Source organism: Mesorhizobium sp. NPDC059025, from assembly GCF_042739655.1.
In the GTDB taxonomy this organism is placed as follows: domain Bacteria; phylum Pseudomonadota; class Alphaproteobacteria; order Rhizobiales; family Rhizobiaceae; genus Mesorhizobium.
In genome coordinates this window covers 111675-168812 of the sequence record NZ_JBHYIM010000014.1, presented here as the reverse complement: position 1 = coordinate 168812, position 57138 = coordinate 111675, and the positions used below count along the sequence as shown (strand labels likewise).

The 57138-nt window shown below is 62.7% G+C and carries 48 protein-coding genes and 1 tRNA gene (2 of these 49 running past the window's edge); 28 read left to right on the top strand and 21 right to left on the bottom strand.

Annotation, left to right across the window (positions count from 1 at the left end):
* Both ACFWYE_RS26575 and ACFWYE_RS26570 read left to right on the top strand, forming a co-directional pair.
* Positions 1-383: the 3' portion of a bifunctional methylenetetrahydrofolate dehydrogenase/methenyltetrahydrofolate cyclohydrolase gene (locus ACFWYE_RS26575; protein WP_379115158.1), read on the top strand. Its footprint begins 508 nt before the window's first position; the window shows 383 of its 891 coding nt (coding positions 509-891); its start codon lies beyond the left edge, outside the window; its stop codon occupies positions 381-383.
* Positions 384-443: 60 nt separating this feature from the next.
* A complete protein-coding gene (locus ACFWYE_RS26570; protein ID WP_379115157.1) occupies positions 444-1406 on the top strand; it encodes a GlxA family transcriptional regulator in 963 nt (320 codons plus the stop codon).
* Between the two features lie 19 nt (positions 1407-1425).
* Here the strand turns inward: ACFWYE_RS26570 and ACFWYE_RS26565 are convergent, their stop codons facing one another.
* On the bottom strand, positions 1426-2226 hold the full coding sequence (locus ACFWYE_RS26565) for an SDR family NAD(P)-dependent oxidoreductase (protein WP_379115156.1): 801 nt from the start codon (positions 2224-2226) through the stop codon (positions 1426-1428).
* 79 nt (positions 2227-2305) lie between these two features.
* On the opposite strand from ACFWYE_RS26565, the gene ACFWYE_RS26560 reads away from it, so the two are divergent.
* From ACFWYE_RS26560 to ACFWYE_RS26550, 3 genes are all read left to right on the top strand, one after another.
* On the top strand, positions 2306-2764 hold the full coding sequence (locus ACFWYE_RS26560; protein ID WP_379115155.1) for a MarR family winged helix-turn-helix transcriptional regulator: 459 nt from the start codon (positions 2306-2308) through the stop codon (positions 2762-2764).
* A gap of 106 nt (positions 2765-2870) precedes the next feature.
* Positions 2871-4523 carry a VWA domain-containing protein gene (locus tag ACFWYE_RS26555; RefSeq protein ID WP_379115154.1) on the top strand — a complete coding sequence of 551 codons (1653 nt, stop codon included), beginning with the start codon at positions 2871-2873 and terminating at the stop codon, positions 4521-4523.
* Positions 4524-5140: 617 nt separating this feature from the next.
* Positions 5141-6790: a VWA domain-containing protein gene (locus ACFWYE_RS26550; RefSeq protein ID WP_379115153.1), complete on the top strand. Its 1650-nt coding sequence runs from the start codon at positions 5141-5143 to the stop codon at positions 6788-6790.
* Between the two features lie 47 nt (positions 6791-6837).
* On the opposite strand, the gene edd is transcribed toward ACFWYE_RS26550, so the two are convergent.
* The 3 genes from edd to zwf all read right to left on the bottom strand — a co-directional run bounded on the left by edd (position 6838) and on the right by zwf (position 10886).
* On the bottom strand, positions 6838-8655 hold the full coding sequence (edd, locus tag ACFWYE_RS26545) for a phosphogluconate dehydratase (protein WP_379115152.1): 1818 nt from the start codon (positions 8653-8655) through the stop codon (positions 6838-6840).
* A gap of 61 nt (positions 8656-8716) precedes the next feature.
* Complete coding sequence (pgl, locus tag ACFWYE_RS26540; protein WP_379115151.1) at positions 8717-9412, bottom strand: 6-phosphogluconolactonase; 696 nt, start codon at positions 9410-9412, stop codon at positions 8717-8719.
* Position 9413: 1 nt separating this feature from the next.
* Positions 9414-10886 carry a glucose-6-phosphate dehydrogenase gene (gene zwf, locus ACFWYE_RS26535; RefSeq protein ID WP_379062973.1) on the bottom strand — a complete coding sequence of 491 codons (1473 nt, stop codon included), beginning with the start codon at positions 10884-10886 and terminating at the stop codon, positions 9414-9416.
* 257 nt (positions 10887-11143) lie between these two features.
* Here zwf and ACFWYE_RS26530 point away from each other — a divergent pair, with 257 nt between their 5' ends.
* Positions 11144-12619 carry an aldehyde dehydrogenase family protein gene (locus ACFWYE_RS26530; RefSeq protein WP_379115150.1) on the top strand — a complete coding sequence of 492 codons (1476 nt, stop codon included), beginning with the start codon at positions 11144-11146 and terminating at the stop codon, positions 12617-12619.
* 179 nt (positions 12620-12798) lie between these two features.
* A complete protein-coding gene (locus tag ACFWYE_RS26525) occupies positions 12799-13545 on the top strand; it encodes an SDR family oxidoreductase (RefSeq protein WP_379062969.1) in 747 nt (248 codons plus the stop codon).
* A gap of 46 nt (positions 13546-13591) precedes the next feature.
* On the opposite strand, the gene ACFWYE_RS26520 is transcribed toward ACFWYE_RS26525, so the two are convergent.
* On the bottom strand, positions 13592-14425 hold the full coding sequence (locus tag ACFWYE_RS26520) for an SH3 domain-containing protein (RefSeq protein ID WP_379115149.1): 834 nt from the start codon (positions 14423-14425) through the stop codon (positions 13592-13594).
* Between the two features lie 490 nt (positions 14426-14915).
* Between ACFWYE_RS26520 and ACFWYE_RS26515 the strand changes: the two genes are divergently transcribed.
* The 3 genes from ACFWYE_RS26515 to ACFWYE_RS26505 all read left to right on the top strand — a co-directional run bounded on the left by ACFWYE_RS26515 (position 14916) and on the right by ACFWYE_RS26505 (position 17520).
* Complete coding sequence (locus tag ACFWYE_RS26515; RefSeq protein ID WP_379062966.1) at positions 14916-15299, top strand: hypothetical protein; 384 nt, start codon at positions 14916-14918, stop codon at positions 15297-15299.
* A 77-nt stretch (positions 15300-15376) separates the two neighbouring features.
* Complete coding sequence (locus ACFWYE_RS26510) at positions 15377-16051, top strand: response regulator transcription factor (RefSeq protein WP_379115148.1); 675 nt, start codon at positions 15377-15379, stop codon at positions 16049-16051.
* A complete protein-coding gene (locus ACFWYE_RS26505; protein ID WP_379115147.1) occupies positions 16048-17520 on the top strand; it encodes a sensor histidine kinase in 1473 nt (490 codons plus the stop codon). The genes ACFWYE_RS26510 and ACFWYE_RS26505 overlap by 4 nt, the downstream gene beginning before the upstream one ends.
* Here ACFWYE_RS26505 and ACFWYE_RS26500 read toward each other — a convergent pair.
* The 3 genes from ACFWYE_RS26500 to ACFWYE_RS26490 are packed head-to-tail and all read right to left on the bottom strand — an operon-like array spanning position 17489 to position 20686.
* Positions 17489-18775: an NAD(P)/FAD-dependent oxidoreductase gene (locus ACFWYE_RS26500; protein ID WP_379115146.1), complete on the bottom strand. Its 1287-nt coding sequence runs from the start codon at positions 18773-18775 to the stop codon at positions 17489-17491. The two genes, ACFWYE_RS26505 and ACFWYE_RS26500, sit on opposite strands and share 32 nt — an antisense overlap.
* A gap of 55 nt (positions 18776-18830) precedes the next feature.
* Positions 18831-19199 carry a four helix bundle protein gene (locus tag ACFWYE_RS26495; protein ID WP_379115145.1) on the bottom strand — a complete coding sequence of 123 codons (369 nt, stop codon included), beginning with the start codon at positions 19197-19199 and terminating at the stop codon, positions 18831-18833.
* A 53-nt stretch (positions 19200-19252) separates the two neighbouring features.
* Positions 19253-20686 carry a glutamine synthetase family protein gene (locus tag ACFWYE_RS26490; RefSeq protein WP_326894008.1) on the bottom strand — a complete coding sequence of 478 codons (1434 nt, stop codon included), beginning with the start codon at positions 20684-20686 and terminating at the stop codon, positions 19253-19255.
* Between the two features lie 319 nt (positions 20687-21005).
* Here ACFWYE_RS26490 and ACFWYE_RS26485 point away from each other — a divergent pair, with 319 nt between their 5' ends.
* A complete protein-coding gene (locus ACFWYE_RS26485; RefSeq protein WP_379115144.1) occupies positions 21006-21704 on the top strand; it encodes an HAD family hydrolase in 699 nt (232 codons plus the stop codon).
* Positions 21705-21717: 13 nt separating this feature from the next.
* Here the strand turns inward: ACFWYE_RS26485 and ACFWYE_RS26480 are convergent, their stop codons facing one another.
* The 3 genes from ACFWYE_RS26480 to aceA form a co-directional block, all read right to left on the bottom strand.
* Positions 21718-22152, bottom strand: a complete 435-nt coding sequence (locus tag ACFWYE_RS26480; RefSeq protein WP_379115143.1) for a response regulator — start codon at positions 22150-22152, stop codon at positions 21718-21720.
* Positions 22153-22428: 276 nt separating this feature from the next.
* A complete protein-coding gene (locus ACFWYE_RS26475; RefSeq protein ID WP_024926069.1) occupies positions 22429-22671 on the bottom strand; it encodes a hypothetical protein in 243 nt (80 codons plus the stop codon).
* A 91-nt stretch (positions 22672-22762) separates the two neighbouring features.
* On the bottom strand, positions 22763-24052 hold the full coding sequence (aceA, locus tag ACFWYE_RS26470) for an isocitrate lyase (RefSeq protein WP_379062953.1): 1290 nt from the start codon (positions 24050-24052) through the stop codon (positions 22763-22765).
* 696 nt (positions 24053-24748) lie between these two features.
* Here aceA and ACFWYE_RS26465 point away from each other — a divergent pair.
* Positions 24749-26191, top strand: a complete 1443-nt coding sequence (locus ACFWYE_RS26465) for a short-chain fatty acyl-CoA regulator family protein (RefSeq protein ID WP_379115142.1) — start codon at positions 24749-24751, stop codon at positions 26189-26191.
* Between the two features lie 208 nt (positions 26192-26399).
* Positions 26400-27323, top strand: coding sequence for a LysR family transcriptional regulator (locus ACFWYE_RS26460; RefSeq protein WP_379115141.1), 924 nt, complete (start codon positions 26400-26402; stop codon positions 27321-27323).
* A gap of 47 nt (positions 27324-27370) precedes the next feature.
* Here ACFWYE_RS26460 and ACFWYE_RS26455 read toward each other — a convergent pair whose 3' ends face one another.
* The 4 genes from ACFWYE_RS26455 to ACFWYE_RS26440 form a co-directional block, all read right to left on the bottom strand.
* Positions 27371-28453 carry a PLP-dependent cysteine synthase family protein gene (locus tag ACFWYE_RS26455; protein ID WP_379115140.1) on the bottom strand — a complete coding sequence of 361 codons (1083 nt, stop codon included), beginning with the start codon at positions 28451-28453 and terminating at the stop codon, positions 27371-27373.
* Between the two features lie 3 nt (positions 28454-28456).
* Entirely contained in the window at positions 28457-29791 is a 1335-nt protein-coding gene (locus ACFWYE_RS26450) for a hypothetical protein (RefSeq protein ID WP_379115139.1), read from the bottom strand.
* A gap of 15 nt (positions 29792-29806) precedes the next feature.
* Entirely contained in the window at positions 29807-30223 is a 417-nt protein-coding gene (locus ACFWYE_RS26445; protein ID WP_379115138.1) for a hypothetical protein, read from the bottom strand.
* A 130-nt stretch (positions 30224-30353) separates the two neighbouring features.
* Complete coding sequence (locus tag ACFWYE_RS26440; RefSeq protein WP_379115137.1) at positions 30354-31514, bottom strand: fatty acid desaturase family protein; 1161 nt, start codon at positions 31512-31514, stop codon at positions 30354-30356.
* Between ACFWYE_RS26440 and ACFWYE_RS26435 the strand changes: the two genes are divergently transcribed.
* From ACFWYE_RS26435 to ACFWYE_RS26400, 8 genes are all read left to right on the top strand, one after another.
* Positions 31500-32396: a DMT family transporter gene (locus tag ACFWYE_RS26435; RefSeq protein WP_379115136.1), complete on the top strand. Its 897-nt coding sequence runs from the start codon at positions 31500-31502 to the stop codon at positions 32394-32396. The two genes, ACFWYE_RS26440 and ACFWYE_RS26435, sit on opposite strands and share 15 nt — an antisense overlap.
* Positions 32323-33171, top strand: coding sequence for a methyltransferase (locus tag ACFWYE_RS26430; protein ID WP_379115135.1), 849 nt, complete (start codon positions 32323-32325; stop codon positions 33169-33171). The genes ACFWYE_RS26435 and ACFWYE_RS26430 overlap by 74 nt, the downstream gene beginning before the upstream one ends.
* Positions 33172-33396: 225 nt before the next feature.
* A complete protein-coding gene (locus tag ACFWYE_RS26425; RefSeq protein ID WP_379115134.1) occupies positions 33397-34824 on the top strand; it encodes a hypothetical protein in 1428 nt (475 codons plus the stop codon).
* A gap of 230 nt (positions 34825-35054) precedes the next feature.
* Positions 35055-35987, top strand: a complete 933-nt coding sequence (locus tag ACFWYE_RS26420; RefSeq protein ID WP_379115133.1) for a DMT family transporter — start codon at positions 35055-35057, stop codon at positions 35985-35987.
* Between the two features lie 358 nt (positions 35988-36345).
* Positions 36346-37446, top strand: a complete 1101-nt coding sequence (locus ACFWYE_RS26415; RefSeq protein WP_379073177.1) for a polyamine ABC transporter substrate-binding protein — start codon at positions 36346-36348, stop codon at positions 37444-37446.
* A 69-nt stretch (positions 37447-37515) separates the two neighbouring features.
* Positions 37516-38655: an ABC transporter ATP-binding protein gene (locus ACFWYE_RS26410; RefSeq protein WP_379115132.1), complete on the top strand. Its 1140-nt coding sequence runs from the start codon at positions 37516-37518 to the stop codon at positions 38653-38655.
* Positions 38656-38664: 9 nt separating this feature from the next.
* Entirely contained in the window at positions 38665-39633 is a 969-nt protein-coding gene (locus tag ACFWYE_RS26405; RefSeq protein WP_379062931.1) for an ABC transporter permease subunit, read from the top strand.
* Position 39634: 1 nt separating this feature from the next.
* Positions 39635-40453, top strand: coding sequence for an ABC transporter permease (locus ACFWYE_RS26400; RefSeq protein WP_379062929.1), 819 nt, complete (start codon positions 39635-39637; stop codon positions 40451-40453).
* 120 nt (positions 40454-40573) lie between these two features.
* On the opposite strand, the gene ACFWYE_RS26395 is transcribed toward ACFWYE_RS26400, so the two are convergent.
* On the bottom strand, positions 40574-42532 hold the full coding sequence (locus tag ACFWYE_RS26395) for an AsmA-like C-terminal region-containing protein (RefSeq protein WP_379115131.1): 1959 nt from the start codon (positions 42530-42532) through the stop codon (positions 40574-40576).
* A gap of 274 nt (positions 42533-42806) precedes the next feature.
* Between ACFWYE_RS26395 and ACFWYE_RS26390 the strand changes: the two genes are divergently transcribed.
* A complete protein-coding gene (locus tag ACFWYE_RS26390; RefSeq protein ID WP_379115130.1) occupies positions 42807-44765 on the top strand; it encodes an acetoacetate--CoA ligase in 1959 nt (652 codons plus the stop codon).
* A gap of 249 nt (positions 44766-45014) precedes the next feature.
* Here the strand turns inward: ACFWYE_RS26390 and ACFWYE_RS26385 are convergent, their stop codons facing one another.
* Positions 45015-48902 (bottom strand): histidine kinase dimerization/phospho-acceptor domain-containing protein, encoded by a 3888-nt coding sequence (locus tag ACFWYE_RS26385; RefSeq protein ID WP_379115129.1) that lies wholly within the window; start codon positions 48900-48902, stop codon positions 45015-45017.
* 267 nt (positions 48903-49169) lie between these two features.
* Between ACFWYE_RS26385 and ACFWYE_RS26380 the strand changes: the two genes are divergently transcribed.
* The 4 genes from ACFWYE_RS26380 to ACFWYE_RS26365 all read left to right on the top strand — a co-directional run bounded on the left by ACFWYE_RS26380 (position 49170) and on the right by ACFWYE_RS26365 (position 51019).
* Positions 49170-49622, top strand: a complete 453-nt coding sequence (locus ACFWYE_RS26380) for a phasin (protein ID WP_326894024.1) — start codon at positions 49170-49172, stop codon at positions 49620-49622.
* A 482-nt stretch (positions 49623-50104) separates the two neighbouring features.
* Positions 50105-50181: transfer RNA gene (locus tag ACFWYE_RS26375), tRNA-His, on the top strand.
* 177 nt (positions 50182-50358) lie between these two features.
* A complete protein-coding gene (locus ACFWYE_RS26370) occupies positions 50359-50601 on the top strand; it encodes a hypothetical protein (RefSeq protein WP_379062919.1) in 243 nt (80 codons plus the stop codon).
* 55 nt (positions 50602-50656) lie between these two features.
* Positions 50657-51019 carry a VOC family protein gene (locus ACFWYE_RS26365; RefSeq protein WP_379115128.1) on the top strand — a complete coding sequence of 121 codons (363 nt, stop codon included), beginning with the start codon at positions 50657-50659 and terminating at the stop codon, positions 51017-51019.
* Positions 51020-51079: 60 nt separating this feature from the next.
* Here the strand turns inward: ACFWYE_RS26365 and xseA are convergent, their stop codons facing one another.
* On the bottom strand, positions 51080-52684 hold the full coding sequence (xseA, locus tag ACFWYE_RS26360) for an exodeoxyribonuclease VII large subunit (RefSeq protein WP_379115127.1): 1605 nt from the start codon (positions 52682-52684) through the stop codon (positions 51080-51082).
* Positions 52685-52821: 137 nt separating this feature from the next.
* Here xseA and ACFWYE_RS26355 point away from each other — a divergent pair, with 137 nt between their 5' ends.
* A complete protein-coding gene (locus ACFWYE_RS26355) occupies positions 52822-53769 on the top strand; it encodes a DMT family transporter (protein WP_379115126.1) in 948 nt (315 codons plus the stop codon).
* Between the two features lie 70 nt (positions 53770-53839).
* Here the strand turns inward: ACFWYE_RS26355 and ACFWYE_RS26350 are convergent, their stop codons facing one another.
* Complete coding sequence (locus ACFWYE_RS26350) at positions 53840-54796, bottom strand: LysR substrate-binding domain-containing protein (RefSeq protein ID WP_129411258.1); 957 nt, start codon at positions 54794-54796, stop codon at positions 53840-53842.
* Between the two features lie 235 nt (positions 54797-55031).
* Between ACFWYE_RS26350 and ACFWYE_RS26345 the strand changes: the two genes are divergently transcribed.
* Positions 55032-55322 carry a DUF1127 domain-containing protein gene (locus ACFWYE_RS26345; protein ID WP_101936649.1) on the top strand — a complete coding sequence of 97 codons (291 nt, stop codon included), beginning with the start codon at positions 55032-55034 and terminating at the stop codon, positions 55320-55322.
* Positions 55323-55502: 180 nt separating this feature from the next.
* Here the strand turns inward: ACFWYE_RS26345 and ACFWYE_RS26340 are convergent, their stop codons facing one another.
* The gene (locus tag ACFWYE_RS26340) at positions 55503-56537 is read right to left on the bottom strand and encodes an aldo/keto reductase (RefSeq protein ID WP_379062909.1); all 1035 of its coding nucleotides are present in this window, start codon (positions 56535-56537) and stop codon (positions 55503-55505) included.
* Between the two features lie 227 nt (positions 56538-56764).
* Positions 56765-57138 carry the 3' portion of a hypothetical protein gene (locus ACFWYE_RS26335; protein WP_379062907.1) on the bottom strand. 214 nt of this gene lie beyond the right edge of the window, so 374 of the gene's 588 nt are visible here — the last part of the coding sequence; the start codon falls outside the window, past its right edge — the gene reads right to left on this strand; the stop codon is at positions 56765-56767.

The following is a 57138-nucleotide window of genomic DNA, read 5'->3' as shown; positions in this document are numbered from 1 at the left end:
TCGGCAAGCCGATGGCCAACCTGCTGCTTGCCGCCAACTGCACCGTCACCATCGCGCACAGCCGCACGAAGGATCTGCCCGCGCTGGCCCGCACGGCTGATATCCTGGTGGCGGCGGTCGGCCGACCGGAAATGGTCAAGGGCGATTGGGTCAAGCCGGGCGCCACCGTCATCGACGTCGGCATCAACCGTATTCCGGCGCCCGAGAAGGGCGAGGGCAAGACGCGCCTGGTCGGCGATGTCGCTTATGCCGAAGCCGCGGCCGTTGCCGGCGCCATCACACCGGTGCCCGGGGGCGTCGGTCCGATGACGATCGCCATGCTGATGGCCAACACGGTTATTTCCGCCTATCTTGCCGCCGGACTCGACCGACCATCCTTCTGATCGCCAGCATTTGAGAGCCCAGCTTTGCCGACGCCTCCTGTTCCGATAGAACGGCCCATCATGACGGAAGCCGTTCAAGGCGGCAGGCGCTTCGCCTTCCTGCTGGTCGACAAGTTTCCGATGTTTTCCGTGGCGGCTGCGATCGACGTGGTGCGCTCGGCCAACCGCCTGCTCGGCCATGACTTCTACAGCTGGACCACCGTTTCGCCGGACGGCGATGCGGTTACCGCCTCCAACGACCTGCCGCTGAAGGTCGATTATGCCGTTGCCGACGTGCCGCCGGTCGATATCCTGTTTGTCTGCGCCGCGCTCAACCTGGAATTTCCCGGCAAGTCGAAGGTACTCGGCGCCCTGCGTACCTGGGGGCGGCGCGGCGGCGTGCTGGGGGCGCTTTCGGTGGGCTCCTATGTGCTTGCCGAAGCCGGTCAGCTCGAGGGGCATCGCTGCACCATCCACTGGGAGAACCGTGCCGGGTTCATGGAGCGCTTCCCGGACATCGAATGCACCGGAAACGTCTTCGAGATCGACCGCAAGCGCTACACCAGTGCCGGCGGCACCACCTCGATCGACCTGATGCTGGAGATCGTGCGTACCGATTTCGGCGCCAATCTCGCCAATGCCGTTGCCAACCAGTTCCAGCACGAACGCATCCGTTCGGCCGGCGATCGCCAGCGCGTCGGACCGGAACGCGACCTGACCGGCAAGTCGGAGAAGCTGCGCAAGATCGTCGAACTGATGGCCGATCATCTCGACGAGCCCTTGTCGGCCGTGCAACTCGCCAAGTCGGCGGGGCTCTCGGTGCGGCAGGTGGAGCGGCTGTTCCTCAGGCACCTGACCGTAACGCCGGGGCGCTATTACATGCGGCTTCGGCTCGAACGTGCCCGCGAACTGCTGCGCCAGACCAACATGCCGATCCTCGACGTGGCGATCGCCACCGGCTTCACCTCGCATTCCTATTTCGCGCAGAGCTACCGGCTGCAGTTCGGCCGCCCGCCGAGTGAAGAGCGGCGCACGACCTATTGAGCCGGGCGGCGATCGCTGCTCAACTCGCCAGGAAACCGCCATCGGCGGCCAGGACATGCCCGACGATGTAGGCGGACTGGTCGGAGGCAAGCCAGACAACCGCTTCGGCCACGTCCTCGGGCCGGCCCATGCGGCGCAGCGGCAGGCCCGCCGCCACGGCCTCCATGCTTCCGACACCGGCTGCGGCCTTCATCATCATGTCGGTCACCACGCGGCCCGGCGCGACGGCATTGATGCGCACGCCGTGCGGGGCATAGGCCATGGCGGTGGAGCGCATCAGGGAAATCGCCGCTGCCTTGGATGCCGAGTAGAGCGCAAAGCCAGGATTGGGATTGCGGATGCCGCTTACGGAGGCGTTGATGACGATCCTGCCGCTTTGCTGCGCCAGCATGACGGCGAGCTGATGTTTGAGAGACAGGAAGACCGAGCGCACATTGGTGTCGAAAACAGCGTCGAAGACATCGCTGTCCTGTTGTTCCAGCGGCGCGGGCCGTTCCTGATAGCCGGCATTGTTGAAGGCCGCGTCCAACCTGCCGAACCGCGCGACAATGGTTTGCACGAGATGCCTGACGTCTTCTTCCCGTGTCACATCCGTGCGCAGGAAAAGACCCTCGGCGCCTGCCGCACGGCAGGCCTGTGCGACAGCCTCTCCCTCCTCGTCACGACGGCCGGCGACAATGACCGCTGCTGCTCCAGCCTCCGCCATCCGCAGGGCTGTCGCCCGGCCGATGCCACTGCCGCCTCCAGTGACAAGGCAGACCAGGCCATCCATCCGGCCTGTTTCTCTCTCGGCGCTGACATTCGGGACCTCGGCTGACATGATGATCCTGCATTGTCCGGTTTGGATTCAGAGAATAAAGTTGTATCATACAACCAGTAGGACGCAAGGAAGCATTGTGGTGAGCGAAAGCGAAACGGTCGAGATCCAGAAGGTCCGCGATTCATCGCGCAGGATCGTGCGCGAACTCGGCTTCATGAAGCCGACCGTGGCGGGCACCGACCTGCCACCGTCGGCAGTCCATTCGATCATCGAGATCGGTTCCAATGACGGGCTGACCGCGGGCGCGCTTGGGGAAATCCTCAATCTCGAGAAATCGAGCGTCAGCCGGATGCTGCGCAAACTGATCGATGCCGGCGAAGTCGAAGAGCGCGTCAACCCGAACGATGCCCGCTCGAAGCTTCTGCGGCTGACGGTGCATGGAGAAGCCACGTTTGCAGCGATCAATCGTTTCGGCCATGGCCAGGTGGCGGCAGCCTTCCTGCATCTGTCCGACGACCAGCGTCGCATCGTCGTGGCCGGGCTCTCGGCCTATGCCGAAGCGTTGCATCGGGTCCGTTCCGAAGAACGCCAGGTCTAGATATCCCGGTCGCCGGTCGCGTCGTTTATTGCGGATTCCCTTCCTTCCGCTGAACCGCTATCTTCGCCGCTTCGTCGGATCGAGCCAGGCTCGCGAGAGGGATACCATGTCGATTTTTGCCAGATGGATCGCAGCCGTCGTGACGGCACTCCTGCTCACCGCGCCCGCACTGGCCGCCGACCGCACCATCATCATTCTCGATGCGTCCGGCTCGATGTGGGGTCAGATCGATGGCAAGCCGAAGCTCGAGATCGCGCGCCAGTCGCTGCGCACCGTGCTGCAGTCGCTGCCAGCAGATAGGGAGGTGGGCTTCATGGCCTACGGCCATCGCGAGAAAGGCAGCTGCGAGGACATCGAATTGATCGTTCCGCCGGCCGCTGGCACGGCAGGCGCCATCACGACGGCCGCCGACTCCATGAAGTTCCTCGGCAAGACGCCGCTGACGGCCGCCGTGCGCAAGGCCGCCGAGGCGCTGAAATACACCGAGGACAAGGCGACCGTCGTGCTGATCACCGACGGGCTCGAGACCTGCAATGCCGACCCCTGTGCGTTGGGCAAGGAACTGAAGGCATCCGGCGTCAACTTCACCGCGCATGTCGTCGGTTTCGGCCTGACCGCGGACGAGGGCCGGCAGGTGGCGTGCCTCGCCGAAAACACCGGCGGCAAATACATCCAGGCGACCGACGCAGCCGGCCTCGAAGACGCGCTCAAGCAGACTGTCGCCGAAAAGCCGGCACCCGAACCCAAGCCTGCGCCAGCGCCGGAACCGGCAAAGGTTGAATTCAATCTGGTGCCGACCATGACCCTGGCCGAAGGCAATCCCGACATCACCACCGACATCGGCCAGTCCTGGGTGCTCTACAAGGCCAATGCCGACGGTGGTCGCGGCGACTATGTCTCGACCGAGTATGGCGCATGGAAAGGCAATGCCGAGCCCGGCAGATACGTTCTCGTCGCCAAGGTCGGCCATGTCGAGCACGATCAGGCCGTGACGATCGACGCCGGCAAGGTCGCCGCGCCACGTTATGTGCTGGATGCCGGCACGCTGATCGTGCGCGCTCATGCCAGCGAGGGCTCGGAGATTGCCGACGGTGCTGCCATCCAGGTCAAGTATCCCGGTGACGGCACGACCACCTATTACGGTCAGATGAAAGCTGTCTTTCCGGCTGGCGAACAGGAAATCACCGTCAAGGTCGGCGAAGGTACCGCCACCGAGACGGTCACGCTGAAAGCCGGCGAGACGATCGAGAAGGACATTGCCGTCGGCGTCGGCAAGTTGGTGACCAACGCCTTCTATGTCGAAGGCAAGAAGGTGGAGTCCGGCGGCCTGGTCGTGCGTGTCTTCAAGGCCGAGAAGAACCTCGATGGCCAGCGCGATGATGTGTCGACCTCCTACGGGCCGGACCAGAAGTTCGACCTGCCGCCCGGCAACTATGTCGTCGTGGCCAAGATGGACGAGGCAACCGCCGAAACCCCCTTCACCGTGAAAGTCGGTGAAAGGACCGACATCGATGTCGTGCTCAATGCGGGTGTGCTGGCGGTCGATGCGAAAGGCGCCAAGGAAATCGAAGTCTACGGTGCCAAGAAGGATATCGAAGGCAAGCGCCAGCCCTTCGGCAATTCCTACGGCGAGACGCACCAGTCGACGCTGCCTGCCGGTGATTACGTCGTGGTGGCGATCCGTGGCGACGACAACGTCAAGACGGAAACCCCGGTGACGGTGAAAGCCGGCGAGCGGGCCGAGGTGACGGTGCCGTAGAAACAGGTGCCTGTCTTCCGCATGGGAACCAGCGTGTCGTCATATGTTGACGTCTGGATTTCGGTGCGGCGCCGTCGGGTGCCGCCTGTTTCGCGCAGAGCCTCGACTGGATTTGGCCTGTCGTTGGGCAAGCGATGACCAAAATGCACTAAAATTATAAAAACGTCATTTACAAAAGCGTGATCAGGGAAGAGACGGTTTCGAATTCCCCATAAAATCCTTTTATAACAATACGATGCCGGTGTGCGTCTGTCGATGTTTTCTGATGTGGATAGATTTGAAAGTGTTATTTCCGCAAAAAAAACAATTGCTGAATCCGGCGAAACGGCGGTTTTCTTCCGCTGAGTAACCGGCCGGCGGGGCCGCGGCTGATTTTCATCCATCTGCCGAGCCGCTATGTTCGCGGCTTCTCTGGATCGAGCCGGTATCTCGTTTCCGGAATTTGCACGGTCTGATCGGGTCGCTATCCGGCGGCCCTCGTCGGTTGTGGGCGAATTCCGGAAACGCTACGGCACAACATTTTGATTTCACTGTCGTTTTGGTTTCAGCGCGTTCCAGGGTCTGCGTTGGGCATCGGGGCACACTTCGCAATCACCAGGCTCGCAAGGAAAGATATCATGTCGACTTTTGCCAGATGGATCACGGCCTTCGCCGCGGTTCTGCTCTTGGCTGTGCCGGCGCTCGGCGCCGATCGCACCATCATCATTTTGGATGCTTCCGGCTCGATGTGGGGCAAGATCGACGGCAAGCCGAAGCTCGAGATCGCGCGCCAGTCGTTGCGTACCGTGCTGCAGTCGCTGCCGGCCGACAGGGAGGTGGGCTTCATGGCCTATGGCCATCGCGAAAAAGGCAGCTGCGAGGACATCGAATTGATCGTTCCGCCGGCCGCCGGTACGGCAGGCGCCATCACGACGGCCGCCGACTCCATGAAGTTCCTCGGCAAGACGCCGCTGACGGCCGCCGTGCGCAAGGCCGCCGAGGCGCTGAAATACACCGAGGACAAGGCAACCGTCGTGCTGATCACCGACGGGCTCGAGACCTGCAATGCCGACCCCTGCGCGCTGGGCAAGGAATTGAAGGCATCCGGCGTCAACTTTACCGCCCACGTCGTCGGTTTCGGCCTGACGGCGGACGAAGGCAGGCAGGTGGCATGCCTCGCGGAAAATACCGGCGGCAAATACATCCAGGCCACTGACGCCAAGGGTCTGGAATCGGCGCTGAAGCAGACCGTCGTCGAGAAGCCCGCGCCGCAACCGGCACCCACCCCGGCGCCCAAGCTGGAAAAGGCTGAATTCAACCTGCGGCCGACCTTTGCGCTGGCTGAGGGTGGCGCCGAGATCACCGACGACGTCGGCCAGAGCTGGGCTCTCTACAGGACCAGGGCCGACAACAGCCGTGGCGAAAACATCCTGACCGAATATGGCGACTGGAAAGGCAGCGTCCAGCCGGGCAAATATGTTCTCGTCGTCAAGGCTGGCCAGGTCGAGCGCGAACAGGTCGTCACGGTCGAGGCCGACAAGGTCGCCGAACCCTATTTTGTGCTGGATGCCGGCATGTTGATCCTGAGGGCTCACGCCAGCGATGCGCCCGAGATCGCGGATGGCGCTGCCATCCAGGTCAAATATCCGGGCGGTACGACCACCGACTACGGGCAGATGAAGACCTTCGTTCCGGCAGGCGCACTGGAAATCACGGTGAAGCTCGGTGAGGGCGCCATGACGGAGACCGTCACGCTCAAAGCCGGCGAGACGGTCGAGAAGGACATCGTCGTCGGTGTCGGCAAGGTGGCGGCCAACGCCTTCTATGTCGCGGGTGACAAGGTGGATTCCGGCGGCCTGGTCGTGCGTGTGCTGAAGGCCGAGAAGAACCTGGCTGGTGAGCGCCAGGATGTTTCAACCTCCTATGGGCCGGATCAGCAGTTCGACCTGCCGGCCGGCAACTACGTCCTGCAGGCCAGGATGGACGAGGCGGTCGCCGAGGCGCCTTTCACGGTGAAGGTAGGCGAAAGGGTCGACGTCGATGTCGTGCTCAACGCCGGTGTGCTCGCCGCGACCGCGGACGGTGCCAAGAACATCGAGGTCTTTGCAGCCAGGAAGGATATCGAGGGCAAGCGTCGGGCTTTCGGCAACTCCTACGACGCAACGCATCAGGCGGCCTTGCCTGCCGGCGACTATGTCGTGGTGGCGACCCGCGGCGATGACGACGCCAAGTCCGAGATACCCGTCACGATCAAGGCCGGCGAACGGACTGAAGTGACGGTGCCGTAAAGGCTTGAGCGCCGCCTTCTCCCTCATGAGGGAGAAGGCGGAAGGCATCATCCAAAAGCGCTGGCGCCGTGGTCGGCGCGGCCGGCCATCTGGCGAAAGCCGGCGAACAGCTCGCGGCCCAGCCCGTATTCGTGCTCGGACAGGTCGGCCGAGGCCGAGGATCGCACGGCGAACTCACCGGCCGGCACCAGCACTTCCAGCGTGCCGGCCTCGCCGTCGAGCCTGACGATGTCGCCGTCATGCACGCGGGCGATCGGGCCGTCTTCCAGTGCTTCCGGCGTGACGTGGATCGCCGCCGGCACCTTGCCGGAGGCGCCCGACATGCGTCCGTCGGTGACCAGCGCCACGCGCTGGCCGCGATCCTGCAGGATGCCGAGCACCGTCGTCAGCTTGTGCAGCTCCGGCATGCCATTGGCCTTCGGACCCTGGAAGCGGATGACGGCAACGAAATCGCCGGTCAGCTCGCCGGCCTTGAAGGCGTCGTTCAGGCCCTGCTGGCTGTGAAACACCTTGGCCGGCGCCTCGATGATGCGCCGTTCCGGCTTCACCGCCGAGGTCTTGATGATGGCATGGCCGAGATTGCCGGCGAGCACCTTGAGGCCGCCGGTCGCCTGGAAGGCCTGCTTCACCGGCACCAGCACCTTTTCGTCGCCGCTCACCGCGGGTGCGGCCTCGCGCACGACGGAACCGTCCGCGCCAAGCCTGGCTTCGACCGTGTAGGGGCGCAGGCCTTCGCCCCACACCGTCTGCACGTCTTCATGCAGCAGGCCGGCATCGAGCAGCTCGCGGATCATGAAGCCGAGGCCGCCGGCGGCGTGGAAGTGGTTCACGTCGGAAAGCCCGTTCGGATAGACGCGGGCAAGCAGCGGCACTGCTTCGGAAAGGTCTGAAATGTCCTGCCAGGTCAGCTTGATGCCGGCTGCGGCCGCCATCGCGATCAAATGGATGGTGTGGTTGGTCGAGCCGCCGGTGGCGTGCAGGCCGACGATGCCGTTGACGAAGGAACGCTCGTCGATCATGCGGCCGACCGGGGTGTAGGCATTGCCCATGGCGGTCAGGCTCAGCGCCCGCTTGGTGGCTTCGCGGGTCAGCGCGTCGCGCAGCGGCGTGCCGGGATTGACGAAGGAAGCGCCCGGCGTATGCAGGCCCATGATCTCCATCAGCATCTGGTTTGAATTGGCGGTGCCGTAGAAGGTGCAGGTGCCCGGGCCGTGATAGGATTTGGATTCCGCCTCCAGCAGTTCGGCGCGGCCGCATTTGCCTTCGGCATAAAGCTGGCGCACGCGCGCCTTCTCGTCATTCGGGATGCCGGAGGTCATCGGTCCGGCCGGAATGAAGACGGCCGGGAGATGGCCGAAGGTGAGGGCGGCGATCACCAGTCCCGGCACGATCTTGTCGCAGACGCCGAGATAGACGGCGGCGTCGAACATGTTGTGCGAAAGCCCGATCGCCGCGGCCATGGCGATCACGTCGCGCGAGAACAGCGACAGTTCCATGCCAGGCTGGCCCTGGGTCACGCCATCGCACATGGCCGGCACGCCGCCGGCGACCTGGGCGATGCCGCCGGCTTCCGTCGCTGCCTGCTTGATGAGCTGCGGATAGTTCTCGAACGGCTGATGCGCCGACAACATGTCGTTGTAGGAGGTGATGATGCCGAGGTTCGGCACGCGGTCGGCGCCGAGCGCGACCTTCTCCGACGGGCTGCAGACGGCAAAGCCATGGGCGAGGTTGCCGCAGGACAGCACGCCGCGGTTGGCGGAATGGCTCGATGCCGCGGCGATGCGGCCGAGATAGGTCTCCCGGCTGGCGCGGGAGCGCTCGCGGATGCGGCTGGTGATGGCTTCGATGTCGGATCTGGCTGTCATGGCTATCGTCCTTTCGCGAAGGCGACGGCACGCCAGGCCGTCCGGCCTTCGCCATTCACAATCAGGGTGCCCAGAAGATTTCGACCGGGCTTGTCGCTGCGTCGATGACGCGGCGGATCGGCAGTGTCGATCCTGGCGCCAGCGCCTTTTCCAATGTCGCCAGCTTTTCGGCGCCTTCGATGTGCAGGGCGAGGAAACGTGCCCGGCGGATCAGCGAAAGCGTCAGCGTCAGCCGCAGCTCGCCGGCGCTGTCGGCATGGACGGCGGCGATCTCATCGCGCGATGCCGGGTCGAGCAGGCTTTCCAGTTCCCTCGCATCCGGGAAGAACGAGGCGGTATGGCCGTCATTGCCCATGCCGAGGATGGCGACATCGGGCGGGTTGAAGAAGGTCGTCAGAAAATGTTCGGCGTCCTTCAGATCCGCATCGAGCTCGCCGCTGTGGTAGAGCGGCAGGAAATGAGCAGCGGCGGCTGCGTTCTGCAGCAGCTTGGCTTTCACCAGTCCGGCATTGGAGCGCGGCGAGGTGTCGGGCACATAACGTTCGTCGATCAGCGTAACGTTGACGCTGCTCCAGTCGATGTCGGCGGCCGACAGCACTTCGAAGAAGCGGGCAGGCGTCGAGCCGCCCGAGACGGCGAGGCTTGCTGCCCGCGTTGCGCGGGTTTCAGCCGATAGCGTGCCGGCAACCGTCTCGGCGAGCGCTGCCGCAAGGCTTTCCCGGTCCGCGAAGTCGTTGCGGCGATAGTTTCCGGCCATCTCAGTTGCTCTCGTGCCAGGTGCGGCCGTCGCGCTCGATCAGCGCGATCGAAGCGGATGGACCCCAGGTGCCGGCGGTGTAGCCCTGCGCGTCCTGGCGGGCATTTTCCCAGGCGTTCTGGATCGGGTCGATCCATTTCCAGGCCGCCTCGACCTCGTCGCGGCGCATGAACAGCGTCTGGTTGCCGCGGATCACGTCCATGATCAGCCGTTCATAGGCATCCGGCGCGCGGCCCTGGAACTGCTGCGCGAAGCTCATGTCGAGCGAGATCTGGCGCAGGCGCATGCCGCCCGGGCCCGGATCCTTGATCATGATGTACTGTTTGACGCCCTCGTTCGGCTGCAGGCGGATGACCAGCTGGTTGGCGAAGATCGGCCCTGCGCTGTCGCCGTTGAAGATCGAATGCGGGATCGGCTTGAACTCGATGACGATCTCGGAAACGCGCGACGCCAGCCGCTTGCCGGTGCGCAGGTAGAACGGCACGCCGGCCCAGCGCCAGTTGGCGATTTCGGCCTTGATGGCGACGAAGGTCTCGGTGTTGCTTTCGGCGCCGAGCTCCTCGACGTAACCCTTTACCGGACCGCCGGCGGAAGCGCCGGCACGGTACTGGCCGCGCACGGTCTGCTTCGGCGCTTCGGTGCCGTTGATGCGCTTCAGCGCGCGCAGCACTTTCAGCTTCTCGTCGCGCACGGCATCCGCATCCATCGAGGACGGCACTTCCATGGCGACGAGGCAGAGCAGCTGCAGCATATGGTTCTGCACCATGTCGCGCAGCGCGCCGGCCTTGTCGTAATAGGTGACGCGGTCCTCCAGGCCGACGGTCTCGGCCACGGTGATCTGCACATGGTCGATATGGGCCGAGTTCCACAACGGCTCGTAGAGCGCGTTGGCGAAACGCAGCGCCATCAGGTTCTGCACCGTCTCCTTGCCGAGATAGTGGTCGATGCGGAAGATCTGGCTTTCGTCGAAATCGTCGCCGACCAGGTCGTTCAGTGCCCTGGCGGAAGCGAGATCGCGGCCGATCGGCTTCTCCACCACGATGCGCGAGCTCGGCGTGATCAGCTTGTGTTGCTTGAGCTGGTCCGAGATGGCGCCGAACAGCGATGGCGAAACCGCCATGTAGAAAGCGCGGATCGCCTTGGAATCGCCGATCGCCTTCTTCAGTTCGTCGAAGCCGGTGCCGCTGGTGGCATCGGCCGGCACGTAGGAAAGGCGGGCAAGGAAGATGCCCAACTCCTTGGCGTCGATATCGGCTGCCGCAACATGGCTCTCGATCGCCTTCTTGGCGAAGGCGCGGAATTCATCGTCGCTCATCTTGGTGCGCGACGTGCCGATGATCCTGGTCGGCTCTGAAAACTGGTGGTCGCGCTGGCGATAATAGAGTGCCGGCAAGAGCTTGCGTTCCGACAAATCGCCGGTGCCGCCGAAAATGATGAAGTCGAACGGGTCGACGGGGATGATCTGGCTGGTCATGCTTCGTCCGATCTCGCGCTACCTTCGCCCGTCACCCGGCTGGGTCAGGCCGTTGGTCATGATGCGCTAACAACACTGCCGCCATGCGACGGATGTCCATATAATCTAATCGATTTAATTTGACTAGGGTTATGGTGTCACAGCATCGTGTTGGAGACTGGTCCAGCACGGGTACTGTTCATTGCGCAATAGTGCCGCCACTATCACGCCCTGCCGAGATAGGGCGCATTTGCTGGAAGGCCACGGGAGACTTTGCAATGGACGGACATCTTTCGAGCTCGGTTGCGGAAGGCCGCAGCTTTCGCCAGATCATCGGCGGCAAGGCGCTCGATGCGGTTTCCGGGCTGCGCATTGATGTGGTCAGCCCATCGGACGGCCAGGTCTTCGCTTCGATCCCGGCGTCCGGTCAGGCCGACGTCGATCTGGCCGTGGCCAGCGCACGGCATGCCTTCGAGGACGGTCCCTGGGCGAAGATGCCGGCGGTCGAACGCGGCCGCTGCCTGACCCGGCTGTTCCATCTGGTCGAGAAACACGGCGCCGAGCTCGCGGCGCTGGAATCGCGCGATACCGGCAAGCCGGCCAGGCAGGGCAAGGCCGATGTCGGCGCAACCATGCGGTATTACGAATTCTATGGCGGCGCGGCTGACAAGATCCACGGCGACACCATTCCGTTCCTGGATGGATACACTGCGCTTACCTTGCGCGAACCGCATGGCGTGGTCGCCGGCATCATTCCGTGGAACTACCCCTTGCAGATCCTGGCGCGTGTCGCCGGTGCAGCACTTGCCATGGGCAACACCCTGGTGGTGAAGCCGGCCGAGGATGCCTCTCTTACCACCATCCGCATGGCGGAACTGGCGCTGGAAGCGGGAATCCCGGAAGGCGTCTTCAATGTCATCACCGGCTATGGCCGCGAGGCGGGCGCGCTTCTGTCTGGCCATCCCGATGTCGACTATGTCACCTTCACCGGCTCGCCGGCCACCGGCACAGCGATCCAGCAGGCGGCGGCGATGCACAATCGCGGCGTCACCATGGAGCTCGGCGGCAAGTCGCCGCAACTGGTGTTTGCCGATGCAGACCTGGAAAAGGCCGTGCCGGTGCTGGTCAACGCCATCATCCAGAATGGTGGCCAGACCTGCTCTGCCGGCAGCCGCGTGCTGGTGGAGCGGCCGGTCTATGACGAGGTCGCCAGGGCGCTTGCGGAACGCTTCTCGAAGCTGGTCGCTGGTCCGCACGATGCCGATCTCGATCTTGGCGCGCTGATCAACCCGCGCCAGCAGGCGCGAGTCGCCGGCATGGTGGCCGATGCTGAAAAGGCCGGCATTCCCGTACTGGCGCGCGGTTCAGTCGACAAGAATGCACCGGCCAGCGGCTATTATTTCGCGCCGGCGCTGTTCGGCTCGGTCGACCCTGCCTCAACCATCGCGCAGGAGGAGGTGTTCGGCCCGGTGCTTACCCTCTTTGCTTTCGACAGCGAGGACGAAGCGGTCAGGCTCGCCAACGGTACCGAATTCGGCCTCGTCGCCGGCATCTGGACCCGGGACGGCGCACGCCAGCATCGGCTGGCCAAACGGGTGCGCTCCGGCCAGGTGTTCGTCAACGGCTACGGCGCCGGCGGCGGCATCGAACTGCCTTTCGGCGGTTTCAAGCGCTCCGGCCACGGCCGCGAGAAGGGCTTCGAAGCGCTGTACGACATGTCGGCGACAAAGACGGTCGTCTTCAATCACGGGTAGAGCAGTTCCTGGAAAAATGTGTAACGGTTTTCCATCCGGAATTGCGTAAAAACAAGGAGTTAGAGCGTTTCCGCGTTTCCGCGAAAAACGGAAACGCTCTAGGGTGAATTCAGCGCTTTGGTATCGGCGGTTGGGGCGGCCATCTCCCGCTGACGGGAATTTCTGCACAAGGACAAGACATGCGTTTGAAAGACAAGGTTGCCATCATCACCGGCGCTGCTTCCGGATTCGGCGAGGGCATGGCCAGGCGCTTTGCCGAGGAGGGAGCCAAGGTGGTGGTGGCAGACCTGAACGCGAGGGGCGCCGAACGCGTCGCCGCCGAGATCGGATCCGCGGCGATCGCCGTTGCCAGCGACGTGTCCAGCCGCTCGGAAGTCGAAGAGATGGTCTACGCCGCCAAGAACACTTTCGGCCGCGTCGACATCATGGTCAACAACGCCGGCTACACCCACCGCAATGGCGACATGCTGGCGGTGGACGAGGCGACTTTCGACCTGATCACCGCCGTCAACATGAAGGCGATCTATCACGCCACGGTCGCGGTGGTGCCGATCATGGAGCGGCAGGGCGGCGGCGTCATCCTGACCACGGCCTCGACCGCCGGCCTGCGCCCGCGTCCGGGCCTGACCTGGTACAACGCCTCCAAGGGTTGGGCGATCACTGCCACCAAGTCGATGGCGGTGGAACTGGCGCCCAAGAACATCCGCGTCAACTGCCTCTGCCCCGTTGCCGGCGAAACCGGCATGCTGGCCCAGTTCATGGGCGAGGACACGCCTGAGCTGCGCGCGAAGTTCCGTGCTTCCATTCCGCTCGGTCGCCTGTCGACACCGCTCGACATCGCCAACGCCGCTTTGTGGCTGGCTTCCGACGAGGCCGAATTCATCACCGGCGTCGCGCTGGAGGTGGATGGGGGACGGTGTATCTGAGGGCGCGCTTCCCTTCTCCCCCTTGCGAGAGAAGGTGAGACAATGCTCACCCGCGGTTGAGGAAGCCCTGATAGATCCAGCCGCGCTTGTTCTGGTAGACGATCTCGCACCATTTGTGCTTGCCGCACGAGATCACGTCGACGCTGGCCTTGGCCGGCACCGTGGCGATGACGCCAGCGCCTTTCTTCGGGCCTGAACGCATCGTCACCGAGCGCAGGATCGTTCCGTTGCCACTCGCCGTGGCGGGTGTCGCATCCTGCTGGGGTTCCTCTGCTGCCGGAATGCCGGCGGTCAATTCCGCCTTTGCCTTCGCGGGCTTTGCCTGTGGCACCGGCGCTGCCTTGGCCAATACGGCTTCGGCAGGTGAGCTTGTATCTTCCGGCTCGGCAAACGCCTGTTCGGTGGTCGGCTCGTCTTCGGCGTTGTCCGCGTCGTCCTGGCCGGGCTTGGCGACCACGACCGATTTGGCGGCTTCCTGGATCGCGGCAGCCGTCTGCGGCTTTGGCGTATTGGAAGGTGCTGCGCTTGCTGCTGCGGTCTGGATGGCGGTCGGCTTGACCTGTGCGCCCTTCGCTGTGGTGGCTGCTGGCTCGGGATTGGCGGGCTTCTGTTCCGCAACCTGTGCGGGCTCAGCACTTTGCTCGGAAGCCGCGGCCTCCGAGGCGACGGGATGTTTGGCGAAAGCCTGCCGTTCGCCCGATGGCAACGCCAGCCACAGTGCGGTGCCGGCTACGCTGAGCAGCGCCATGGTGCCGACGGCCGCGATCACCAGATGGGAGTGGGCTCCGACTTTCTGCCAGAAGGACGGCTTTGTATTGTAGCCGAACTGCATCGAAATGCGGTGCGGCTTGGACGCTCCGAAACCGAGCGGCCGTTTCAAGACGGCCTCCTTTGGGCGCTTTGGGCTGGATAGCCTGAGGTGTCGACGGTCCCGCGGTCAGCGAAACAAAACTGAACCAACTTGAGCATCTGAGGTTCTGGTTACCCCTGAACACGGCCGACGTTCTTCGATCATGGGCAGCGCCTTGATCAGCGTCGGTCCCGAAATCCCTCCAGGCGGTACGAAGCTTTGACTTCGCAATGCCCAGCCTGGATCATCTGGCAGACGATTGTGGCATCTATGCGCCTTTCAAGCTTAAACGACAACCGTTCCACCCAAACTTATATGCAGATTTTGCCATGGGAGCCGGTTCGGACGCCTTTTGCGTGGAATTTAGTAAGTTTACACTTACATGTTTGGCGTGATTTCGCGAATCAGTTCGTCGCTCGGAAGCGCAGAGGCGAAGCAGGCTGTCTCCGGTTGTTCGCTGCAATGTCCGTGTAATCTAGCAGGGTTAGCAGCCGGGCAGGGACGCCAAACGGGATTCGCCATGCCTTCTCATGTCATTCGTGCTGCATGCACAACTGCCGCTTTTGCTGCGGCGACCTTTCTTGTCGGCTGCGCTTCCGACATCATGAAGAATTATGTCGGCCGTCCGATCTCGGAGGTCATCATCGACTATGGCCCGCCATCGACCGTGCTCGATCTCAGCCGTGATGAGCGTGCCTACCAATGGCGCAAGGTCTCGACCAATGTGGTGGCGGGCTCGACCAGCGGCGAGATCAAGGACACAAGGCGCGGCACGCGTTACGAAGAGACGGTGACGCCGGGTTATGTCGAAGAGCAGGAGTGTTTCTACACATTCTACGCGCGTCGCTGGGGTCAGGGCTGGTATGTCACCAGTTTTCGCAAGCCGAAGCTGGAATGTGAGTAAGGGTTTTTGACGTTTCTGCGTCGCCTGACGGCCAGAGCCGTCGGCGGCGCAAACCCAGAGCATGGGTGAGAGGGACAATGCGTATTCTGCTGCTCGAGGACGAGCCGGAGATGGCTTCCGTGCTGAAGACGGCGCTGGAGCGCCGGCATGTCATTGTCGATCATGTCGCAACCATAGCCGACGCCGAGGCCGCGGCTGCCTTCGGTCCCTATGATGCGCTGGTTCTCGACCGGCGGCTGCCGGACGGCGAGGGGCTTGATCTGATCCCGAAGCTGCGGGCCAGCCGCATCGACGCGCCGATCCTGATGCTGACGGCGCTTGGCGGGCTGGACGACCGTGTCGCCGGGCTCGACGGCGGCGCCGACGATTATCTGGCCAAACCTTTTGCCGTCGAGGAACTGATGGCGCGGCTGCGTGCCCTGCAGCGCCGGCCGTCGACCCTGCGCTCCGAACTCATCGTGGTTGGGCGCCTGACCTATGATTTCCATCATCGCGAAGCAATGGTGAACAACAAGCCACTCGAATTGCTGCGCCGCGAACAGCTGGCCCTGGAGGCCTTGATCCGCCGGCCTGGGCGTGCGGTGCTGCGCTCGACGCTGGAGGAATCGGTCTACGCCATGGATGACGAGATCGGCTCGAACGCCCTGGACTCCCACCTCTCGCGCCTGCGGCGCAAACTCGACGAGGTCGATGCCGGCGTCGAGATCCGGGCAATCCGCAATCTCGGCTACCTGTTGCGTGCCGTGACATGAAAAGGAGGCCGCGTCCGCGTTCGCTGCAATGGGTGCTGGTGCGCAGGCTGATCCTGCTGCAGGCCGCCATGCTGCTTGTCTTCCTCGGCTTGCTCACCCTGGTGCTTTTCATCGCGCAGCCGCGCCTGCTGGTCGACAATGAAGAGGCCGCCGTTATCGTCGGCGAGGCGTTGAGCCGTGATGGCAATGGTCAACTGGTGCTCAGGGAGACCGAGGAGCTCAAGCGGTTCCGCCAGAGTTTTCCGAACCTCTGGTTCGTGGCGCGTGACCAGAACGGCCAGGAATTGCATCGCGGCAATGTGCCTGCGGTCTACGCTGGCGGCGGCGACGGCTTGCTGAGACAAGTCGATCGTGCCGCCCTGAATTTTGCGCAGAACGATCTGCGTCCGGCAGCCACTTACGCCAATCTGGATACGCCGGCCGGCCGCGTCGGCGTGATCGCCTCCACCTTGTCCTCGCGCGCCGAGAACGATGGCGTCGAGGTCAATATCGACCTGCAGATTGAGCTCGCGCGCTATGCCGACGGTACCACCAACTGGCTGCGCGTCGGCCCGATCCTGGTTATCCTCACGATCGTGCTGCTGTTGCCGATCGTCGTCGTCATGGGCTTCACCACGCTGGTGACGACGCCGGCGGTCGTGCGCCGTTCACTCGCCGGGCTGGTGGCCACCGCCGAGGAAGCCAGTGCCATCGACATCGACAACCGTGCCGTGCAACTGCCGACCGAACGCGTGCCGCAGGAGGTGGCGCCGCTGGTGCAGGCGTTCAATCGTGCACTCGCCCGGCTCGGTGAGGGTTACGAGAAGCGTAATCGTTTTCTTACAGATGCAGCGCATGAATTGCGCACCCCGATTGCCATCATGCGCACGCGCGCCGAGCTGCTGCGCGAGGATCCGGAGAGCCGCAAGCTGCTGAAGGACATCGAGCGTCTGTCGCATCTGGCGCAGCAATTGCTGGACAGCCAGGTGATCGATCACTCCGCTGGCCAGCGCGAAGTGGTCGACCTGGTCGATCTCGCCAGGAACCTGGCCGCCGATTTCGCGCCGCTGGCGCTGGAGGCCGGTTATGAACTGTCCTTCGAGCCGGCCGAGGGCAAGGTGCCGGTCAACATCCGGCAGCAGCAGATCGAGCGTGCGGTCGCCAATCTTCTGCGCAACGCCATCGAACATGGCGGCGGTTCAGGCACCATAACCGTTCTCGTCGACGACAAGGGCGGGCTGGAGATCCACGACGAAGGGCCGGGCATCCCGCAGGCGGAGCGGGAGCGCGTGTTCGAACCGTTCTACCGGCTGCGGCCGCGCTCCACCGGAGCGGGGCTTGGCCTCAACCTTGTCCGCGAGATCGCGCGGCTGCATGGCGGCACCATCGAAATCCTCGATGGCGTCTGGACAGGCACGCATATCCGGCTGCAACTGCCGCTGGCAGAAAGGCCAGCGGTCAAATCCGGTCGCGCAGCGCGAACCAGTTAAGCGCAAGGAACAGCAGCGGCGCGCGGAAGCGGCGCCCGCCAGGGAAGGGCGGTATCTTCAACTCCTCGATCAGCTTCAGACGATCGCGATTGCCCGACACCGTCTCGGCATAAAGCTTGCCGAAGAAGTTCGACAGCATGACGCCGTGGCCGGAATAGCCGCCGATGGAAAGGACATTCGGCATCACTTCGCGCACGAAGGGCTTGCGTGGCACGGTGATGCCGACATAGCCGCCCCAGCCATGCGTGATCTCGACATCCTTCAGGGCCGGGTAAATCTCGGTGATCTGCTTGCGGATGTGGATGTGGATGTCCTTCGGGTCGTTGACCGCATAGACCTCGCGTCCACCGAACAGCAGGCGGTTGTCTTTCGACTTGCGGAAATAGCGTACGACGAAGCGGGAATCGTCGACCGACTCGCCACCTGGCAGCACCTTCAGTTCGTCGCCCAGCGGCACGGTGGCGCCGATGAAGGAGCCGATCGGCATGATATGCGACGCACTGACCGGTTCGAGGTCGCCGCCATAGGCGTTGGCGGCAAGCAGGCATTTGTCGGCGGTGATCGTGCCGCGCGCCGTCGTCACCTTCACCTTGCCACCCTGCGCCGAGATGTTGGTGGCCTGCGTGTTTTCGAAGATATGCGCGCCGGCGGCCGCGGCCGCGCGTGCCGTGCCGATCACCAGCTTCAGCGGATGGATGTGGCCGGTGCCGATGTCCCGGCTGCCGCCATGATAGAGTGTGGAGCCGAGCCGCTCGGCGGTCTCCCTGGAGTCCATGAATTGGATGTGCGGATAGTTGAAGCGCGTTGCCATGATTTCGGCATGCGCCTTGTAGTCGTCGACATAGCGCGGCTTGTGCGCCACCGACAGCTGGCCGGGCATGTAGTCGATCTCGATGCCGTTGGCGGCGGAGAAGTCGAGGAGATGCGCCTTGGCTTCCTCGGCAAGGTCGAACAGCGCCCTGGCGCGCGTGAGGCCGTATTCGCTTTCCAGCTCTTCCGCCCAGGCACGCTGGCCCGTGCCCATCTGGCCGCCATTGCGGCCGGATGCGCCGTCGCCGAAGCGATAGCTTTCGATCAGCACCACATTGGTGCCGGCCTTGGCCAGATGCACGGCGGCCGAGAGGCCGGTGAAGCCGCCGCCGATGATGACGACATCGGCCTGCCGGTCACCGTCCAGCAAGGGATATTCAGGGCGCGGACCGGCGCTGTCCTCATACCAGGAGCGGCCGGGGGAAATGGGGGATTGGTAGGGCATGGAGGCTTTCGGAAGCAGGGCAGTAAGGGATTAGGGCAGTATGGCAGTAGCCCAGCTAATCCTCGGACAATTTCCGCATCAGCAGCCGCAAGAGTTTTCCGACACTTTCGCTCCCGACAAGCAATGGGTCTATCGAAGATTGCGTTGCAAGACCAACGCGTTGCGAGATCAAGAGATGCGTTTCCAATTCCTTCAGCGATCCCTGTGCAATACGCAGAAACTGCAGGTACGAGCCGCGATTTTCGCGCCCGTAACCTTCCGCGATGTTTGCGGCGACGGACACCGCCGCCCGCCGCACTTGGCTGGTCAAACCGTAGATTTCTTCCTTCGGCCACCCCCTTGTCGTTTCGTAGGACAAGACGGCCAAATCCATTGCCTGCTGCCAGATCACCAGATCGCGGTATGACCGAATCTCACTTGGCACGTTCGTCCCCCAGTCGCCGTACCACTGCCCTATTCCCCTACTGCCTTACTCCCCTAAACATTGAGCAGCAGATACTCCCGCTCCCAAGGGCTGATCACTTCCATGAAGGTCTCGAATTCCGCGCGCTTGATCGCCGCATAGGTGGCGGCGAAGGTGCGGCCGAGCATGGCGGCCAGCTCCTCGTCGCCCTCGAACAGGTCGACGGCTTCGAGCAGGCCGCGCGGCAGGTCGATCTCGTCCTCATTGGCCGTGGTCAGCACCGGCGGCTCGGCCTGCAGCTTGTTGTTGATGCCGATCAGGCCGCAGGCCAGCGACGCGGCGAGCGCCAGATAGGGGTTGGCGTCCGACGACGGGATGCGGTTTTCAACACGGCGCGCGTTCGGGTCCGAACGCGGCACGCGGAAGGCGGTGGTGCGGTTGTCGTAACCCCATTTGTTGTTGACCGGGGCCGATGCTGCCTGGGTGAGGCGGCGGTAGGAGTTCACATAGGGCGCGAACATCACCAGCGCGTTCGGCACATGCTTCTGCATGCCGCCGATGAAATGGAAGAAGGCTTCCGTCTCGGTGCCGTCTTCCGCCGAGAAGATGTTCCTGCCGGTCTTCTTGTCGACGATCGACTGGTGGATGTGCATGGCCGAACCCGGCTGGCCCTGGATCGGCTTGGCCATGAAGGTCGCGTAGACGTCGTGCTTCAACGCTGCCTCGCGCAAGGTGCGCTTGAACAGGAAGACCTGGTCGGCGAGTTCGATCGGGTCGCCATGGCGCAGGTTGATCTCGAGCTGGCCCGCACCTTCCTCATGGATCAGCGTGTCGATCTCGAGGCCCTGCGCCTCGGAGAAGTGGTAGATGTCGTCGATCAGCTCGTCATATTCGTTGACGCCGGCAATGGAATAACCCGAGCCACCGGCGATCGGCCGGCCCGAGCGGCCGACCGGCGGGGTCAGCGGATAGTCCGGGTCCGGGTTCTTGCGCACCAGGTAGAACTCGATCTCGGGCGCGACAACCGGCCTCAGTCCATGGCGGTCATAGGCGGCGACCACGCGCTTCAGAACGTTGCGCGGCGTGAATTCGACCGCACGGCCGTCCTGATGGACGAGGTCGCAGATGACGGCGGCGGTCGGGTCTTCTTCCCACGGCACGGCGGTCAGCGTCGAAAGGTCGGGCACCAGCTTCAGGTCGCCATCGTCCTCCGGATATTCGAAACCGTTGCCGTCTTCCGGATACTGGCCGGAAATCGTCATCATGAACGGTGCGGAAGGCAGCGCCAGCGAGGTGTTCGAGGTGAATTTGGACGACGGCATCATCTTGCCGCGGGCAACACCGGCCTGGTCGGGTGTGATGCATTCGATGTCTTCGATGCCCCGCGATTCCAGCCAGACGCTCGCCTCCTTGAAGCTCTTCACTCCCCTGAGATTTTTCAGAAAGGCAGGCGCGCGGGTTCGCGTCCCCCGGCTCGACGGACGGACTTCCTTCTTGGCAGGCGGCATCAATCACCAGATTGTGGTTGCAGATTACCGAGTATAGCCGTGGCCCCGGAAGGAAGAAAAGGGGGGCTCATGCCGGTTTTTGCTGGCCCATACGTTCCAAATGGCTGGTTTTGGGCCGTTTTTGGTCCGATCCGCCGGTGCGCGTCGGGTTACGATCGGGCGCATGCCGCTAGAGCGTTTCCGTTATTCACGGAAACGCGGAAACGCTCTAAGTTCTGTTTTCGCCGCATTTTGAAACGCCATGTGATGTCACTTGACTACAAAATGCTCTGTCGCAAAACCACTGCACACATGGCGCGACATGCTTTAAATCAGCATCATGGCCAGCCTCACCACCATTGGTTTCGATGCCGACGACACGCTGTGGCAGAACGAGCAGTTCTTCCGATTGACGGAGCGTCATTTCGCCGAACTGCTTTCCGATCACGCCGAGAAGGAGCATCTGCTGGAGCGGCTGCTGGAAGCTGAAAGGCGCAACCTCGGCACCTATGGTTTCGGCATCAAGGGCTTCACGCTGTCGATGATCGAGACGGCGATCGACGTCACCGGCGGCAAGGTGCCGAGCGAAGTCATCGGCAGGATCCTGGCGGCCGGGCGCGAGATGCTGAGCCACCCGATCGAGACACTGCCGCATGTGCATGACACGCTGGAACTGCTGGCCGGGCGCTACCGGCTGGTGGTGATCACCAAGGGCGACCTGTTCGACCAGGAGCGCAAGCTCGCCCAGTCCGGCCTCGGCGATTTCTTCCAGGCCGTCGAGATCGTCTCCGACAAGTCGCGCCCGACCTATGAGCGCATCTTTGCGCGTCATGGCGATGGTGCCGAGCATGCGATGATGGTCGGCAATTCGCTGAAATCGGACGTCGTCCCCGCAATCGAGGCCGGCAGCTGGGGCGTTTTCGTTCCGCACGAGCTGACCTGGGTGATCGAGCATGTCGAAGCGCCGAAGGCTGCGCCACGCTTCCGCGAGATCAGCCATCTTGGCGAGTTGCCTGGACTGCTTTCCGAGATCGGCTGATGGCCGGCCGTATTTAGCGCGGCTGCCTGGCGCTGCTCTTCAGCGTCTCGATGATCTGCTGCAGCCGATCTGGTGTGATCGGCTTGGCCACCACGAAATCCACCGTGCGCGGCAGGGCAAGGCTCTCCACTGTTCCCGTGCGGTTGGAAAGGAAGACAACGCACGGTGCCGATCTGCCCATCATGCCGCGGATAGCCACAACACCTGAAAGCACCGCATCGCAATCGCTGTTTTCCGGTCCGCCATCCAGCACCACGGCTCCGGGAATGACATCCGTCAGGGCCGACGGCGCCGTCTCGGGTGATTCCGCGATCGCCTTCAGCCCGCTCTGCTCGATGATCCTGCAAACGACGATGCGGTTGATCGGCGATCGGCTGACGACCAGAACCTTGCTGAAATCCAGCCTCGGGCCGCCCCTGGCCGGGGCGGATTCGTCAACAACCGTCATATCGTTCTCGTCTCATTGCAGGAGAATGGACGCGCCTTGCGTGTCCAAATTCAATGCTAGGTTGTACCTTGACGAGAGAATGGGTTGAGCCCTTCGCTCGTGTCAAGCGTACGGCTGTACTAGCCGGCCTGTTTGCACATCACAATAATATTAGTGGTAACTATGCAACTAAAGTCGCAGGCCTTTGCCCGATAAAAGCACGCCTGAAACAAAAAAACGCCGCGCGATGACTCGCGTGGCGGTTTTTTGCTTGCAGTTGGTAAGTCTTGACTTTCTTCAGCCGTGACTTTGCTGGGTGACGATCACCGGGATCAAAAGATCACCCCAGTTGCCATCACCGCCATGGTGGCGGGCCGAACGGACCAGCTCGACCGAAACGCCAGCTTCGACAGCCTTCATGACCGACTGGTTGAGGCGGTGCAGGTCGTTGGCGACGATGCGGATCACCGCCTGCTGGTCGGCGCTCATGGTGGTGGCCTGTTCCTCGGCTCTTTCCTTGACACGGGTACGCGGTGCCATCGTTCTTCTCCTCGAATGTTCCTTCGCCTTCTCGGCGGTTCCTCTGTTGCCGCCCCGGCGCCTTGACGCCGGGGATAAGATGCAGGCCGGCTTACTCGGCGGCCGGGCGGAACTGTTCGTGCTCGGTCGACTCGTGCATGGCGGTGGTCGACGACTTGCCGCCGGTGATCGCCATCGACACGGCATCGAAGTAGCCGGTGCCGACTTCGCGCTGGTGCTTGGTTGCGGTGTAGCCGTTGGCTTCGGCCGCGAATTCCGCTTCCTGCAGCTCCGAATAGGCCGCCATCTGCCGATCCTTGTAGCCGCGGGCCAGTTCGAACATGCCGAAGTTGAGCTGGTGGAAGCCAGCCAGCGTGATGAACTGGAACTTGTAGCCCATCGCGCCCAGCTCGCGCTGGAACTTGGCGATCGTGGCGTCGTCGAGGTTCTTCTTCCAGTTGAACGACGGCGAGCAGTTGTAGGCCAGCTTCTTGCCGGGATGTGCCTTGTGCACGGCCTCGGCGAACTTCCTGGCCTGGGCGAGGTCGGGCTTGCCGGTCTCCATCCAGATCAGGTCGCAATGCGGCGCATAGGCGATGGCGCGGGCGATGCAGGGCTCGATGCCGTTCTTGACCTGGTAGAAGCCTTCCACCGTGCGGCCGGCATCCTTGTCGACGAAGGGCTGGTCGCGCTCGTCGATGTCGGAGGTCAACAGCTTGGCGGCCTCGGCGTCGGTGCGGGCGACGATCAGCGTCGGCACGCCCATGACGTCGGCGGCAAGCCGCGCGGCATTCAGGTTGCGGATGTGAGCTGCGGTCGGGATAAGCACCTTGCCGCCGAGATGGCCGCACTTCTTTTCCGATGCCAGCTGGTCCTCGAAGTGAACGCCCGCGGCGCCGGCTTCGATGAAGGCCTTCATGATCTCGAAGGCATTCAACGGTCCGCCGAAACCGGCTTCCGCGTCGGCGACGATCGGCGCGAACCAGGTATCGACCGAAAGGCCCTTGCCTTCGGAGGTCTCGATCTGGTCGGCGCGCTGCAGCGTGCGGTTGATGCGCTTGGCGAGTTCCGGCGCGGCATTGGCCGGATAGAGCGACTGGTCCGGATACATGGCGGAAGCCGTGTTGGCGTCCGCCGCGACCTGCCAGCCCGACAGATAGATCGCCTTGAGCCCGGCGCGGACCATCTGCATGGCCTGGTTGCCGGACAGCGCGCCGAGCGCATTGACGAAGTCTTCCTCGTGCAGGAGCTTCCACAGGCGGTTCGCGCCCATTTCGGCAAGGCTGTGCTTGATCTGCACGGAGCCACGCAGCCGCTTCACATCCTCCGGCGAATAGGGCCGCTCGATGCCGTCGAACCGGCCTTCAGCGGCCGAAGGGACGAGGTTGTAAAAATCGGTCATTGTCTGCTCCGCTTCACAAATTGCGTTTCGCGAAACCGCCCTGTGTTCGTTCGTGGATGGCGATCTCCCTGTGACTTGATTTACATTGCGGTGCGAAATCAGCCCAGTGAATTCGGGATTTTGGCTGAAAAATAAGGGAAAACCTGTGTTGTGTTTGACAATGCTGCGCTGTAAACTTGTAAATGATGTAAAGGCCGATCCGCGGTGTGGATTGAAAATATATTTACAGAGGCGTGGTCATGCCGAATTTTTGGAATTTCATCGCCGCCATCAGCGTGGCTGGGATAGGAGTGGTCCCTTGGCCCAGTCTTCTCAATACAATCTTCCGTCCCTCAGGAACGGAAGATCAGGCCCGCGCTATGGGTCTGACCGTGGAGGGCAATGGCTCCCGCATGGCAATTTCGGCATTTTCCCTGGTCTGTGTTTGGGCGGGCGCGCGGTTGGTCCAGACGATTCGGTTTCCGGAGCGGTGGGACAGCGTTTCGGAGATGGGATGGTGTGTATTGATCGCCGCAGCCATAGGCTCCGTTCTTTTTGTTCGCAGGGCGCTGGCATCCCAACTCGTCCTCGTCCTGAGTTTGATCGGCCTCACCGCGATGACCGTGGTGACCATTCAGAACCGGAGTGAGAGGACTCCAGTAGTTAGCTTCGGCTCCCCACCGGTCCTCAACTCTTCTGCGGTAGCGATTAGTCGCCGTGGCTGAACAGAAGATCTTCGCCGGGCCGCGCATTCGTCGCATCCGCAACCAGAAGGGGCTGACCCAGACGGCGATGGCAGAGGGGCTGGGCATTTCGCCATCCTATCTCAACCTGATCGAGCGCAACCAGCGACCGCTGACGGTCCAGCTCATCCTCAAGCTTGCTTCCGTCTACAAGGTCGAGCCGGACGAGCTGCAAGGCGAGGCGCGCGGTTCGATCTCTGCCTTGCGGGAAGTCTTCACCGATCCGCTGCTGGCAGGCGAACTGCCGGGAGACCAGGAACTGGTCGAGATTGCCGAGGCCGCTCCCAATGCGGCGGCGGCCGTCATCAAGCTGTTCCGCGCCTATCGCGAGCAGGCCGAACGCCTGTCGGACCTTACCGAGCTGCTCGCCCGCGAGGGCCACACCACGGCCCTTTCGGGCGCGCGTCTGCCCATAGACGAGGTGCACGAGGTGTTCGAGCGGCGGCAGAACCATTTCCCGACGCTCGAGGAAGAGGCCGAGGCCTTCACGACGTTGCTCGGCCCTGGCGACGACCTGTTCGGTGTGCTGAAGGAATGGCTTCGGCGCGAGCATGGCATCGTCGTCAAGGTGCTTCCCGTCGCCACCATGCCCAACTGGCGCCGCCGCTACGACCGCCACTCGCAGCGCCTGTTCCTCTCGGAGCGCCTTTCGCCTTTCGACCAGCTGCGCGAGGTGGCGATGGAGGCGAGCCTCATCCGCATGCAGGTGGCGGTGGCGGCCGAGATCGCGGCGCTCAAGCTGTCGTCGGACGAGGCCAGGCGGCTCGCCCGCTTCGAACTCGGGCGCTACGCCGCGCATGCGCTGATGATGCCGTACCAGGCCTTTCTCTCCGCCGCCCAGCGTGCCCGCTATGACGTCGATGTGCTGCGTTCGCGTTTCAGCGTCTCCTTCGAGCAGGCCGCCAACCGGCTGACCATGCTGCAGCGCGCCGGCGCTTCCGGTGTGCCGTTCTTCATGCTCGAGGTCGACAATGCCGGCAACCGCTTCCGCCGCGCCGGCGCGCAGGGTTTTCCGCACAGCCGTTTCGGCGGCGGATGCCCCAAATTGCCGGTCCATGCCGCCTTCACCCAGCCAGGCCAGATCTTCGTCGAGGCGGTCGAGATGCCGGACGGCGCCGAGTTCCTCACTGTCGCGCGCACGCTGGAGGGGCCGCAAGGCGCTTTTTCGGAACGGCCGCGCCGCACCGCCATCCTGCTTGGCTGCGACATCGCCTTCCGCGACGAGATCGTCTACGGCGCAGCGCTTCCCGCGCTGGCGCTTGGCGGCAAGAGCGGCGTGGTGAAGGCAACGCCGGTCGGTCCCGCCTGCCGGCTGTGCGAACGCTCCGGCTGCCTGTCACGCGCGGAGCCGCCGGTCACGCGTCCACTTGGGCTCGACGAAATGGTGACCGGCCTGAGCGCTTTCGATTTCCAGTAGCGAAACCGCCTGTATTCGAGCAGGGCCAAAAAAATTGGCGTCACCCCGCCGCCGCTGCTTGTTTGGATTTGGCGCAAGGCCCGCAACGCAGCCAGAGAAACACGGCGATGTCGTAATTACGCAAGTCTCCGCCGCAATACCTCAGACGGTGCAGTTCAAAACCGAGCCACCTCTCTAAACTCGGAGAGCGGCGCTTGGGAGTGTACGGATGAAAGGGACGCGGTCGAAATTGCCACCCCTGAACGCAATCCGTGCGTTCGATGCGATAGCTCGGCAGGAAAGCATGTCGAAAGCTGCGCTCGAACTGGGGATTTCGCCCCCATCTGTAACCCATCACCTTCAGACGCTTGAAGAGTTCCTGGGGACGAAGCTTATCGCACGAACGACGAACTCGATTGCATTGACGCCGCAAGGGCGCATGTATTCGGACGCAATTCGACCGGGCTTTGACATCCTGATCAACGCTACCGACAGTTTGATGCGGCACGAAGTGGCCGGGCCACTGCGCATCACGTGCGTTCCGACACTTGCAATCTCATGGCTTGCGGAGCAGTTGGCCGCACTTGAGCTCCGCTTGCCGGGGCTTCATATCCAGTGTGATTTTTCGCCCGTTCCGCTGAGTTTCGATCGCAACACGATAGACTTCGCGATCCGCTACGGAAGCGGAGACTACGCCGATGCGGATTCCGAATTGCTCTTCATCGATAAGATCGCCCCGGTGTGTACACCTGAAACGGCTCGTCTCATCGAGAATGTGGATGACTATCTGAAAATCACCCGGTTGCCGACGCCGGAATCGACGCCGGAAGGTCGTTCGATGTGGTACTATTGGGCGAAGTCCTTTTACAGCGAGGAATACGCCCAGAAATTCGAGGTCTCATTCGGACACGCTGTGAAAGGCTCGAGATTCACGGTCGAAGTGCTCAAGGTGAGCCAATGCGTCGCCATAATGGATTATGTAACTGTCGGCGAGGAAGTTCGACGCGGCAACCTGGTGAGCCCGTTTGACCAATGGGTCAATGCGCCCTACGCCTACTACCTCCTCACGCCAAAGAGACGCTCGCAGCGAGAAGCGACAAAACAGCTCAAAGCCCTGCTGAAGCGCACCGTGAACCAGATTACGCGGCCCTGACACGTTGATCCCCCAACCATCCGCGTCTGGCAAAGGGGCCGACAGGGCTATGCCGAAGCTATGGTTGAGTTCCTTGCCGTTCCATTTCTGGTCGGTGAAGCCACCGTGCCTGCCGGTCTTCGGTACACCAGATTGGGTGCGGTCATTGTGTCCGCCAGCACATCCGCGAAGTCGTCGTCGATATTCGTGAGGCCTATGTTTCGCGCAGCGAGCCATTCGTCGTTGTAGATGCTGTCCAGGTACTTGGTTCCACTGTCGCAGGCCAAGGTAACGATCTTGGAGCCGCGCGGCGCATTCCGCGCAATCCGGAGAGCTTCAAAGACGGCACCGCCCGTGGATCCGCCGACGAGGAGGCCGTGCTTGCGTGCGAGGTAACGGCAGACCGAGAACGCAGCGCCGTCGTTGACCTTCCGGCCATGGTCGATCACGTCATAATCTATCACCAGGCCAACGTCGGCCCCTGCGGGGGTGCCGGTGCCGGATTGATGGTAGACGTGGCCCGAGCCGCCAAAGACAACGCTGCCGGCGGGCTCGACGCCGATCACCCTCAGGGCAGGCAGTGTGCGACGAAGTGCCCGAGCCGTCCCACAGAGGGATCCACCCGTGCCGATGGCAGAGACGAAATGGGTGATGCTCGGTCCGATATCCCTGAGAAGTTCGGCAGCCAGACTTTCATATCCGTCGCCGTTGGCCGGGTTGTTATGTTGTTCCGTCCAATGGACACCCTCCTTGAGGGACATCTCCCTGGCCAGGCTGTCACGCATGCCGGTTGCCAGTGTTCCGTCTGGATTGCCCACAACGATCACCTCGCCTCCCAGGGCCCGGACTGTGTTGATCTTGTCTGGACTGGCATGGTGATCCATCAGCGCGGTGAACTTCATGCCCATCACCGCCGAGATCATCGAAAGCCCGCTTGCCGTATTTCCCGAGGAGGACTCCACAACCTCGGGCGGTGCTCCATGCTCGCCATGCGGCAGGTTCCGTATCATGCTCAGGGGCATCCGGTCCTTCATGGAGCCGGTCGGATTGAACATCTCCAGCTTGATGAAGAGGCTGACCTCGCCACCTCTCAATGCGATGTGGAGAACAGGTGTGTTGCCGATTGTTTCCAGAATGTTCTCAACGATCATTTTTCATTCCTCCCTCGATCCCTGTTCGTCCAGGTGGATCGCCCAGCCATTGCTTTTGCGGATAGCGGCAAGTTTTCTTGGGAGAGGAATTTGATGGAACGTGCTTTCGTTGGAATCCATCTGATATCCGGCCGTGTTCACGAAGACGACGAGATCACCCACCGATATGCCGTTGGCGGGCCGGATGCCGCGCTTTCGGATGACGTCGGATTCCAGGCAGCTTCTCCCAACCAGATATGTATGCAGATCGGCCGTTTTTGGCACCCGATCACCAACATTGATGACGACGGGTTCAGGCACGAAGTCACTGCCGAACCATATTTCGGACAATGAAAATGACATGCCATCGAGCACGGCGATCTGGCTGTTCTCGTCCCGCGCTTTCAGTTCGGTCACGCGAAAGGCGGTCACGCCGCACTGGTCGAGCAGTGACCGACCGGGCTGCAGCAGGATCGGGATGTCCTCCGCCTCAAGAAAGGCAAGTTCGGCCGGATCCGCCAGCACGGTCTCGACCACCGTGGCCGCATGAAAGGGGCCATGGGGCTCGGCTGCATAAGGGTAGGTTCCGGAAGCGCAGCTGCCCGACCAGAGAGGGCCGTGGTTGTAGGTATCCCGATCGAGATCTGCGAGGTAACGCAGCGGGAAGCCGCCGCCAATATCGATGCCACAGCACCGAAACCCCGCGGCGTGACTTTGGCGAGCCAACCGCAGGCAGCGGCGCAATTCCCTGACGCGGGAGCGTATTTCGTAGTCGTTGACGTGGAAGGAGTAACCCACCTGCTCGATACCGGCCACTTTTAGCAGCTTCAGACACTCCTGGATCTGGTCCGGGGTCATTCCGAAGCGGGATCCGGCCTCCGATTCGGGCCGCAATCTCAGAAACAGTCGTCCCGGATCTCCGGCCCATCCGGCGACGTCCAGGAGCCGTCGAAGCTCTTCGATGCAGTCCACATGAATGGCGATCGCGTGCTTCAGACAAAGCGCCATCTCGTGCTTCGTTTTTGCCGGCCCGGTCATCGCCATGTCGCGCACGGAAACCATGTTGAGGAAGGCCGACATGATCTCCTGCGTAGATGAAACGTCAGCGCCGGCGCCGGCCTTCGCAAATGCCCGAAGAAGCGCCGATGACTTGCAGGATTTGAGGGCGAACTGGATCCTGCATGATCCATAGGCCCTCCCGAGCAGGTCCGCCCATTGCCGACAATTCTCGCTGGCCTGGGCGGGAAACACCACGTGCAAGGGGGATCCGAAGCAGGATACCCATTCCGACAGCACCATCTTTTCCGCGAGGAGTTCTTGAACCTGGCTGCTGATGAGAGGGGCTGTCTCGGCGTCCATGCTCGCTACGGGTCCTCACATCAAGGTGTGCAGGGCGATTCCGCAGGTCGGAATTTGGGGATCCAGGCGATGCCGCGTGGACTTGAACCCGAGAAGCTTTCCGGAAAGCCCGGCCTCGTAGATCCTGTTCGTGTCGAATGAGGCCTCATCCTCCCATGAGGTGACGGAAAGCCTGGGGTCCTCGTAGGAAAGCAGGATGCAAGGCACTTTTCTGAGCGACAGCTGGCGCGCGCAATACAGCCGATGGTGGCCATCCATGACGAGCGAGTGTTTGAGCTCCACCAGAAGCGGACGCGTCCAGACGGAGTCGCGGGAGATGGCCTTCGAGAGCGACATCGCCCGGTCGAGATTGATCTCCTCCGTGGGTCTGAGTTCTTCGAGTCCCAACATGACTATGTGGTATTCCGATAAGGTGGCGGAGACGAAGTTCATGGCGAATGCCCTCCAGGTAACAGGCAGTAATCAGGGTCGTATCGAGCGTCTTCGGCGGAAGTGAAATTGCCCTCAATGCTCACGCGCGTTTCCGGAAGCGGAATGGCAGCAAGGTTTTGCTGGAACCGATCTAGCTGATGGACGGCGCAGGATTGCGGTAGCGAAAATCCTCGACCCACTCCGCCAGTGAGTGTTTGCGGGCGGCATATTCCGGACACTCGGACATCAGGATTGCGTGGCACTCCGGGAAGGAGCGCGTAGAGACCGCCGGAAAGAGGTGATGGAACAGATGGTAGGAGTCGTTCCGCGGGAAGATCAGCCATTGGATGAATGCACTCTCGACCACGTAGTTTCGGGCCTTGTCGATGTCATCCTCGTTCTGCAGGAGCCCGGCGTGATCCATGATGTCGGTGGCGTAGCCGATGGCAGGCAGAACGACGCAAAGCGGTACGATCCAGAATGCGACGACGATGATGGCAACGGGATTCAGCACCACGAGACCGCCGACTGCGGCAAGAAGAGAGCCGACATAGATCAGGCGCGCGATTTTCCAGGGCAGGCTCTCATTGCTCCCGAGAAACGTGCGGCCGGTATAAGCCAGGATCGTCTCGGCAACAAAAAAACGGCGCAGGTAATGGAGCCAGCGGGACGATGTCAGCGGCTCATGGAAATTGAACTTCGCGGTGTCCGCAAATTCGCGGTCCCGCTCATAGTCTCCCGTGTACTGATGATGGGTGATATGATCTCGACGATAGTTGGCGAAGGAGTAGAGAAGCAGGATGGAAAGGAGGCGACCGATCGCCTCGTTCCAGGCCCGATCGTTGACGAACCCGCCATGGCTGCACTCATGGATGATGTTGCCGAAGCATCTCATGCGCATGCCGATCATCGCGATCGCGATCCAGTAGACTGCAACGAACGCCAGCCAGGAGTGCTGCAGGATCAGAAGGGGCACCAGGACGCAGGATGCGATCGCTGTCATTTCGACGAGAAGAATAAGTGTTGCTTCGGCTCGGCTGTTTTTCTTCGAAAGATGCATAAATTTCTTGTTAAATCTGGCACGAATATCGCTTCCGTTAAGTGCCATTCTCTTTCCCCTCAACTTGAATAGAAAAGCGCGAGCATCACTGCAGACGATACTGCACCAACGAAGTAGGCACCCGTGATTCAATAAATTCATATGGACTTCGAATTTATCGTGGCTGCCTTTCCGCAGCAGACGCGAAACAATGGGGAACGATTGACTTTCCAAAACGATGTCTGAAGGATCCCATAAATGGTTGGGTCGCATAGGTTTCTGGCCTTAACCTTGTCGGTTATCTTCGGCCTGGGATGGGTTTTCGTAAAAGCGGCGCTCGATCATTTTCCACCAATAATCATGGCCGCGTTTCGGTTCGGCTGTGCGGGTGTCGCCATGCTTCCATTCTGCAAATGGAAGGGTCTGAATCTCAAAGACGTCATTGTACTTTCTATTTTGTCGATAAGTATTCCATATAGTCTTTCAAACTATAGTCTCAGCCAGCTCGACGTTTCGGTTACCGTGATGTTGGCTCAGATGGAGGCCCCTATACTGATTGTCATGTCGGCACTGTTCCTGCGGGAGATTCCGAGCCGGACGATCATTCTGGGGGTTATCGTCTCCTTTGTCGGTGTGACTTTCGTGGCCGGCAGGCCAGTTGTGTCCGGCAGTTTCTTCCCCGTCATTCTGGCGGTTGTCAGCATGGTGATCTGGTCGACCGGGCAGTTGATGATCCGCAGGCTCAGCCTTACCGCCAGCTTCAGCCTGCTCGGAGCCTTGTCGCTTCTGGCCGCGCCGCAGCTTGTCGTCCTCTCTTTTGTTTTCGGGGAGCCGCAGATGCAGTCGGTCTGGACCGCGTCGGCCACGAATTGGCTGCAGGTCGTCTATCTCGGGATTGTCATGACGGCTGGAGGGATCGGTACCTGGTACTTCCTGATCTCTCGCCATCCGATCAATCTCGTTGCCCCCTATCTGCTTTTGGTGCCCGCGGTATCGATCATTGGCGGCGCCTTGTTTCTGGGAGAGAGGCCAACGCTTGAAACGATCGTCGGGGGAGGCCTGATCGTAGTGGGCGTTGCGATTGCCTCTTTTTTCCCCGGCAGAAACGCCACAGCACCAGGAAACCGGTTGGAGAAAGCCGATGAATATTGCTGAATTGCAGATTGCGAAGATGGAAGAGGGCAAACTCCAGCTGGATGTCATGGCCATGCTTGAGCAGCGCGATGTGCCTCGAGAGGAAATCATGGAGATATTGCACATGGCTGCTGGCGACAGCGCTTTGCTGCGCCGCCTCGCGATCCGCAAGAAATTCGGCGAGCCGAATGCCTATCTTCGAGGCTGGGCTCAAATGCTGGGGCGCAAATTCAAGATCGACCGGCGCAGCTACATTCCTGATGCCTACACCGAAGAGCTGATCGAGCGCGTGATAGCGGAGGCGCCTCAGCGAGGATCCTTGCTGGAGGTCGGCACAGGTTGCGGCTGGATCTCCATTTCGCTGAAGTGCTCGCGGCCCGACCTTGCCGTTTCCGCATGTGATATCGATCCGAACGCGCTGGCGCTGGCCCGAGAAAATGCGCTGACGCATCAGGCCGAGATCGATTTCCAGGAAAGCTACTTCGTGGACGACGTGCACATGCGCGAGCCCGACATCATCATTGCCAACATCCCCTATGGTGGCGATGCGGATTACACCCCGCGCGAACTGGAGGAGCGTCCCCAGATGCCACCCATTTCGATCTGCGATCCCGACGGCCCCGTGGTGACCCTGATCGAGTTCATCGGCTCGGTACGACGCCGGAACTGGCGGAGCCGGATCTACGTGGAGACGGGTTATCTCAGCCGCGCACGGCTGGATCCGGTGATCGACGGATGCCGGCATTTCGAGCACTACCGGAACGGTGAATTCGGATACCTCGTCATCGATCCGTGAGTGCTTGGCACAGCGCTGTCCTTTCGAGGTCCTGCCAGGCCGTGCTGCGACGAAAATCTCGGCTCGAACGTTGAAGGCCTCACAGGAATATTGCCAGCCTCGATGTCCCGGTATTTTGTCAGGATCGTTTCAGCAGAGATGGCATGTTAGCTACCGCTGACATTGACGCTTGCCGGCTCTGTCCGCATTTTCCCGCGCGACATTGTGTAACCGGTGAGGGCACCGATGGCTGGTACCGATCGTCCCGTGCGGCGCTGGCTGCGGCGCATCGCCATTTTTGTCGTCGCGGTCCTGATCCTTGTGGTCGCGCCCGCCGCCGTCATCCTCTATCCGACCTTCAAATCCTATCCGCAGGTCAAGTTCCCGCCGGCTGCGTCGCAGGCCGAGAGGAACCGGCAGGACCTCGATCTGCTGCAGCGTCTGCCCGAGGTCGAACGCAGCTTCACCAACGAGACCCGCTCGGCCTTCAACGCAGCGATGGGCGAGCTTGCCGCCCGTGCGCCCGGTCTGGACCGCGCGGGCTTTGCCATGGGTGCCGCGCGTGCGGTGGCGTTGGCCGACAATGGTCACACCAGCGTCATGGCGCTGGTCGGCGGCCATGGTTTCAACGCGCTGCCGCTGCGCTTCGGCTGGTTTGCCGACGGGTTGTTCGTGGTGGCGGTGCGTCCCGACCAGCATGATCTGCTGGGAGCGCAGCTTGTCACGCTCGACGGTCATTCAACGACCCAGCTGCTCGAAGGACTGCGCGCCTATGTCGGCGGGCCGGCCAACCTGGCGCGTGAGTTGTCGCCGAACCTGCTTGCCTCGCCGGAACTGCTGCATGCCGCCGGCCTTGCCGACAAGGCGGACGCCGCGGCGCTGGTCCTGCAACCGCGTGACGGATCGCAGGCGTCGCACACGCTCGCCGCCGAGCCAGGCACGCCGGAGCCGCTGACCAGGACATTCTGGCCGAAACGCTATCTGAGCCCCGTTGCGCTGCCCGATGACAACGGATCCTGGGTCCATGTGCTGCAGGGCGTGCCGGTGCCACCGGCGCTGGCGCGGCCCGACCGGTTTTTCTGGCATGACTTCCTGGCCGATGGCAGCACCCTTTATGTGCAGATCAACCGTGTGCGCGACCAGGACGGCAAGTCCCTGCACGGCTATCTCGCCGACGTGCTGGCCGAGGCGAAGACACGCCGGATCAGGAACGCTGTGGTGGACCTGCGTTTCAATCCGGGCGGCGACTACACGCAAACGGCCGATTTCTCGAAGCAATTGCCCGAACTCGTGCCGCAGGACGGCAAGGTCCTGATCCTCACCAGCGGGACGACATTTTCGGCGGCGCTCAGCACCGCGGCGATGCTGAAATATCATGCCGGCGGGCGTGGCATCCTGATGGGTGAGCCGATGGGCGACAGGTCGAAATTCTGGGGTGAGGGCGGCAACGTCACCTTGCCGAATTCCAGGCTGACCGTCCGCTACACCACCGCCTTTCACGATTGGGAGGATGGCTGCGGCCTGGCGCAGGTCACGACATGCTTCTTCCTCAACTATGTCTATGGCACGCCATCCGGTTCGTTGGCTCCCGCCATTCCTGTCGTGCAGACATTCGCAAGCTATGCCGCCGGCGAGGACACGGTATTGTCCGAGGCGCTGAAGCAGGCGCAGTAGGTCCTTTCCGGCTGCGTCGCCAGGGGATCGTCAAATGATCCGCCGGCTGCGTGTGGCCGCGGATTGGAACAACCGAAGCGGGCAATCCGGCCCTTGCCCGCATCGGTTCTTTCGCGCTCAGTTCCAGCTGGAGCGTTTCCGTTGGAGTTGCTCCAGGGGGACAATTGGAAACCGCCAGATTCTGTCGTCCCCCGCACAATGCGTCGCATGCGAAAGGGCAATAGTGAGCCATGAACGCCATCGCTCAACCATCGGCATTGCGGGAGGAACGCATCGGCTATCTGCTGGTGTTCCTGTCCGCCCTGATGTGGAGCCTTGGTGGCACCATTGCCCGCTTCATCGCGGTCGATGACAGCTGGACGGTGGTGTTCTGGCGCTCGGTCTGGGCAGCGGCTTTTCTCATCGCTTTCATGGCATGGCGCGACGGCCCGCGCGGAACCCTCAAGCTGTTCCGCGACATGGGATTGCCGGGCCTTGCGGTCGCCGTCTGTTTCGCCACCGCGTCCACCTGTTTCGTCGTCGCGCTCGCCTACACCAAGGTCGCCAACATCCTGCTCATGCAGGCCGGTGTGCCGTTGCTGGCGGCGTTGCTGAGCTGGCTGCTGTTTCGCGAAAGAGTTTCGGCCGCCACCTGGGCGGCGATCGCCGGCGTGATCGTCGGCGTCGCCATCATGGTCTCGGAATCGCTCGGCGGTGCGGTGTCGCCGATCGGCGACGGGCTGGCCTTGCTCATCGCCTTCATGTTTTCGGTCGCTACCGTCATAACCCGACGCTTTGCGCAGGTGCGCATGACGCCGGCCACCTGCCTCGGCACGATCCTGGCCGCGCTTTTTGCTGCTTCGCAGGCCAGCCAGTTCGCGGTTTCGCCGCGCGACATGGGCTTCCTGTTCGCCTTCGGCGTCATCAACCTCGGCGTGGGGCTTGCTTTCTTCGCCACCGGCGCCCGGCTGGTTCCGGCGGCGGTGGCGGCGCTGCTCGGCACATTCGAGCCCATCCTGGGGCCGATCTGGGTCTGGCTCGTGCATGGCGAGGTGCCTTCCGCCCGCACCATGGTTGGCGGCATCGTCGTCGTTGCCGCACTGCTTGTTCACATCGGCCTGGAAATGCGGCGCCAGTCGCGACCGGCGCGACCCGGTACCACCGGCATCCCGTCGCCTACCTGACACAAACCGAGATTTGATTGTCAGGAGCGATTGGAACATCTTTGCCCATTGACAAGCCTGCTACGCGACGGGCAGGCTGCAGATGCGGCAACAACAAGACAGGCGCATCTTGCCACGTGACAGAGCCGGCCAAACCAGGATCGAGCTTCATCGCCTTGGTCTGCCAATCGGGCAGCCGCGGGCGGTAGTTCCCCCAAGCAGCCAGACAGGCTGCACTTTGCCTTTCTATCGCACGCATTCCAGGCACCGCCGTCTCAGCGGCGTGTCGTCCGTTGCCATAACACCAATCGACAATGAATGCCGGATCAGGGCCATCGTGCCGGCCGGCAAGGGAACACTGACAAAGGGAGTTTGAATGATGATCCGCAAAGCGATTTTGCTGGCGGCGACGGCCGTGGCGTTGACGTTGCCGACGCTGGGTGCGCAGGCACAGGAGCGCGTCGTCAACGTCTACAACTGGTCCGACTACATCGACCAGTCGATCATTGCCGACTTCACCAAGGAAACCGGCATCAAGGTCGTCTACGACGTCTATGATTCCAACGAGATCCTGGAAACCAAGCTGCTGGCCGGCGGTTCGGGTTACGACGTCGTCGTGCCGACCGCCACGCCGTTCCTGGTGCGCCAGATCGCTGCCGGCGTTTACCAGAAGCTCGACAAGTCGAAGCTGCCGAACCTCAAGAACATGTGGGACGTGGTCCAGGAACGCGTCGCCGCATTCGATCCGGGCAACGAATACTCGGTCAACTACATGTGGGGCACCACCGGCATCGGCTACAACACCAAGAAGATCAAGGAAGCGCTCGGCGTCGACACGATCGACAGCTGGGACACGGTGTTCAAGCCGGAGAATCTCGCCAAGCTGAAGGATTGTGGCGTGATGATGCTGGATTCGCCCACCGACATCCTGCCGACCGCGCTCAACTATCTGAAGATCGATCCGAACTCGAACAAGGCCGAAGATCTCGCCAAGGCGGAAGAGCTGATGCTGAGCATCCGTCCTTCGGTGCGCAAGTTCCACTCCTCCGAATACATCAACGCGCTCGCCAACGGCGACATCTGCCTTGCCGTCGGCTTCTCGGGCGACCTGTTCCAGGCGCGCAACCGCGCCCAGGAAGCCAAGGCCGGCGTCGAGATCGCTTATACGATCCCGAAGGAAGGCGCCGAGATGTGGTTCGACCAGATGGCCGTGCCGGCCGATGCCAAGCACCCGGCCGAAGCGCTGGAATTCATCAACTACATGATGAAGCCGGAAGTGATCGCCAAGTCGTCGGACTATGTCTTCTACGCCAACGGCAACAAGGCCTCGCAGCCGCTGATCAACAAGGAGATCACCGGCGATCCCACGATCTACCCCGATGAAGAGGTGATGAAGAAGCTCTTCACCGTCAAACCGTACGATCCCAAGACCCAGCGCACCATCACGCGCATCTGGACCAAGGTCGTCACGGGACAATAAGCATCAGCGAAAACCCCGGCAGTCCGACTGCCGGGGTTTTTTCGGGGACAGGATAACGGGAGTGGGACAATGAAATCGCTGGGCAGCATTCGCAGGGATTTTGCGCCGTGGAACGATCCGAACGCAAAGCCTTACATCCAGTTTGAAAATGTCACCAAGCGGTTCGGCGACTTTGTCGCCGTCAACAACTTGTCGCTGACCATCTACGAGCGCGAGTTCTTCGCGCTGCTGGGCGCATCGGGCTGTGGCAAGTCCACGCTGCTGCGCATGCTGGCGGGCTTCGAGCAGCCGACTTCGGGGCGCATCCTGCTCGACGGCGAAAACCTCGCCGGCACGCCGCCTTACCGGCGCCCGGTCAACATGATGTTCCAGTCCTATGCGCTGTTCCCGCACATGACGGTGGAAAAGAACATCGCCTTCGGCCTGAAACAGGAAGGCATGCCCAGGGCCGATGTCGAAAAGCGCGTTGCCGAGATGCTGAAGCTGGTCAAGCTCGAGGCTTTCGCCAAGCGCAAGCCGCACCAGCTTTCCGGCGGCCAGCGCCAGCGCGTCGCGCTTGCCCGTTCCGTCGCCAAACGCCCGAAGGTGCTGCTGCTCGACGAGCCGCTCGGCGCACTCGACAAGAAGCTGCGCGAAGAAACCCAGTTCGAACTGATGGACCTGCAGCAGGAACTCGGTCTGACCTTCGTCGTCGTCACCCACGACCAGGAAGAGGCCATGACGATGGCCGACCGCATCGCCATCATGGACAAGGGTGAGGTGATGCAGGTCGCGACGCCTGCCGAAGTCTACGAGGCGCCGACCTCGCGCTTCGTCGCGAACTTCGTCGGCAATGTGAACATGTTCGAGGGCAAGGTCGCCGAGCGCACCGAAAAGACCGCGAGGATCACCGGTGCCACCGGCGCGCAGATCCTGGTCGAGAACGCAGGCGACGCCACCGCCGGTGCCAACGTCGCTTTCGCCATTCGTCCCGAAAAGATCCGCATCTCCTCGGCCAAGCCGGAGGGCTCGACCAATGCGCTGGAAGGCGAAGTCTATGACATCGCCTATCTCGGCGACATGACCGTTTACCACGTCAAGCTGAGCGACGGGCAGATCGTGCGCGCGCAGAGCATGAATGCCGCCCGCATCTCGGACGATCCCCTGACCTGGAACGACCGCGCCTGGGTTTCCTTCCGGCCTGATGCCGGCGTCGTGCTGACGCGGTAGGAGGCGATCATGGCGGGTGCTACCCTTTCTGCCCCAACCGCAACCGGCGCCGCCCAGGCGCAGGCTGCCCCGCAACAGGCCACCAGCTTCACCGGCAAGCTGGTCATCATCATTCCTTATGTCTTCCTGCTGGTCTTCTTCCTCGTTCCCTTCTTCATCGTCTTCAAGATATCGCTGTCGCAGACAGCGATCGCGATGCCGCCCTATACGCCGGCGTTCGATTTCAGCGGCGGCATCTCCGGCATCATCGGCCAGCTGAAGGAATTGAACTTCGACAACTACATCTTCCTCACCGAGGACCCGCTTTACATCAACGCCTACCTCACCAGCGTCATCGTTGCCGGCATATCCACCTTGCTCACCCTGCTTGTCGGCTATCCGATCGCCTATGGCATGGCGCGGGCGCCGGCGACGCTCAGGCCGACACTGCTGATGCTGGTCATCCTGCCGTTCTGGACGTCGTTCCTGATCCGCGTCTATGCGTGGATCGGCATCCTGAAACCGGAAGGCCTGCTCAACCAGCTTCTGCTGAGCACCGGCATCATCAGCGAGCCGCTGATCATCCTCAACACCTACACGGCGATCTTCATCGGCATCGTCTACTCCTACCTGCCGTTCATGGTGCTGCCGCTTTATTCGGCGCTGGAGAAGATGGATTACTCGCTGGTCGAGGCTGCCCAGGACCTTGGCTGTCCGCCGATCACCGCCTTCTGGAAGATCACCTTCCCGATGTCGCTGCCCGGCGTCCTGGCCGGCAGCCTGCTGGTCTTCATCCCGGCCGTCGGCGAGTTCGTCATTCCGGACCTGCTCGGCGGCTCGCAGACGCTGATGATCGGCCGCACGCTGTGGAACGAGTTCAACGCCAATCGCGACTGGCCGGTGTCTTCGGCGGTGGCGGTGCTGCTGCTGCTGGTGCTGATTGTTCCCATTGTCATCTTCCAGCACGCCCAGGCGCGCGCTCAGGAACAGGGGCGCTGAGATGAACACGACCTGGAGCCGTTTCAACATCACCTCGGTTACGCTGGGCTTTGCGTTCCTGTACCTGCCCATCGTGCTTCTGGTGATCTTCTCCTTCAACGAATCGAAGCTCGTCACCGTCTGGGGCGGCTTCTCGACCAAATGGTATGTCTCGCTGTTCCAGAACCAGGCGCTGATCGATGCCGCCTGGGTCACCATCCGTGTCGGCCTGATCTCGGCGACCGTGGCGACGGTGCTCGGCACGCTGGCGGCGCTCGCGCTGACCCGCTACACCCGCTTCCGTGGCCGAGTGCTGTTCTCGGGCATGGTGTTTGCGCCCCTGGTCATGCCGGAAGTCATCACCGGCCTGTCGCTGCTGCTGCTGTTCGTCGCGGTCGGCCTCGACCGCGGTTTCTTCACGCTGACGCTGGCGCACATCTCCTTCACCATGTGCTTCGTCGCCGTGGTGGTGCAGTCACGCCTCGTCACCTTCGACCGCTCGCTCGAAGAGGCGGCGATGGATCTCGGTGCCTCGCCGGTGGCTACTTTCTTCCAGGTGACGCTGCCGGTCATCCTGCCGGCCATCGTCTCGGGCTGGATGCTGGCCTTCACCCTGTCGCTGGATGATCTGGTGACGTCGTCCTTCACCTCGGGACCGGGTGCGACGACGTTGCCGATGAAGATCTACAGCCAGGTCCGCCTCGGCGTGACGCCGGAGATCAACGCCGCCTGCACGATCCTGATCGCGATCGTTGCGACGGGGGTGATCATCGCCTCGGTCGTCAACAAGCGCCGCGAAGTGCAGCGCCTGCGCGACGAACAGGCGGCGATGCGGGGATAGAGCTTCGCGATCCGAAAATGAAAAAGGCAGCTTCGGCTGCCTTTTTCAGGAGCGTCTCCGTCAGCTCTGTGTTGTTACGCAAGCCCGGACGGAAAACCGTACCCGTCTCCCGGAATTGCTCTATTCGCCTGTCTTGCGGCGCGTGATCGGCGACACGAAGGGCGTTGTCCAGGTCCCGCCGACGAAGAAGGTTGCCTCGTTGCCGCTGTTGCTGGGTGTGGTGGGCGCAGGCAACGCGGCCGGAGGCGGTGTGCTGGACGTGGTCTGGCTGGCTGGAGCCTGGCCGTCCGGAACGGTGCCTGGTTGCGCTGGAGCCGGCTGGGCCTGAGGAGCCGGCTGGGCTGTCGGTTTCTGGATGACGCCGCCTGACAATGCCAGCCCACGCCCTGCATAAGGCACGATGCCGGACAGCCATATCTTGGTCTGGCCGGACTTCGCCTCGGCCCGGTCGATGCGAGCGACGCCCTTGGCTATGCTGGCCTTGAGCTCGGCTCCGTCGATCGCCAGCGTGCCGTCGGCGACTTCGTCGAGCGCGAAGAATCCACCGTCCTCGGCATGCTTCAGGAACGATGGCAGGTTGAGCGCGGTCAGATTGCCCGGGCCAAAAGTGGCCGAAACCGAACCGTCTGCATTCTGCAGGATCGAATTCCAGGATTTGCCGGGGCCTTTCAGGATCAGCGACACGGTGCCCGTTCCGGTCGGCATCAGGCGCGTCATGCCTGCGGCGGAGGTGAATTCGGCGCCATTGATGTCGGAAGCAAGCAGCTTCATCTCCACCTGGGTGCCTTCCGGACGCAGATCGAAGCGCAGGCTTGCCTGGATGTTGCCGCCAAAGGCGCCGGCGTCGGAAATGTCGAAGACGGCGAGGCCGTTCTTGACCTGGGCGGTGCCGGCCATGTCGGCAAGCTGGATCGGCCCGGCGGTGGCATGCGCTGCCGACAGTCTCAGATCGAGGTTGAAGCGGTCGGCGAAGGATGTGTCGATCGCATCGAGATCGCCGGGAGCCGCGGCCGTCGTGGTGAAGGCTGCGAGGAAGGCCGCCAGGTTGACGGTGTCGAAGGCCATGGTGCCGGAGATCACCGGCATTGCATCGTTGAAGGAAATATCGAGCGCGCCGTTGCCGGGGTTCTTGTCGACGGTCATCTCGGCATTCTCGAACTTGATCCGGTCGCCATTGCCGCTGACCTTGCTGCTGACCGAAACGGGGCCAGTGGTGGCGCCGGGTGCGATGCCGGCCCGCAGCCAGTACAGCGCGCGCCGCAGCGACGGTGCCGAGAACTTGGCCTGGCCGTCGAAGAACGATTTCGCCGAGAAATTGCCGTTGCCCTCGAATGAGAGATTGGCCGGCGGCGCCTTGAGCGACACCGTGAACGGTGCAGCACCGCCCGCCAGCAACAGCATGGGCTGCGGTGAATTGGCCTCCACGGACACGCTCTCGCCGCGCCAGGTGCCATTGGCCGTCAGCGAGCCGGCCGCATTCAGCGCCTCCCAGTCGACCATGCCCGACAGTCCGGTCACAACCTCTTCTTCCGATCCGTCGACGCTGGCGACGACACGGCCGTCGCGGAATTCGATGCTGCCGAAACCTTCCTGCGGCAGCTTGACGGCGTCCGGCTTGCCCGGATTGGCCTTGACCGTTTCCCTGGCTGCGTCGATGGCGCGCGCGACGCGGCCGCCAGAAGGTGCTGCAGGCAGAAGCAGCCCATGCTCGGCAGGCTCGATGCGGAAGACCGGCTTGATCAGCTGCACGCCGGAGAACACGACATCGCCACGCAGCGCCGCCATCGCCGACAGGTCGATGTCGACCCGTTCGGCCTGCATCACCGGCGGAGCCTTGTCATCGCTCCATTTCGACAGCGTGACACCCGACAGCGTGGCGCGGAACTGCGGCCAGATCGAAATCTCGGGCGTGCCCTCGATGGTGACGCGGAAACCGCTCCAGGCGCTCATCTCCCAGGCGATGCGGTCGCGCACGATGCGATTGGACGCAAAATAGGGTACGGCCACGAACGCCAGGACGGCGACGATGACCGCAATCGATACAGCCCAAATGGCCCGCCAGATCAGGGGTGATGGCATCTGGTCCTTAGCGTTTCAATTCCACCGCATGAAGGGGTGTAAACCTAGAGCAATTCCAGGAAAAGTGTTTAACGGTTTTCCGTCCGGAATTGCGTGAAAACAAAAAGTTAGAGCGTTTCCGCGTTTCCGTGAAAAAACGGAAACGCTCTAGGCGGCTGCATTTCAAGTCTTTGTGACCATGCGATGGCGATAGCACACATGCTGTCGCATTCGGCCGACCTTGCGTTGTTGCGTTGCAGTATGCTTAACGGGTGACGCCACGGGAGGAACATTGATGGCCGCAGATACCCCCCTTTGGAGCCCATCGGAAGCACGAATTGCCGAGGCGCCGCTGACCGAATTCACGCGCGCGGCCGAGCGGGCCAGCGGGCAGAGCTTCGCCAGCTACCACGATCTGCATGCCTGGTCGGTGGCGGAACGCGAAGCATTCTGGGATTTGGTGTGGAACTTCTGCGGCATCACGGGCGACAAGGGCGAAACAGTGCTTGTCGACGGCGACAGCATGCCGGGCGCGCATTTCTTCCCCGACGCCAGGCTGAATTTCGCGGAAAATCTGCTGAAGAAGAGCGGTTCCTCCAACGCGATCGTTTTTCGCGGCGAGGACCAGGTCGAGCGGCGCCTGTCGTGGGACGAACTGCACGCCAGGGTCTCACAGCTTCAGCAACTGTTCGTGAAGCTCGGCGTCAAACAGGGCGATCGCATCGCCGCGATGATGCCGAACATGCCCGAAACGGTTGCCGCCATGCTTGCCGCCACCTCGATCGGCGCGGTGTGGTCGTCCTGTTCGCCCGATTTTGGCGAACAGGGTGTGCTCGACCGCTTCGGCCAGATCGAACCGGTCGTCTTCATCGTGCCGGACGGCTATTGGTATGCCGGCAAGGCCATCGAGGTTGCCGACAAGGTGGCGGCCGTCGCTTCGAAACTGGAGAGCCTGCGCAAGGTGCTGGTGGTCGACTATCTCGGCACCGCGCAAGATGTCGCCGGCACCATCGAGGGCGCGGAAGCGCTGGAGATGGCGCTGCAGCCCTTCGCGGCCAAATCAGTCACCTTCGAACGACTGCCTTTCGCGCATCCGCTTTACATCCTGTTCTCATCCGGCACGACCGGCATTCCGAAATGCATCGTGCATTCGGCCGGCGGCACGTTGATCCAGCACGTCAAGGAACTGCGCCTGCATGCCGGCCTCGTCGAGGGTGACCGCTTCTTCTATTTCACCACCTGCGGCTGGATGATGTGGAACTGGCTGGTTTCGGGTCTGTCCTGCGGTGCGATGCTGCTGCTTTATGACGGCTCGCCCTTCCATCCATCCGGCAATGTGCTGTTCGACTTCGCCGACGCCGAGAAGATGACCTATTTCGGCACGTCGGCGAAGTTCATCGATTCGGTGCGCAAGGCCGGGCTGACGCCGATCACCACGCATGACCTCTCCACCGTCCGCACCATCTCGTCGACCGGCTCGCCGCTGTCGCCGGAAGGCTTTCGTTTCGTCTATGAAGGCATCAAGCAGGATATCCACCTCGCTTCGATTTCGGGCGGCACCGACATCGTCTCCTGTTTCGTGCTGGGCGTGCCGACCGAACCGGTCTGGGAAGGAGAGATCCAGGGGGCCGGGCTTGGCCTGGCCGTCGACGTCTGGAACGACGACGGCCAGCCGGTGCGGCAGGAGAAGGGCGAACTGGTCTGTGCCAAAGCGTTTCCGGCCATGCCGATCGGCTTCTGGAATGATCCCGATGGCAGGAAGTATCACGGCGCCTATTTCGAGCGTTTCGACAATGTCTGGTGCCATGGCGACTTTGCCGAATGGACCGAACATGGCGGTATGATCATCCACGGTCGCTCGGATGCGACGCTGAACCCGGGTGGTGTGCGCATCGGCACGGCCGAGATCTACAACCAGGTCGAGCAGATGCCGGAAATCCTCGAGGCGATCTGCATCGGCCAGGATTTCGAGGATGACGTGCGGGTGGTGCTGTTCGTAAGGCTGGCCGCGGGGATCGCCCTGGACGAGGCACTCGAGAAGAAGATCAAGGCCAAGATCCGCACCGGCGCCAGTCCGCGCCATGTGCCGGCCAGGATTGTCGCCGTCACCGATATTCCGCGCACCAAGTCGGGCAAGATCACCGAGCTTGCGGTGCGCGATGTCGTCCATGGCCGCGCCGTCAAGAACCAGGAAGCGCTCGCCAATCCCGAAGCGCTCGACCTGTTCAGGGATCGGCCGGAACTGCAGAGCTGAGCGGACAGCCGGGCGGAGAATACGGTAAACAAAGCGTAGCGCTCAAATTTACCGCGTTTTCACAAGTGGTACACTTTCGTAAATTTTTCCGCACCCGGGTAAGGATTTGTTTACGACCCGGCCGTGATAGTCACGGGTAACTTGAGGGAGAAATCCCATTCCCGCTGGGCGGGAACAGTATCGCTCAAGCCCGTTGTGACAAATTCCTCTTCAGGCGCCCCGTCGGGCGCCTTTTTTCTATTGAGCCGCCTAATCGGCCAGAACGCGCGTCGACGGGAAAGCCACTTCAACAAGCGTGCCTTCACCGGGCGTCGAGTTGATGGTGAAGCGGGCCCGGTTGGCCTCTACCATCGCCTTGGTCAGCGGCAGGCCGAGGCCGGTGCCGTCGCTGCGCCCGCGCTTCAGGGCATTGACCTGCTTGAAGGGCTTCAGCGCGTGTTCGATCTCCGCCTGGGTCATGCCGACGCCAGTATCGCGTACCCGCATCACCACATCGCCTGAGGTCTCATAGGCAGTCGAGACGATCACCTGGCCGCCCGCCTGTGTGTAGCGCACGGCATTGGACAGGATGTTGAGCGCGATCTGGCGGATTGAACGCAGGTCGGCCACGACCTCCGGCAGGCGCGAGGCGAAGGACGAGCGAATGATCACTCGCTCACGATTGGCCTGTGGCTGCATCAGCGCGACGGATTCGGCCAGCGTGTCGTTGAGCGACACCGCCTCGTAGTCCATTTCCTGCTGTCCCGCCTCGATCTTGGAAATGTCGAGCAGGTCGTTGACCAGATCGAGGACATGGTTGCCCGAGCGGTTGATGTCGCGCAGATAGTCGCGATAGCGCTCATTGGCGACTGGCCCGAATTTCTCATCCACCATCAGTTCGGAAAAACCGATGATGGCGTTGAGCGGCGTGCGGATTTCGTGGCTGATGCGGGCGAGGAAGTCGGTCTTCTGCGAGGATGCACGTTCGGCCACCGCGCGCGCCTGGGTGAGTTCTTCCTCGGCCCGCTTCCATTGCGTGATGTCGCGCACCACGGCGCAATAGCCGCTGTCGCCGGGCAGGCGGCCGATGGTCATGAACAGCGGGATGAAGCGCCCCTCGGCTTCGCGGCCGATGACCTCGCGGCCGTCATTGAGCACGCTGGCCACGCCATTGTCGGAAAGCCCGGCAAGGTAATCGCGCGCCGCCTTCTGGCTTTCGATGGCGAACAGCGAGGCGAATTGCTTGCCGGCGACGTCGTCGCTGTCGAAGCTGAACAGGGCCTCCGCCGGCCGGCTGATCGAGCGGATGGTGCCATCGCGGTTGATCAGCACCACGCCGTCGGTGGCGGTGTCGATGATGGTGCGCATTTCGGCGATGCGCGCCTTGAGTTCCCCATTGTCTGGCTGCACCGCCTCGGCTGCCGGAAAGGGCAGGACCTGCGCCGACCGGTTGTCGGTCGTGCCGTTCAGCACCAGCATCAGGGCCTTGCCCTTGCCCCAGGGCACGGAACGCAGCACCGCATCGACCGGAACCTCTTCGCCATCGGCTTTCTTCAGCCGCAGCTTGTGGTCGGAGTGGTCGGGCGCATCATGGCTGGCATAGGCATCGGCAAACAGTGCATCCAGGCCGCCGGCGGCCTCCAGCGCTGCGAGATCGCCATAACCGGTCAGGGCCAGGAACTCCGTATTGGCGTAGTGCAGCTTGTCGCCGGAATGGATCAGCAACGGCACCGGCAGCCGCGCCACGAGCGACGTGTCCGGTGCCGTCTCGCCGGTGGAGAAGGCAGCGGGCACGAAGCCGCCAGCCTGCAGCGGTGGCGCCGCACGCGGCGTCACGGTGGCCTGCACCGGTTCTGCGTCGGCTTCATCCTCATCGCGTGGATGCGTGAGATCGCCGTCATCTTCCAGGCGAGCCAGATCGGTGTCTTCCGTCGCGTCTTCCGCAGACGGCGTCTCTTCGGGGATCGCGCCGCGGCGCTGTTGCGTCACCTTCGCCACGGCGGCCCTGACGTCGCCTGCATCGTCCAGTGCCGGCGCCGGTTTGTCGCACGGCTCCGCTTCGTCCGGCGTGGCAAAAGCCAGCAGGGAGCGCGGCGCGGCCGGCTTGGCCGCGGGCTGGTCTTGCGCGGCATCGTCCGATCCGGCAGCTTCAGTTTCCGCTGGCTGGCCGGCAAGCGTTACGGGCAGTTCGGAGCTTGCGACGGAATCTTCGATCTCGGAAACCGTATCGGCGTTCGTGCCGTCGAGCCGCGCCAGGTCCTCGATGTGCTCGGCTTCCTGCGCCTCGAGCAGCGTGGCGCTGTCGTCCACGGCGGCCGCGTCATGTGAAGCGGCATGGTCTTGCGCGCCAACCATTTCCGGTTCCGCCGCGTCGGCCTTGGTATCCGGTGCTGGTTGCTCGACGGCGACGACAGGAAGCTGGACCTCGACCTCCGGCTTCTGTTCGGGCGTGGTCGCAGCGGTCTCGACCGGTTTCGTCGATTCGGCATCCTGGCTGGATGCTGCTGTCGCTTCGACCTTGCTTGGCGACACGGCGGCAATATCTGTCAGCGATGCAGCAGGAATCGTCTCTTTCGGCGCGGCAGGCGTGGCCTTGCCGGTTTCCACGGCACTGTCTTTCTTCAGGCGTTCGCCGATCTCGCGGAAGGCGGTGCGCTCCACATTCGACAGGCCCTTGTCGTTGGCGGGTGCCCGGTGTTCCGCCAGCCGGATGACCTTGTCGGTGAACCGGCGTTCCGGCGTCGGCGCAATGGTCAGTGCCGGCGTCTCGCCGTGGAAAGCATTGTGGCGGCTCGCCTCTGCGCCAGGCTGCTTCGCTTGCGATGGTGTGGGCGGCGCGACGACTGCAGCGGGCGGCGTTTCCGACGGCGTCCAATCGGGCGTGAGCGCCTCGCCGACCTTTTCGTGGTCTTCGGTGGCATCGGCAACCCGCGCGACGCCGAAACCACGGAAACCTTCGAAGTTGCGGTTACGGTCGTAGACGGGCAGGGCGGCGAGGTCGACCGGCACCTTCAGGCTGCTGCCGGCGATCGGCCAGGCAACCGAGCGGCCCGACCACGTGTCGCGCCGGTCCAGCAGCCCCGCGATCTCACCGGAAGGATCGAAGCCGAAAGTGGTGGCGACATCCTTGAAACGCCGGCCGATGACATCGGCGGCGGCCTCGCCGACAACGGCGGCGAATTCGGGTGAAATCGCGCTGAAGCGGCCGGCTTCGTCGGTGCGCCACACGAAACGCACCGGCGCCGCGTTGCGGCTGATGGCCTGTCTGGCGGGTACTGCGGCCTCGTCCGGCTCCACCGGTGCCGGGTTTCCGCCCTTTTCGCCGGCATCGCTGAAATACCAGCCATCGTGATGATGTTCTCCGGACGCGGCGCTGGTGGAAGCGCTGTCATCAGCCGCGCGCCAGCCTTCCGCGGCCGGCGGCTCGGCCGCAGCTGTCGGGCCGTTGCCGGCAGGGATCGTCGCTGCGGGTGCTGCCTCATTCCGATCGGCGCTGCCATCGTCGATCACCACCAGCAGATGGCGTTCCGGATCGTCCGTCAGCCTTGCCATGCCCGCGGGCAGGGCGCGCTTTCCTGCCTGGACACGCCGCTTCAGCGTGCGTTCGTGATCCCGGCCGGTTTCGCTTGCCAGGGCGGCGAGCGTCTCGGTGCTGATTCCAAGGCCTGAGAATCCCGCCGATGAGGCTTCGACATTGCCACTGCCGTCGATGAAAGCCAGGAACTGGCCGTCGGTGGTGAAGCCGCTTATGGCGCGTTCGGCGATTTCGGCCACGCTGCGCGAACCGGTCTGCTGGGCCGGCACCGAAAGCAGGATCGCCGCTTCACCGTCCGGCATGGTCACGGCACTGGCCTGGAAGCCGATCGCCTGCGTTGCCATGCCCCGGGAAAGCCGGACCAGCAGCGCGCGGTTGCGGCCGATGGCCGGAAAGCCGGCGGTGGCCGTGATCTGGCGTTTCGCCACCGGTGGCAGGTCGGCCGGCGCGTCGATCGCCGCCTCGATGTCGGCATGGCCGAGCACGGCAGCGCCCGGGCCGTTCGCCCACAGCACCTGGTCGAGGTCCGCCGAAAGGATGAGCAGCGCGTCGCCGGCAGCGAAACGCGCCCGCACCTCGTCGAGGACGGCAACATCGAGGAACGAATAGTTCTCGGACGGCATGCGCTCTGGCAATCCTCCAGGAGATGGCCGCGGTTAATTCTTCGTTAATAAATGGGTGCCGCAGCAAGGTCCACAAGCCAGAAGATAGCCCACTTGAAAAGTAGGGCTTTTGGTTAACGCGGGCATCCCCTTGTTTCTTTTCACTAATGTTGCGTCGCAACATAAATATTGCACTGCACAATGAGAAATGCTATGGTGTTAACAGAAATGAACGAGACGGCGCGGCGCCAGAGATGCGGATGTGCCCGTCCACAACGAGGATGGAAAATGACCAAGACGAAGACCGCTGAGACCACCGAATTCCCGACCTTCGATGCTTCGCAGGCTGCTGACCAGGTTCGCGCTTTCGCCGAGAAGGGCGTCGAGCAGTCGAAGGAGACCTTCGCCAAGCTGAAGACCGGCGCCGAGGAAGCCAAGAAGGCTTTCGAAACCAGCTACGAGACCGCCAAGACCACCTCGAGCGACCTGTCGCTGAAGGCGATCGCCACGCTGCGCGCCAACGCCGAAGCCAATTTCTCGCACCTCGAGGCCCTCGTCGGCGCCAAGTCGCTGTCGGAAGTCGTCGAGCTGCAGACCTCCTTCCTGCGCAAGCGCGTCGAGACCGTTGTCGAGCAGGCCAAGGAATTCCAGGCTGCCGCTTCCAAGGCCGCCGAAGAAGTTTCCAAGCCTTACAAGGCCGCTTTCGAGAAGGCCTTCAAGGACGTCTCCAAGGCCGCCTGATGCATCGACCCGAAAGTCGGCGTCGATTTTCGGAACTACGATGCGCACTGGAAAGTGCGGCAAAATGGCAAGGGCAGGCCGGGGTCTTGTAAGCATCGAACCGGCTTCCTAGCTTTATGAGGCAAGAGATACCTGGGGTGGTTCCTCCTCCCTCCGCTCCAGGCAAAAGCCGGCTCCTCCTCCCGCCGGCTTCATATCGGAAAAAGGCCGGCTCCTCCTCCCGCCGGCCTTTTTCTTAAGAAAAGGTAGGACCTCTCCGAAAACCGGTACTGCGTCTCGGCAGAGGCTTGAGTTTGTATGAAATGCGTCGGTATCCCCAGCGTAAGATCGGGGGCCGGGTGAACACGGATGTGGGTGAGCGGGCCTTTGCCTTCGCAAGAGCCTTGAATTACGATCCGATTGCCCGTATGGACGCTTCGCCGGATGACGGAGCGCGGCTGACACGAGTGGAGCTGGTGTTGCGATCATCGACGGGCATGAGTGCCGTTGTAGCTCAGATGGTTAGAGCGCCGGATTGTGGATCCGGAGGTCGCTGGTTCGATCCCAGCCAACGGTACCACTTCTTTTTTCGCCGGGTGGATGCCCCGCAAACCAATCACTGAAACCAGGTCTTGTTCTTTGGGTAGCCGGTAAGGTTGCCGTGAGCTTGCGACTCGGTTTCTATTAAAATAGGGACACCGGCCGGCCGCGCCGACAGCGCTGGCAGCCGGAAAGAACCGAAACGGGTAGTTCAATTATGAGCGTACACGCGATCGAATTTCTGCAGGACTGGATCGGCAAGGAGTGCTGTGCCCCGTCCGAAGCGGTGAAGATCGACAAGCATGCCGAGGTCCTGGCCAAGCAGTGTGCCGCCAAGGCCGCCGAAGCGGGAATCCCGCTGGAAGACCTCCAGGAAGAGGTCGGCGATATCCAGGAACTGATCGCTTCGCGCCTCGAAGAGGCCGTCGAGGCGGAAACGGACGCCGACAAGGCGGCCTGAGCCTGCTCCCTTCTCCAGCGGGCGGAGAAGGGCACCACCGTTCTCGGGGTTGCCGATGCCACTTGGCCGGATCGTCATCTACGCCAGGGATGTCGAGGAAACCGCCCGTTTCTATCAACGGCATTTCGGCTTCACGGCAATCCGCTTGCCTGGCGACAGGATTGTCGAGCTCGTCGCCAGCGATGGCGGTGCCAACATCCTGCTTCATCAGGCCGCAAAAGGCCAGCGCGGCGGCCAGTCGACCGTCAAGCTGGTCTTCGACGTCGAGGATGTCGAGCTGTTCTGCAGGCAGCGCGCCGAAGATGGCCTCGATTTCGGCGCCATCCACAAGGCCGATGGCTACCTTTTCGCGAACGCGAAAGATCCCTGCCAGAATTCCATCTCCGTCTCGAGCCGCGCTTTCCGGAAAAGCGACTAAAGCGGTTGCAAGTCCCTTCTCCCCTTACGGGAGAGGGGGATCGATCGAATATGTCGCAGGTTAAAACAGCGATCCTTGGCCGCTGGTGCCCTTGTCTTTCGGCGCGGCCCGAACTGGTTTCGGTGGGCTGGCAGTTGCCGGGCCTGACGCCGGTTCGCCGCCCTCGGCCGTGGCATGAGCGGAGCCATCGGCAAAGCGCAGTTCCAGCGCCGTACCCGGCGTCACTTCAGCCGCCCGCTTCACCAGCGTGCCGCTGGCGTCGAGGACCAGCGCATAGCCGCGCTCCAGGATAGCCTGTTCCGAGAGTTTCAGTGTCGACAAAAGCCGGTCGGCCTGGGTGAGGCGCGCGCGCAGCCGCTCCAGCCGTACCGTCATCGCCTGGTCCTTGCGGCGCGCCAGCGTCGCCAGCGCGTCGCCCTGCAGCTTCTGCCGGCGTGCGATCGGGGCGGGTGAAAGCCGTGCCGCGGTGCGCATGAAGCGCGCGCGGCGCTCGCGCACGATGCCGAGGAAAGCCGCCTGCGCGCGGGCCAGATCGCGCGCGGTGAGCCGCCGCGCCTCATCCATGCGCCGCGACAACGTCGCCGGTGTCAGCCGGATGGCGCCGAGCCGGCCGCGTTTGCGCTCGATCGCCACCGACAGCGCACGGGCAAGCCGATTTTCAGCCTCGTCGAAACGGCGCCGCGGCAATGCCAGCAACTGGTCCGGCGAGGGCAACGCCCGTGCCGCGGCGCGAGCCGCCTGGCGTCGGCGGTCGATGCCGCGCGACAAGGCCGCCGAAAGCCGCGCCGACAGATTGGCCAGCGTCGCCTCCAGATCCCCTTTGACCGGGACCGCGATTTCGGCGGCACCGGTCGGTGTCGGTGCGCGTACGTCGGCGGCGAGGTCGATCAGCGTCCAGTCGGTCTCGTGCCCGACCGCCGAGATGATCGGGATTTCGGAAGCCGCAACGGCCCGTGCCAGCCCTTCATCGTTGAAGCCCCATAGATCCTCAAGGCTGCCGCCGCCGCGCGCCACGATGATCAGGTCCGGCCGCGGGATCGGTCCGCCTGGCTCCAGGCTGTTGAAGCCCTCGACCGCTATGGTTGCTTCCATGCCGGCCGTTTCGCCCTGCACACGCACCGGCCACACCAGCACGTGCAGCGGGAAGCGGTCGCGGATGCGGTGCAGGATATCGCGGATCACCGCGCCGGTGGGCGAGGTGACGACGCCGATGACCGAAGGCATATAGGGCAGGAGCTGCTTGCGGCCGGCGTCGAACAGGCCCTCGGCAGCGAGGCGACGCTTGCGCTCTTCCAGCATAGCCATCAACGCGCCGGCGCCGGCGGGCTCCAGATTGTCGATGACGATCTGGTAGTTCGATTTGCCGGGATAGGTGGTGAGCTTGCCGGAGGCGATCACTTCCATGCCCTCTTCGGGGCGGAAGCGCAGCCTGCTCATCGTGCCTTTCCACACCACGGCATCGAGGCGCGACCGGTCGTCCTTCAGCGCGAAATAGGCGTGACCCGACGAATGCGGGCCGCGATAGCCGGAAATCTCGCCGCGCACGCGCACATTGCCGAAGGTGTCCTCCACCGTGCGCTTCAGCGCACCGGAAATCTCGCTCACCGTGTACTCGGTGGCGTTTGTCGCCCCCGGCCTCGAATCGTCTTCGAAAAAATCACTCATGCACCGATTGGCGCGCTGGAGGGGGGATGGGTCAAGCCCCCGCGGACGGAGCTGGTGTTGCTGGACCACACGAATGCGATGGACGTGCATGGCCGGCAGGCCTACCGATGCGCAATTCCTGAAATCAAGGCGTCGCCATGAACATGCAGCAATCCCGGCCGCCTGAAGCCGCGCCCGTTATGCGCAGCGCCAGCGAACGTCCGTTCGAGCCGCTCGACTACGGCCTCTATGCACTCACCGTCGTTGCCTGGAGCCTGTCCTGGTACGCCATCGAGTTCCAGGTCGGCATTGTGGCCAACGAGGTCAACATCGTCTGGCGGTTCGCCATCGCCACCGCGCTGATGTTCGGCTGGGTGGTTTTGAAGCGTGGCCGGCTGTGTTTCGCCCTGGCCGACCACATGCGCTTCGTGGCGCTCGGCATCCTGATGTTCTCGTCCAATTTCCTGCTGTTCTACTACGGCGCCGGCTACCTGGTCTCCGGGCTGCTGTCGGTGGTCTTCTCGCTGGCTTCGGTGATGAACATGATGCTTGGCGCCGTGGTCATGCGTGAAAGGCCGTCGCCGCGCATCTTGCTTGGCGGGCTCACCGGTTTTTGCGGCATTGCGTTGATGTTCCTGCCAGAGATCATCGGGCACGATCTCGGTGGTGGCACGCTGGTCGGGCTTGCTTTCTGCGTCGCCGGCACGCTCTCCTTCTGTGTCGGCAACGTGATCTCGGCCGCCGGCATGCGCAAGGGCCTGCCGCTCGTCTCGATGAACGCCTGGGGTATGTTCTACGGCACGCTGTGGTCGGCGATCCTGGCCTTGCTGATGGGCCGCACCTTCACCGTGGTGCCGACGGTGGCCTATTTCGGCTCGCTGCTGTTCCTGGCGGTCGTTTCCACCATCATGGGTTTTGCCGCCTACCTCACGCTGCTCGGCCGCATCGGCGCGGCGCGCGCCGGCTATGCCACGGTGTTGTTCCCGATCTTCGCGCTGCTGGTCTCGACCGTGCTCGAAGGCTACCGGTGGACCGCCTTCGCCATCGTCGGCCTTGCGCTGGTCGCCATCGGCAACGTGCTGGTGGTGCGCGGCGGTCGTCGCTAGAGCGTTTCCGCCTTTTATCGGAACCGCTCTGGCTCTTTGCTTTACGCGATTCCGGACGGAAAACCGTCTCTTACCAGCCTGGCATGATCTGGCTGGGTTTGGTGCGCTTCATCTTGGTGAAGGCGAGCGAGGCGAAGTCGAAGCTGCCGGGTTCTTCGTTCATCGGCACCGAGATGTTGTCGAGGCTTTCGGCGATGTGGCGCGCCAGCGCTTCGACGATTTCCGGACGGCTGGTCTGGCCGCGCATCAGGCCTATGCGGCAGTCGGGCAGCAGGCCGAAGCCGTCGGCTTCGCCCAGCACCCGCATGCCGGGACGCAGCGCGCATTCCGGCAGCACCGAGATCGCCAGCCCCGACAGCACTGCCGCCGCGATAACCGTTGCCGAGAAGGATGAGAACAGGATGCGGTAGTCGCGCCTCATCTCGTCCAGGACATCGCAGGCGGCACGGCGCCAGATGCAGTTTGGCCGGCCGAAGGCCATCGGCAGCACTTCTTCCTCATGGGTGGCGTGGTTGGCGGAGGTGACCCACAGCAGCGGTTCGCGCCGCACCACTTCCGACTGGCCGCGTGCGTCGTTGTGGGTGACCAGCGCCAGGTCGAGATGGCCGCGCTTGATCTGCTCCACCAGGCCGGGCGTCGGTTCGCAGGTGACGGTGAGTTCCACGCGCGGGTTGGAGCGAGCAAAGCGCGCCATGATCTCGGGCAGGAAACGGTCGGCATAATCGTCCGGCGTGCCGATGCGGATGGTGCCCTCCAGCCGGTTGTCGTCGAAGGCGGAAAGCGTCTCGCGGTTCAGATAGATCAGCCGGCGGGCGTAAGACAGAAGCCGGTCGCCATCCTCGGTCAGCTTGTTGGAGCGGCCATCCTTTTCGAACAACGGCTTGCCGATGCGCTCCTCCAGCCGTCGCATCTGCATCGACACCGCCGACTGCGTGCGGTGCACCTCTTCGGCGGCGCGGGTGAAGGACCCTGTGTCTGCGATCGAGATGAAGGTCTGCAACTGGTCGAGGTCGAGCGGCGCTTTCATCGGTATGATCCATCATCGTTTTTGATGATTTTGATAGAAACCATTCGTCGAAGAAATCGAGCTGTCGGCTCCATTCATCATCAGAGTTGATGATAGAGATTAAAAACATTCGTTGGATTAATCAATCGCGGCGTGGCATTTATTCAATTGTCCATATGAGCGCGTGTGAAACGGCTTCGGATCGCCTTTTTGGCGGTGCGGAACCCTGCTGCGCGCGGTTTCGAGGAGAAGATCCATGACCACGTATGATTTCGCCCCAGAGAGCGCGCGCATCACCGCGACCCCGGCTGCTGCGACGCGTGTGTTCAATCGTATGATCGGCTTTTTCCATGCCTGGCAAAACCGACGCACCTTCTATCGCCTCGGCGAGATGTCTGATGCGGAACTGGCCGATATCGGTCTGACCCGAGCCGATCTCTCCGTCGCCATCGACCTGCCCTTCGGTTCGGATCCGACGGTGAAGCTGCGTTCGATCGCCAGCGAGCGTATCGCCTCGATCGAGGAACTGGCCCGCAGGGTGGCCTGATCTTTCGCCTCGTGTTCCGGCCTCCAGCGGGACACGGCGGAACAAGGTTGCTGCAGGTTTCCCACTCCCTTCCGGCTCGACCCAGCCGGGACCTGCGCACCGCCCGGTCCCCCCACGGACCGGGCTTTTTCTTTTTTGGGAGCACGTTTTGCCTTCTCCCCTTGTGGGAGAAGGGACCTCTCACACCATCGCCGGGTTGAGCCGCGCGAAGCCTTCCTGGCGGTGATAAGGGAAGTGCGGGTATGGCGCGGTCACGCTGCTTGCGGCATCGAGCCTGGCGACCTGTTCCGGCGTCAGCGACCAGCCGACGGCGCCGAGGTTCTGGCGCAACTGCTCTTCGTTGCGCGCGCCGATGATGACGGAAGACACCGTCGGCCGCTGCAGCAGCCAGTTGATGGCGATCTGCGGCACGCTCTTGCCGGTCTCCTTCCCCACCTCCTGCAGTGCATCGACGACGCGGTAGAGATGTTCGTCCTCCACCGGCGGACCGAAGTCGGCTGTCTCATGCAGCCGGCTGCCGGCAGGGATCGGAGCGTTGCGGCTGATCTTGCCGGTCAAGCGGCCCCAGCCGAGCGGGCTCCACACCAGCGCGCCGAGGCCCTGGTCCTGGCCGAGAGGCATCAGGTCCCACTCATAGTCGCGGCCGACCAGCGAATAGTAGACCTGGTTGGCGACATAACGCGACCAGCCGTGCCGTTCCGACGCCGCCAGCGACTTCATGATCTGCCAGCCGGAGAAGTTGGAGACGCCGATGTAGCGCAGCTTGCCGGCCTGCACGAGACCATCGAGTGTGGAAAGTACTTCCTCGACCGGTGTGTGCGCATCGAAGGCATGCAACTGGAAAATGTCGATATGGTCGGTGCCGAGCCGGCCGAGCGCGGCATCCACCGCCTCGATCAGCCGGCTGCGCGACGATCCCCATTGGTTCGGCCCGTCGCCCAGCGGCAGGCTGGCTTTGGTCGAGATCAGCACGTCGTTGCGCCGGCCCTTGATCGCCTCGCCGAGCACGGTTTCCGACGCGCCGTCGGAATAGACGTCGGCGGTGTCGAACAGGTTGACACCGGCCTCCAGGCAGATGTCCACCAGCCGGCGGGCCTCTTCGACACCGGTATTGCCCCAGGCGCTGAACAGCGGCCCCTTGCCGGCGAACGTGCCCGCGCCGAAGGACAGCACGGGAACTCTCAGGCCCGATCTGCCGAGATTGCGGTATTCCATCTTAGAAGTCTCCATCTGCCAATGATGGCTAGATAGAAGCGCATCGTTTCGTGAGCCAGAGTGGTGAAAGGCACAGGATTTGTGAACTCAGGTCACATCCTGTTCGAACTTGCCGCGAGACGGATGCTAGAGCGTTTCCGTTTTTCACGGAAACGCGGAAACGCTCTAAGTTTTGTTTTCGTCGCATTTTTGTAACGCCAAGTGATTCCACTTGGCTACAAAATGCTCTAGGCGATCTGCTCGATACGGCATCGCGCGCACAGGGGATATGCCTGCAGGAACGGTCCCACCCGCTGCCGCATTTCCTCGAATTTGCGTCCATACATGTAAAGCGCCGTCTCCGTTGGTCCCTGCCAGTGGCTTGCCACATGGCCGATGCCTTCCAGCAGGCGCTGGCACTCGGCATGGACGTGGTTGGAATCGCAAGTCCGGTAGACTTCGTCCGGAAGATCGGTGCCGTTCAGGTAAAGGGCCAGGCCTTCATGCGTGCCGAAAGCGATGCGCTGGTTGTTCTGGCTCGGCAGCAGCAGATGCGACCCTCTGGGCGCCAGCATCGCGCCAAGAACGCCCTTCACCGTGTCGACCGCCTTGTCCGAGAATT

Excerpts from the sequence above, each read along its gene's own strand:
- ACFWYE_RS26485 (WP_379115144.1), top strand. The coding sequence starts at position 21,006 with ATGGCCAGCCTCACCACCATTGGTTTCGATGCCGACGACACGCTGTGG.
- ACFWYE_RS26420 (WP_379115133.1), top strand. The coding sequence starts at position 35,055 with ATGAACGCCATCGCTCAACCATCGGCATTGCGGGAGGAACGCATCGGC.
- ACFWYE_RS26565 (WP_379115156.1), bottom strand. The coding sequence starts at position 2,226 with ATGTCAGCCGAGGTCCCGAATGTCAGCGCCGAGAGAGAAACAGGCCGG.
- ACFWYE_RS26350 (WP_129411258.1), bottom strand. The coding sequence starts at position 54,796 with ATGAAAGCGCCGCTCGACCTCGACCAGTTGCAGACCTTCATCTCGATC.
- ACFWYE_RS26505 (WP_379115147.1), top strand. The coding sequence starts at position 16,048 with ATGAAAAGGAGGCCGCGTCCGCGTTCGCTGCAATGGGTGCTGGTGCGC.
- ACFWYE_RS26455 (WP_379115140.1), bottom strand. The coding sequence starts at position 28,453 with ATGATCGTTGAGAACATTCTGGAAACAATCGGCAACACACCTGTTCTC.
- ACFWYE_RS26510 (WP_379115148.1), top strand. The coding sequence starts at position 15,377 with ATGCGTATTCTGCTGCTCGAGGACGAGCCGGAGATGGCTTCCGTGCTG.
- xseA (WP_379115127.1), bottom strand. The coding sequence starts at position 52,684 with ATGAGTGATTTTTTCGAAGACGATTCGAGGCCGGGGGCGACAAACGCC.
- ACFWYE_RS26490 (WP_326894008.1), bottom strand. The coding sequence starts at position 20,686 with ATGCCGCCTGCCAAGAAGGAAGTCCGTCCGTCGAGCCGGGGGACGCGA.
- aceA (WP_379062953.1), bottom strand. The coding sequence starts at position 24,052 with ATGACCGATTTTTACAACCTCGTCCCTTCGGCCGCTGAAGGCCGGTTC.
- ACFWYE_RS26480 (WP_379115143.1), bottom strand. The coding sequence starts at position 22,152 with ATGACGGTTGTTGACGAATCCGCCCCGGCCAGGGGCGGCCCGAGGCTG.
- ACFWYE_RS26445 (WP_379115138.1), bottom strand. The coding sequence starts at position 30,223 with ATGAACTTCGTCTCCGCCACCTTATCGGAATACCACATAGTCATGTTG.
- ACFWYE_RS26475 (WP_024926069.1), bottom strand. The coding sequence starts at position 22,671 with ATGGCACCGCGTACCCGTGTCAAGGAAAGAGCCGAGGAACAGGCCACC.
- ACFWYE_RS26550 (WP_379115153.1), top strand. The coding sequence starts at position 5,141 with ATGTCGACTTTTGCCAGATGGATCACGGCCTTCGCCGCGGTTCTGCTC.
- ACFWYE_RS26570 (WP_379115157.1), top strand. The coding sequence starts at position 444 with ATGACGGAAGCCGTTCAAGGCGGCAGGCGCTTCGCCTTCCTGCTGGTC.
- ACFWYE_RS26400 (WP_379062929.1), top strand. The coding sequence starts at position 39,635 with ATGAACACGACCTGGAGCCGTTTCAACATCACCTCGGTTACGCTGGGC.
- ACFWYE_RS26370 (WP_379062919.1), top strand. The coding sequence starts at position 50,359 with ATGAGCGTACACGCGATCGAATTTCTGCAGGACTGGATCGGCAAGGAG.
- ACFWYE_RS26530 (WP_379115150.1), top strand. The coding sequence starts at position 11,144 with ATGGACGGACATCTTTCGAGCTCGGTTGCGGAAGGCCGCAGCTTTCGC.
- ACFWYE_RS26435 (WP_379115136.1), top strand. The coding sequence starts at position 31,500 with ATGGTTGGGTCGCATAGGTTTCTGGCCTTAACCTTGTCGGTTATCTTC.
- ACFWYE_RS26365 (WP_379115128.1), top strand. The coding sequence starts at position 50,657 with ATGCCACTTGGCCGGATCGTCATCTACGCCAGGGATGTCGAGGAAACC.
- ACFWYE_RS26555 (WP_379115154.1), top strand. The coding sequence starts at position 2,871 with ATGTCGATTTTTGCCAGATGGATCGCAGCCGTCGTGACGGCACTCCTG.
- ACFWYE_RS26345 (WP_101936649.1), top strand. The coding sequence starts at position 55,032 with ATGACCACGTATGATTTCGCCCCAGAGAGCGCGCGCATCACCGCGACC.
- ACFWYE_RS26425 (WP_379115134.1), top strand. The coding sequence starts at position 33,397 with ATGGCTGGTACCGATCGTCCCGTGCGGCGCTGGCTGCGGCGCATCGCC.
- edd (WP_379115152.1), bottom strand. The coding sequence starts at position 8,655 with ATGACAGCCAGATCCGACATCGAAGCCATCACCAGCCGCATCCGCGAG.
- ACFWYE_RS26340 (WP_379062909.1), bottom strand. The coding sequence starts at position 56,537 with ATGGAATACCGCAATCTCGGCAGATCGGGCCTGAGAGTTCCCGTGCTG.
- ACFWYE_RS26410 (WP_379115132.1), top strand. The coding sequence starts at position 37,516 with ATGAAATCGCTGGGCAGCATTCGCAGGGATTTTGCGCCGTGGAACGAT.
- ACFWYE_RS26390 (WP_379115130.1), top strand. The coding sequence starts at position 42,807 with ATGGCCGCAGATACCCCCCTTTGGAGCCCATCGGAAGCACGAATTGCC.
- ACFWYE_RS26500 (WP_379115146.1), bottom strand. The coding sequence starts at position 18,775 with ATGCCCTACCAATCCCCCATTTCCCCCGGCCGCTCCTGGTATGAGGAC.
- ACFWYE_RS26405 (WP_379062931.1), top strand. The coding sequence starts at position 38,665 with ATGGCGGGTGCTACCCTTTCTGCCCCAACCGCAACCGGCGCCGCCCAG.
- ACFWYE_RS26385 (WP_379115129.1), bottom strand. The coding sequence starts at position 48,902 with ATGCCGTCCGAGAACTATTCGTTCCTCGATGTTGCCGTCCTCGACGAG.
- ACFWYE_RS26355 (WP_379115126.1), top strand. The coding sequence starts at position 52,822 with ATGAACATGCAGCAATCCCGGCCGCCTGAAGCCGCGCCCGTTATGCGC.
- ACFWYE_RS26450 (WP_379115139.1), bottom strand. The coding sequence starts at position 29,791 with ATGGACGCCGAGACAGCCCCTCTCATCAGCAGCCAGGTTCAAGAACTC.
- ACFWYE_RS26440 (WP_379115137.1), bottom strand. The coding sequence starts at position 31,514 with ATGCGACCCAACCATTTATGGGATCCTTCAGACATCGTTTTGGAAAGT.
- ACFWYE_RS26415 (WP_379073177.1), top strand. The coding sequence starts at position 36,346 with ATGATCCGCAAAGCGATTTTGCTGGCGGCGACGGCCGTGGCGTTGACG.
- ACFWYE_RS26515 (WP_379062966.1), top strand. The coding sequence starts at position 14,916 with ATGCCTTCTCATGTCATTCGTGCTGCATGCACAACTGCCGCTTTTGCT.
- ACFWYE_RS26525 (WP_379062969.1), top strand. The coding sequence starts at position 12,799 with ATGCGTTTGAAAGACAAGGTTGCCATCATCACCGGCGCTGCTTCCGGA.
- pgl (WP_379115151.1), bottom strand. The coding sequence starts at position 9,412 with ATGGCCGGAAACTATCGCCGCAACGACTTCGCGGACCGGGAAAGCCTT.
- ACFWYE_RS26460 (WP_379115141.1), top strand. The coding sequence starts at position 26,400 with ATGAAAGGGACGCGGTCGAAATTGCCACCCCTGAACGCAATCCGTGCG.
- zwf (WP_379062973.1), bottom strand. The coding sequence starts at position 10,886 with ATGACCAGCCAGATCATCCCCGTCGACCCGTTCGACTTCATCATTTTC.
- ACFWYE_RS26395 (WP_379115131.1), bottom strand. The coding sequence starts at position 42,532 with ATGCCATCACCCCTGATCTGGCGGGCCATTTGGGCTGTATCGATTGCG.
- ACFWYE_RS26380 (WP_326894024.1), top strand. The coding sequence starts at position 49,170 with ATGACCAAGACGAAGACCGCTGAGACCACCGAATTCCCGACCTTCGAT.